We start from the raw sequence: 56900 nt of genomic DNA on the forward strand, positions 1-56900 counted from the left end.
CTTCTCTCAACACAACGCCCTTACCAAACATTCCGCGGGGTGGAGCAGCCCGGTAGCTCGTCAGGCTCATAACCTGAAGGCCGCAGGTTCAAATCCTGCCCCCGCAACCAACGAAACTTGTAAGTTCTCCCACTCGGGATACTTCTTCAAAAGCTCCTCAGCATAATCGCTGAGGGGCTTTTTTTGTTTCTGCTCCGTGTCGAGCTCGCCAGACGCAATCCGGCTCATGAGGTCGTTGTGAGCAGTGACCTGAGACCCGACTTCCCTCCAATTTTCGGGAGAGTCTTGGGTTTTTAATCTGGCCTCATGCGGCCTGTTTTTCCATAGCCATTTTCATTGCGAACTCGCTGGGGGTGATATTGCCCAGCGACGAATGCGGTCTGTTCCTGTTGTAATCCTCCTTCCATGCAGTGATGGCGGCGCGGGCCTGGGTAAGCGACGAGAACAGCGTCTCGTTCAGGCATTCGTCACGGAAGCTGCCATTGAAGCTTTCGACGAAGCCGTTTTGCATCGGTTTGCCCGGGGGCGATGTAATGCCATTCGACCTTGGTCTCCTGGCACCCTTTGAGGATAGCCATGCTTGTCATCTCCGTGCCGTTGTCCGAGACAATCGTCCTCGGTTTTCCGCGTCTGGCGATGAGACTATCCAGTTCGCGGGCAAGCCTTGCGCCGGAAAGGGATGTATCGGCGACCAAGCACAGGCATTCGCCGGTGAAGTCATCGACGACGGCCAGAACCCGGAAGCGGCGACCGTCGGTGAAGGCATCGCTGACGAAGTTCAGGCTCCAGCGCTCCCCCGGACGCGACGGCAGAGCCAGAGGACGTCTCGTGCCCAAGGCCCGCTTTCGGCCTGCACGCTTGCGCACCGTCAGCTTCTCCTCCCGGTAGAGACGCCGAAGCCTTCAGGTTCATGACAATCTCCTGCCGGTCGAGCATGAGTGGATACGGCGCCTTTCGGTGATTGCAAGCAATCACCCGTCGGCCAAGGGATAACCGAAGCGGCGGCGCTCGGACGCGACCTTCTTCATCGCCTCGCGGATGGACGCATCATCAGGCCGCACAGCGCGATATCGCACGCTCGACCGATCAAACGATAGGACCTCGCACGCCCGACGCTGGCTCACTCCATGCTGTGCACAGACATGAGCCACCGCATCCCGCTTCACATCGGGCGTCACCATTTTTTTGCAGCGACATCCTTCAGGATTGCATTGTCCAGCATGGCTTCGGCGAGCAGCTTCTTCAGCTTGGCGTTCTCGTTCTCAAGCGCCTTCAGCTTGCGGGCATCCGACACGTCCATGCCGCCATACTTTGCCTTTTATTTGTAGAAGGTTGCATCCGAGATGCCGTGCTTGCGGCAGATATCAACCGTCTTCGCGCCCGCCTCCTGCTCCCTCAATATCCCGATGATCTGCTCTTCCGTGAACCGTGAACGCTTCATCCGTCCGTCTCCTTGATGTCACGGACTCTACCAAAATCTGGAGGAAGATCAGGGGCTCAGGTCAGACGTTCAGGGTCTCAGGTCAGATCATGTCGTTAGATTAGGGGATTTTACGATACGGACAGGTCCCTAATTCCCTTTCGAACGAGCATAGCGGATACCAAGCCTTGGGCATCGTCGAGGAAGACATCCAAATGGTTGACGCTCTTGGAACTCCCATTACCCGGCACCGTCTACCAGAAGTGCTGACGACGGAGCCGGCAAGGCTCAGGGCCCTGGGCCACCTTCGACGCTTCCGCCGCGAGCAGGACATTTACGTCCAAGAAGAGCGCACCGACACCTGGTACCGTGTCGTTTCGGGGGCAGCCTGCAAATATCTGATGCGTACCGACGGGCGCCGGCAGCTAATCGACATCTACCTGCCGGGAGATCTCTTCGGGTTTACGGCCCGTTTCCACCATAGATTTGCTGTCCAGGCCGTCACTGACGGGACACTTGTCGCCTGCTACCCGCGCCACCGTGTAGAGGTTCTCGCCGAGGAGGACGTGGAGACGGCACTCGAAATCAGAAGCCAGATCATCGAAGCGCTGGAACGGTTGCAGGAGCAACTTCTGGTGACCACCACGATGACGGCACAGGAAAAGGTCCTGGAATTTCTGTTTTACTTGCACCGACGGCTTTCAGTGGGGACGGGGAACGGTCTCGCATTACCCATCTCGCGATACGATATCGCCGACCTGCTGGGGATATCCGCCGAGACAGTTTGCAGGGCTTTCACGGACCTGCAGGAACGCGGCGTTATCTCGCTGCAGGGTCCACGTCGCATAAGACTCAATCGAAGATGAGGTTTTCGAGATGGCCGAGGAGGACGACGTAGAGAGACGTGTCACCCGTGAAATGGCCGCTGTGTTCCATCGGGAGGAGATCCTCGAAGACGCGGTGCAGGCACTCCTTCACGCAGGATTTGATCGCGCTGACATCGACATCATGGGCGATATCGAAACGGTCCGCCGGCGCCTGGGCGTGTGCTTACGTGCCGTCCGAAGAAATCGCCGACGTCCCCGGTACGCCGCGTAGCGCATACATCACGCGCGACGATATCACCACCGCCACGGCCAGCATTGCCGGCATGCTATTCTACTTGGGCGCCGCCACGGCGGCCATGACGGTCGTTGCCTCGGGCGGAAGTTTGGCGCTGATTGCCGCCACAGCCGTGGCCGCTGGGACCGCCGGCGCCGGCATCGGAGCGGCGGCCATCCACCCTCTCGGAAAGAAGCAGGCGGAAGAGCTGGAGCTTCAGCTTATGGCGGAAGGCATTGTGGTTTAAGTGCGCGTTCAAAATCGCGAAATGGAGGAGCGAGCACAAGAAGTCCTGGCTAAATCGGGCGGTGAAGCCATCCGCGTGCACGAAATCGAGATCGAAAAGCGGCTGGACGATGTCCCGCTCTCAAAATTCAATCCAGACCCATGGCTCAGCAAAGAGCTGCCGGCCTGCCACTGATGCCACTTGGTTTGAAACTGATGACCGTCAGGGCCGGCGCCCGCTCATTGGGCAAGACTTTGCACTTGGCGCGGCAGTAACGCTTGTGCTCAATCGTGGGAGATACGGCTATGGCAGGCAAGGTGATCGGTATCGATCTGGGCACGACAAATTCCTGCGTCGCAGTGATGGAAGGGGGGCAGGCCAAAATCATCGAGAACGCCGAGGGCGGTCGTACCACCCCGTCCGTGGTCGCGTTCACCAAGGACGGGGAAATTCTTGTCGGCCAGCCGGCAAAGCGTCAGGCCGTAACCAACCCCGAGAGCACCATCTTTGCCATCAAGCGCCTGATCGGGCGCCGCTACGATGATCCGATGGTGGAAAAGGACAGGAAGCTCGTCCCCTACAAGATCGTCAAGGGCGACAACGGAGATGCCTGGATCGAGGTTGCGGGAAAGAAACACAGCCCCAGCCAGATCAGTTCCCACATCCTGGTGAAAATGAAGGAGACGGCGGAAGCCTATCTGGGCGCGAAGGTGAGCCAGGCTGTCATAACCGTGCCCGCCTATTTCAACGACAGCCAGCGGCAGGCGACAAAGGACGCGGGAAAGATAGCGGGGCTCGATGTCCTGCGCATCATCAACGAGCCGACCGCAGCGGCTTTCGCCTACGGTTTGGATAAGAAGGAAGGCGGGCAGATCGCCGTCTATGATCTCGGCGGCGGCACATTCGACATTTCGCTGCTCGATATCGGCGACGGTGTGTTCGAGGTGAAGGCCACCAATGGCGACACCTTCCTCGGCGGCGAGGATTTCGACAAGCGGATCGTCGACTGGCTGGCGGACGAGTTTCAAAAGGATCAGGGAATCGACCTGCGCAAGGACCGGCTGGCCCTCCAGCGACTGCGCGAAGCAGCGGAAAAGGCGAAGATAGAGTTGTCTTCCGCCCTGGAAACGTCGGTCAGCCTGCCCTTCATCACCGCCGACCAGAACGGCCCCAAGCACCTCGAAATCAAGCTCCGGCGGGCGAAACTGGAGGATCTGGTCGATGATCTCATCCGGCGCACGGAAAACCCGTGCAAGGCGGCGATGAAGGATGCCAAGATAAAGCCGGAGAATATCGGCGAAGCAGTGCTTGTCGGTGGCATGACCCGAATGCCCAAGGTACAGGAGATCGTTTCGCGAATCTTCGGCAAGGAGCCGAACAAGAGCGTCAATCCCGACGAGGTGGTGGCAATCGGCGCGGCCATCCAGGCCGGTGTGCTGCAGGGCGAAGTCAAGGACGTGCTGTTGCTCGACGTCACGCCGCTGTCGCTCGGCATCGAAACGCTGGGTGGCGTCTTTACACGGCTGATCGAACGCAACACCACTATTCCGGCGAAAAAGAGCCAGGTCTTTTCGACGGCGGAGGACAACCAGAACGCCGTTACGATCCGTGTCTTCCAGGGCGAGCGCGAGATGGCGGCCGACAACAAGCTGCTGGGCCAATTCGATCTCGTCGGAATTCCGCCCGCGCCGCGCGGCGTGCCGCAGATCGAAGTCACCTTCGACATCGACGCCAACGGCATCGTGAACGTCACGGCAAAGGACAAGACCACCGGCAAGGAGCAGCAGATGAAGATCCAGGCCTCCGGCGGGCTGTCTCAGGACGATATCGACCGGATGGTGAAAGAGGCCGAGGCGAATGCGGAGGCCGACAAAAAGAGGCGTGCTCTGGTCGAAGCGCGCAACCAGGCGGACGCGCAGATCGGGACCAGTCAAAAGGCGCTGGACGAAGCAAAGGAGAAGGCTCCATCCGCCGATGGAACTTCTGTTGAAAAAGCGATCGACGAGCTGAAATCGGCGATGGCCGGAGAGTCCGTGGACAATATTGAGGCCAAAACCAAAGCCCTGAACATCGCATCGGTGAACTTCGGCGCAAAGGTTTATGAAGCTTCCGGCGCCCCGACGGCCGGCTCCGCCGAGCCATCGGACACCGCGTCGGGCGAGGATGTCGTCGACGCCGATTTCGAAGAAGTTGACGCGAACGGTCAGCGCCATGGCTGATACGGATCATCCACAAACGTCCCGGCCGGAACCGGCGGAATCTGGACCCGATTCAGAGACCCCGATTTCCGAAGCCAAGGTTGACCACGGTTCATCAGCGATGCTCCAGGCCGAACTCGCCGATACGAAGGACAAGTTGCTGCGGGCCCTGGCCGAGCAGCAGAACATCCGTCAGCAAATGCAGCGCCAGCGCGAGGAGGCGGTGAAGTTTGCCGCCTCGCAATTGACGGGAGACCTGCTGGACACGCTCGACAATCTACGGCGCGCGATCGAGAGCGTGCCGCGGGAGGCTTCCGACCGCGATGCGGTCAATCCGATCCTGAAGGGCGTCGAGGCCACCGAAGCCAACCTGCTGGCGACGCTTTCGCGCCATGGATTGCAACGGATCGACCCGCTCGGCACGGTTTTCAACCCGCACATTCATCACGCCATCCGCCAGCACCCCGATGCGACAGCCGCAGAAGGCACGGTTGTTGAGGTGCTACAGCCGGGCTACACGCTTCACGGTCGGGTACTTCGACCGGCGATGGTCGGTGTCGCGGTCAATGGACGGCAAGGCGACGGGACCGCCATCCCTTGAGTTGGTGCGCAGCCTTAGTTGAGGCGGTCTGGTTTTGAATTTCGGGTATCGGTTCACCGCGGCGCGCTCGATCCCGTTGGACGAGCCTCTTCCGTTTATGTGTGCGTCGCGACGGGGTGCCGGATGTTCAGGGCTGGACCTCCAGCGTCTCGAGCATATTGCCGAAGGCGCAGCGCAGGCTGTAAAGCTGGTCGAGAAGATCCAGCACCACATCGACGCCCTCGTCGTTGACGCCCATCTCATGTGAAAGATCGGCTATCAGCTTAGCCCGAGCTAGGTCGATATCCTGAAAAACTGGCCTTCCGTCCAGGATGAGCGGCGATATCCAGCCACGATCGATGAAGACCCAGAGCCTTGCCATGTCGATTCGAAGATCGCGCGCAAACTCCTCATTGTCCATGATCTATACTCCCATCGCCTGCCGAGGATTATACGCATTGCCGATCGACCAGCTGGACACGAACGTCTTCAGTTCGGCGTCCGGACTTTCCGGAAGCACGATCTTCAGCGTTGCATAGACGTCGCCCCGGGTCCCGTTTCGCCGAACTACGCCTTTTCCCTTTACACGCAGCGTCCTGCCGCTCGACGAATTTTCCGGCACGGTCGCCACGACCGGGCCGGCAGGCGTCGGCATCCTGACTTTACCGCCGAGAACCGCCTCGCCAAGCGTGATCGGGAGATCGAGACGGATATCGTCGCCGTCGCGCCGGTAGAAGGAATGTGGCCTTACGTGGAGCTCGATCAACGCGTCACCGGTCTCCGCTCCTTCATCGCCGGCGCTGCCCTTGCCGCGCAGCCTGAGTGTCTGTCCATCTCGCGCGCCCGGCGGTATTCGGACCTCCAGCGTCTGGCCGTCGGATAGTGTCACCTGATGCGTGCCGCCGTTAACCGCATCGAGAAAGTCGATCTCCATCGCGTATCGGACGTCGGCGCCGCGCATGCGGAAACCCCGACGCTCGTGGCGGGAGAAGAATTCGTTAAAGATGTCGGCGCCGCTTGAATCCGCAAAGCCTGCGCCGTTCTCGTAGGCGCCACCGCCTGTGCCGGCGTCAGCGAAGTCGCGATAGTACCGACGTCCGGGCTTTTCCGCGCCCGTCGCATCAATCTCGCCATTATCGAAACGGCTGCGTTTCTCCTCATCGCCCAGAATCTCGTAAGCTGAAGAGAGATCTTTGAAGTCCTGTTCGGCCTGCTTGTTTCCAGGGTTGAGATCGGGATGAAGCTTCTTTGCCTTGCGGCGATAGGCCGTCTGGATAGCGGTCTGCGAGGCGTCGCGCTTGACGCCAAGGATTTCATAGGGGTCTCGGCTGCTCGTAGCCATTTTCGCAGACCTGTCTTTCGTAAACGTTCCCACGGCGGGGGGGAAAGCCGCTGGTGACTGACGCCAGGACGCCAATAGCAACTACACGAATTTTAAGGGCTCTAAACTGACGGTCATCAATGCCGCCTATGCGGGGCGGATGCACCCTGTGCGGCGATCGACGCTTTATCCGGCGCAACAAGGGAGACCGGCATGCTGCAAAACATCGAAAACACGGGAAGAGGGTTCGACCCACTGCGTCAGATGCGCTCCGCGCAAAGCGACATGAGCCGTCTGCTTGACAATCTCCGATTGTCAGCGGCGCCGGAATTCCCCCTGATGAACATTTGGGCCGGGCCTGATGGAGCGGTGATCACGGCCGAGATACCTGGCGTCTTGCCAGAGGATCTCGATATCGCCGTCCACCAGAACACCGTTACTCTGCGGGGCAGAAGAGCCGCCGAACCGTTGGCGGAAGATGCCGTCGTTCACCGCCGGGAGCGCCCCACCGGCGCCTTTGCGCGAAACCTCATCTTGCCATTCCGCGTCGACGGCGACCGTACGACGGCAAAGTTCAGGCACGGCGTCCTCCGGCTCGACCTGCCGCGCCCGGACGCCGACAGGCCGCACAAAATCACCGTCAGCCGCTCCTGAGGAGAACGCCGCCATGACCGACCACGAAGCCAATGGGACAGTACCCGCTGAAGCAACGCGGGTAGAGCCCGTCTTCAACCCTCCGACCGATATCATCGAAAACACGGCCAGCGTCTGGATGCTGCTTGATATGCCGGGCGCTGATCCCGAGAGCCTCGATGTCACCCTGGATAACCGCGTCCTGCGCATTTCAGCGCGATCGGTTTCCAGTGCGCCGGAAGGATATGCGCTGGTTCACGCCGAGTATCGCGATGGGACCTACGAACGTCGGTTTACAGTCTCGGAGCCAATCGACACGGCGAAGATCGAAGCAGTGCTCAAGGATGGTGTGCTTCAACTCACATTGCCGAAAGCCGCGCCGTCGCCCGCGGCCAGGATCAGCGTCAAGGCAGGATGAGGAAAGCTGCGTCATCGGAATTGCTGAGACCATACGGTGGGCGGCCGATACAAAGCGCATTCCTGCCCGGCGGGCTGAGCCAGTCCTCCCCTCACAGCCCGCCAATTGTCCGCAACCGTCTCCCGGTTGCGGACTTTTTTGTTTCTGCTGCGGTTAACGCCCGTGAACTCGCCCCGGCAAAACTGATGGCTGTCAAGTCGGAGGTCGCGCTTGTGGGCTAGCTTCGAGAGACTGCGCAGGCAAGGCTTCGCAGTTTAATCACCAAACGCGGAGGATCGCGAGATGACAACAGATGCCGACATCAAACGGGATGTGGAAACCGAACTCAAATGGGATCCGGACATCGACGCAACTGACATCGGTGTGGCGGTGAAAAACGGGGTCGTCACGCTGAGCGGTTTTGTGCGCAGCTTCACCCAGAAATATGAGGCCGAGAGAGCGACGAAGCGGGTCAAGGGCGTTCTCGGTGTCGCCAACGACATCGAGGTTCGGCTGCCGTCGGTCCACGAGAAACCCGATCCCGAGGTCGCACGCTCCGTAGTCGAGGCCCTCAAGTACGAGCTTCCCTACTCCCACGAACATTTCAAGGTCGTCGTCAAGAACGGCTGGGTAACCCTCGAAGGCACTGCGGAGTGGGAATATCAACGCAACCGCGCCGAGGCGGCCGTGCGAAAGGTCAAGGGCGTCAAGGGTATCTCGAACCTTGTGACGCTGAAGCCGCGCGTCACCCCAACGGAAGTCAAGTCCCAGATCGAAGCCGCGCTGAAGCGAATGGTCGAGGTCGACGCGAACCGCGTGACGGTGACGGCCAGCGGCGGCGAAGTGACCCTAACGGGCTCTGTGCGCAGTTGGGCGGAACGGCAGGAGGCGGAGCGTGCGGCCTGGCGAGCGCCGGGCGTCACCAAGGTTGACAACCGCATCACCATCTCTCCGTAACCAATCCAACCTTGATACCAGCCGGGCTTCTAATGGCCCGGCTGGTATCTTCTGCCAAAGGAGCTGTGGCGTGAGCGGTACACCGGACCCCGAACCTCATCCGCCGGCGACGACGGATCCAGACCAGATTGAACTGGCCAGCATGGAGTCCTTTCCCGCAAGTGATCCCCCCTCGTGGATTCCCATGCATGTTGGGCGTCCCTACAAAGCCGCACCACAAGAGCCCGATGACATCGCCGATTCCCGGAAGGACGATCCTCACGGCGAAGCCTCGGACATCCATCAACGTAGCCGGCAGCAATCCGTACCTGAAATCCCTTCGCCGCACCGCGTCGGTCGCAGAGCGCCGAGGTAGCAAATGCATGATTTGCTGGCCCAAACATTGATCCTGCTGGCCGCATCGGCGCTCGCGGTCGGTTTTTTCAGTGCGTTCCGGATGCCCGCCGCCACAGGTTACCTGCTGGTCGGCCTCGCGCTCGGGCCTCATGGTCTCAACCTCATCGGATCGGGGCAAGATACGCATTTCCTCGCAGAACTCGGCTTGATCTTTCTGATGTTGCGCCTTCTACCCCGTGTCCGACGCGCCGGGCCTCGGCATCGAGGTCAACGAGGCGCTTCTCGCCAAGCAAAGCTTCGAGTTCTGGGAGGCACCCCACCTCAAGCGTCGGGATGGGTCGGTCACCAATTGGTAGCTCGCAGACGGTGTTTGGTGGCAGTGGCGAGGCGTCTGTCGCCAAAAGTCATCGCAGGCTCGATCGCCGGTCGTGATCTCGAGGGGAGAATACGCTGGCGGCAAGCGGAGAACACACGATACGTTTCACCCCCCGCCGCAACTCCGCTTTTCGATTCCACTCGGAAGGACACGTTACCAGTTCGATAAGTCGCTGCTTCTGGCGAATAATTGGGCACGACAAAGGATTGACTATAATTCGTCCTCGTTCTAGCGTGATCTGAGACATGGCGTTTGACGCCGACGGCAACTGGGCCCCGATGACCGCTTCACGCGGCTCGGGGCCTTTTGTTTTTCGGCGCTCTCAATCATCGGCATCGGAGCATCGATGGACCCTCTGTTCGGGGAAGGCCTATCAGATCTTAGGGGGCATCTGCCCGGCTGGGCTTCGTGGGAGCTCGTTCGCCGATGATCCGCGAGACCATCCCCATTTCGATCCTCTATTCGACCACCGGCCCCTATGCTGCGCTTGGTCGGGAGGCGGTGAACGGGGCCCTGGCGGCGATTGCAGAGGTGAATGCGGATATGGCCGCGCCCTTCCGCCTCCAGGCGAAGATCGACGATCCCGCCGGCCGGGCGGACCTCTATGCGATGATGTCGGAGGCTGCGATCCGGGAACAGGGGTGTCGGCATGTGGTTGGCACGATCACCTCTTGGAGCCGCAAGGATGTCCTGCCGATCGTGGAGCGGCATGGCGCACTTCTTTGGTATGCCTTCCCTTATGAAGGATATGAGGCGAGCGAGAGCGTGCTCTATCTCGGAGCCTGCCCCAATCAGCATCTACTGCCGCTGTTCGAGCATGTCTTGCCCCTGCATGGCGCGCGGCCGTTCATCATCGGGTCGAACTATATTTGGGGATGGGAGATCAGCCGGATCGCCCGCGAACTGACGGAAGCAGCCGGCGGGACCGTGGTGAGTGACCGTTTCATGCCCCTCGGCTCTGGCGAAGTGGATCATCTGATTGCCGAGATCGCGCAGAAGGCGCCGGATTTCATCCTGAGCAATCTGGTCGGACAATCGGCCACCGCCTTCCTCGAAGCCTATCAGCGGCTGCGGGAGGCCATGCCTCTGGCGCCGCCGATCGTCGCCTGCAACCTGTCGGAAACCGATCTCGAAGGGCTGAGCCCAGCCGCTAGGGCCGGCCATATCACCACCTCCATCTATTTCGACCAGCTCGATACGCCGGAAAACCGCGCCTTCAGGTCCCGGATGGTCACCCGCCATGGGCGCGACCGGCACATCACCACGCCCTTTTCCTCGGCTTACAATGCCGTTTCGATCCTCGCCCGTGCCATCGCAGATGCCGGCACTGACGAGCCGGAAGCCGTGCGCCGGGTCGTGACCGGCCGGATCTTCGAGACCCAGATGGGTCCTCTGCGCCTCGACCCGCGCACCCAGCATGCGAGCCTGCGACCCCATATGGCGATGTCGAACGAGGACGGCGAGTTCCTTCTGTTCAAGAGCGCGCCGGAGCCGATTCCTGCCGATCCCTATCTGGTCCAGGCGGCGGCCACGGCGCGGCTGGCGCCACTCGCCGGCGACCAGACCGCCAGGTCCGTCTCATCGCCCAGCGGCCTGAAGGTGATCAAATGAGTAGGCCTTCACGCCCCCTCCTTGCCGGCTGGCGCGCGCTCCTTCTCCATCGGCCGCATCCCTCGGCCGATGCTTTGACCCGCCAGCTGGAGCTTCTCCAGATTCGCGTCACCGTGCTCTGGCCGCAGGTCGACGAGGCGGATCTGCCGGCCGATGTTCTCTTCTTCGATGCCGACATGGGGCACGACGGCCAGTTTCCCTGGCCGCCCGGTTTCGCGCCCATGCCGATGATCGCGCTGATCGGCTCGGAGACCCCGGGCCGGATCGAATGGGCCATGACCCAGGGCTCGAACGCTCACCTTTTGAAGCCGATCGGCTCGACCGGCGCCTATAGCGCGCTTCTGATCGCGCACCGTGCCTATCAGCAGGTCTGCAGCCAGGCGGACGAGGTGCGGGCGCTCGAGGAGCGGCTGCGCCAGCGGCCGATCGTCGTTCACGCCATCCTCCATCTCATGACTACGCGCCGGCTCGGCGAGACCGAGGCCTGGAAGCAGCTGCGCAGCCTCGCCATGGACTGGGGCATGACCATCGAGGATGCGGCGGAGGCGATCTGCCGGAACGACAAGCGCACCTTGAGCGGTGGCTGACGAGAAACGAGAAGAGAGGAACGCAAGGATGACCATCAGCGAAGGCTTCGCCCCCTATGGAGACTACAAGACCTGGTACCGGGTGACCGGCGATCTCGCCTCCGGCAAGCCGCCGTTGATCGTCGCCCATGGCGGGCCCGGCTGCACGCATGATTATGTCGACAGCTTCAAGGATATCGCGGAGACCGGCCGTGCCGTCATCCATTACGACCAGGTCGGCAATGGAAAATCGACCCACCTGCCGGAAAAGGGCGGAGACTTCTGGACCGTCGATTTCTTCAAGGCTGAGCTGCACAACCTCATCGACCATCTCGGCCTACGTGGTGGCTATTGCCTGCTCGGCCAGTCCTGGGGCGGGATGCTGGGCGCGGAATTCGCCGTCGACCAGCCGGAGGGGCTCAAGGCGCTGGTGATCGCCAACTCGCCGGCCTCCATGCATACCTGGGTCGCCGAGGCGAACCGGCTGCGCGAGGAACTGCCGACCGAGGTTCAGGCGACCCTGCTCGCGCACGAACAGGCCGGCACCACCGACAGCGCCGACTACATGACCGCGACCGACGTCTTCAACCAGCGCCATGTCTGCCGCGTCGTGCCCATGCCGCCGGAGGTGCAGCGCACTTTCGACGCCATCGCCGCCGACCCCACCGTCTACCACACGATGAACGGCCCCAACGAGTTCCATGTCATCGGCACGATGAAGGACTGGTCGATCGTCGGCCGGCTTTCCGCCATCACCGTGCCGACCCTGCTGATCTCCGGTCGCTTCGACGAGGCGACCGAGGCCTGCGTCCAGCCCTTTGCCGACGAGATCCCGGACGTTCGCTGGACCATCTTCGAACAGTCGAGCCACATGCCGCATGTGGAGGAACGTCCGGCCTGCATGGCCGTGGTCTCGGCCTTTCTTGACGAAAAGGCGGCGTAAGACCGCCGATCACCGCATTCCAGCCTGCCACAACCAGAACAGAGGGAAACGACGATCATGACCATCCGCATCCAGTCTCTGCCGTCCGCCAGGGCGGCCCGGCGCGCCGGCGCGCTTCTCCTTGCCGGGCTCCTCGCGCAAACGGCGTTCGGCACTTCCGTCCAGGCGCAAGCCCAGGATCGCGCGGCGCTGATGGCCGAGCATCGTGGCGGCACGATCACGCTCGCTGCCGTCTCCGCCGCGGGCTCCGTCGACCCGATGATCAACTATACGGCCCAGTTCTGGCAGATCTTCCAGATGACCTATGATGGGCTGGTGAAGTTCAAGCAGGCGGAGGGAACGGAAGGCTTCAAGATCGTCCCGGCGCTGGCGGAGTCTCTGCCGGAGCCGACCAATGACGGCAAGACCTATGTCTTTAAGATCCGCAAGGGCATCAAGTTCTCCAACGGCAAGGACGTGACGCCCTCGGATGTCGTCGCGTCCTTCCAGCGCATCTTCAAGATTAAGGGCCCGACGACCGGCAGCTTCTACAACGGCATTGTCGGTGCCGACAAATGCATTGCCGACAGCGCCTCCTGCACGCTCGACGGCGGCGTGGTGGGCGATGACGCAGCCGGAACGGTGACGATCAACCTGACCGCGCCGGATGCCGAGATCTTCTCGAAGCTTGCCGTGCCGCATGCCTCCATCGTCCCGGCCGAGACGGCGGCCGCCGATGCCGGCACTACCCCGATCCCTGGCACCGGCGCCTACATGATCGAGAGCTATGATCCGAACAGCCAGATGGTCATCAAGCGCAATCCGAACTTCAAGGAGTGGAGCGCCGATGCGCAGCCGGACGGCTATGCGGACGAGGTGATCTACAAGTTCGGCCTAACCGAGGAAGCGGCGATCAATGCGATCATCAATGGCCAGATCGACTGGCTGTTCGACACGCCGCCGGCCGATCGCCTGCCGGAGATCGGCTCCAAATATGCCTCGCAGGTCCATATCGATCCGCTGGCGGCCTTCTGGTACGCGCCGATGAACACCAACCTCGCGCCCTTCGACAATGTGAAGGTCCGCCAGGCCGTCAACTATGCGCTGGACCGCGATGCGCTCGTCGGCCTCTTCGGCGGTGAGGTGCTGGCCCAGCCGGTCTGCCAGATCCTGCCGCCCGATTTCCCCGGCCATGTCGATAGCTGCCTCTACACCAAGGATCCGGGCGAGACCTGGGTCGAGCCGGACATGGAGAAGGCACAGGCCCTGATCGAGGAAAGCGGCACCAAGGGCCAGAAGGTGACCGTGATCGCCGAGGACAATGCGGTGGCCCGCGGCATTGGCACCTATATCGCCAGCGTGCTGACCGAGCTCGGCTATGACGCCTCGATGAAGGCGATCTCGCCCAACATCCAGTTCACCTACATCCAGAACACCAACAACAATGTTCAGATCAGCGTCAGCCAGTGGTACCAGGACTATCCGGCCGCATCGAACTTCCTGAACGTGCTGCTCTCCTGCGCCTCGTTCAACAAGGGCTCCGACGCCTCGATCAATATTGCCGGTTACTGCAACAAGGATCTGGACGCCAAGATGAAGCAGGCCATGACGCTGGCCCTGACCGACCAGGAGGGTGCGAACGCGCTGTGGGCGGAGGTGGACAAGGGCTTCATGGAACAGGCGCCGCTGGCCCCGCTTTTTACGCCGAAGAGCGTCAACTTCACCTCCGCGCGGCTCGGCAACTACCTGTTCAACAAGCAGAACCGCTGGATCGTCTCCCAGTCCTGGGTGAAGTGACGGCGCGGTTCCCCGAAGGAGAGGCGGCCCTTTGTCGCCTCTCGCATCGCCTTTCCCCCGCGGGGGATGTTGCAGGCTCGGGCGAAGCCTTCCCCGCCGCTTGCCACGATTCTCGCCCCGGCCCGACCGGGGCGGCATTCATCCCCGGTTGCGTTAACCCCGCGCTCCTTTTCGAGACGTGCTGATGAGCCTGATGACAGACAGTGCAGTGGCAGAGACCGGCCTCCCGGAACCGGAGAGCAGCTATCGGCCGGGCGCCGGTCCCTGGCGGAGGGCCTGGATTCTGCTCAAGCGCGACAAACCGACCATTCTGGCGGCCGTCGTGCTCGTCCTCATCCTGCTCGCAAGCCTCGCCGCGCCGCTCTACGCAGCGCATGTGGCCGGCAGCGATCCCTTCCGGTCCAATCTTTCGGCGCGGATCACGATCGACGGCAAGCGCGTCAAGGTCATGCAGGCTTCGACGGAAGGGCTCGGCCTCGGCGTCACGCCGATCGGTCCCACCTGGGGTGCGCAGTATTTTCTCGGAGCCGACACGCAGGGGAGGGATGTCGCCGCGCGGCTCCTCTATGGCGGGCGCAACTCGCTGCTGATCGCCACCGCCTCCACCGTGATCTGTCTCGTGCTGGCTGCGGTGATCGGTATCTCCGCCGGCTTCTTCGGAGGGCTGACCGATCAGATCCTCTCCCGCATCCTCGATATCCTCTGGGCCTTCCCGGTCTATCTCCTGGCCATCTCGCTTTCGATCGTGCTCATCTCGCATGGGCTCACCATCGGGCCGGTCACGATCGGCGCCGACAGCCTGCTCCTGCCGATCTTCATCATCGGCATCATCTACGTGCCCTATGTGGCGCGGCCGGTGCGTGGGCGCGTGTTGGCCCTGAAGAAGAGCGAGTTCGTTCTGGCGGCCACAGGCCTTGGCATTCCCGCCTGGCGGATCCTGGTCAAGGATATCCTGCCCAATGTCTCCACCATGCTGATCGTCTTCGTGCCGCTGATGATGGCGCTCAACATCATCACGGAATCCTCGCTCTCCTTCCTGTCGATCGGCGTGCAGGCGCCGGATGCCAGCTGGGGAACGATCATCCAAGACGGGCAGACCCTGCTCTACACCCGCCCGGCCGTGGCGCTGGCTCCGGGGATCGCCATTGCGCTCACCGTCCTCTCCCTCAATGTGCTCGGCGACGCGATCCGCGATGCGCTCGATCCGCGCACCAAGCTCGTCTGAGGTGCTGCCATGATCCTTGCCCTGATCCAGCGCCTGGCCCAGATGATCTTCGTGATGATCGGCATCTCGGCGCTCGTCTTCCTGATCTTCTTCGCCACACCGGGGTCAGACCCCGCGGCCAGGCTGGCCGGCCGCAATGCCTCGCCCGAAACGGTGGAGGCGATCCGCAAGGAATTCGGCTTCGACAGGCCGCTGCCGGTTCAATATGTGATCATGATGAAACGGCTGTTCGTGACGCAGGATTTGACCTCCTTTGTCAATCGCGGCCTGCGCATCGTGCCGGCCGTGGCGGATGCCGCGCCGGTCACGCTGTCGCTGGTCGCCGGCGCCGCCGTTCTGTGGGTGCTGGGCGGCATTCTCGTCGGCGTCGTGGCGGCGCTTGCCAGGGACAGCCTGCTCGACCGGGGGCTGATGGCGGTGGCGCTGATTGGGGTCTCCATGCCGGTCTACTGGCTGGGCGAAGTGATGAACCTCATCAGCCAGAGCCGCTTCCACGATACCATCTTCTTCTCCTGGGTGCCGTCGCTCGGCTACAAGCCGCTTACCAGCGATCCCTGGGGCTGGTTCACGACGCTGATCATCCCGTGGTTCACGCTGGCCGCGCTCTATATCGGCATCTATGGCCGGGTGCTCCGGGCCAATCTGGTCGAGGCCTACCAGGAGGATTTCATCCGCACCGCCCGCGCCAAGGGCCTCAGTCCGGCGCGTGTCATGCTGCGGCACGCGCTCCGCACCTCGCTCATCCCCTTCGTGACCATGTTCGGACTGGATTTCGGCGTGCTGGTCGGCGGTTCGGCGCTGCTGACGGAGGTGGTGTTCGGGCTGAACGGTGTCGGGCGGCTCACTTACCAGGCGCTCCTTAATCTCGACCTGCCCATGGTGCTGGGAACGGTCATGTACGCCTCCTTCTTCGTCGTCATCGCCAATGCCCTGGTCGATGTCGTCTATGTGGTCATCGATCCGCGCGTGAGAGGTCATTGAGATGGACGAGAGAAAGCCGCTCCTCCTCGATGTCGAAGGGTTGACCGTCTCGTTTGCGACCGACCATGGCAGGGTGCGTGCCGTGCGCGATGTCTCCTTCAGCCTTCGGGAAGGGGAGATCCTGTCGATCGTCGGCGAATCCGGTTCCGGCAAATCAGTGACGCTCCTCTCGCTTCTCGGCCTGCATGATCGCAAGACGACGCAAGTCGACGGCAATGTCACCTTCCGGGGCCGGCGGCTCCTCGAAATGTCTGCTGGCGACCTGCGCAAGATCCGCGGCAAGGAGATCGGCCTCATCTCGCAGGACCCGATGACGGCGCTCACCCCGGTCTATACGATCGGCTGGCAGATCGCCGAGCAGATCCGCACCCATGAGGGCATCTCGGCCCGCGCGGCGCGAAAACGTGCGGTGGAGCTTCTGGGCGAGGTCGGCCTTTCCAATCCGGGGGAGGCGGTCGACCGCTATCCGCACCAGCTCTCCGGTGGCATGCGCCAGCGCGCCGTCATTGCCATGGCGCTGTCCTGCAATCCGGCTCTGCTTGTTGCCGACGAGCCCACCACCGCGCTCGACGTCACGGTGCAGGCACAGGTGCTGGACCTGCTCCTCAGGCTGCGCAAGGCTTTCGGCTCCGCGATCATCCTCATTACCCATGATATGGGCGTGGTCTCCGAAGTCGCGGACCGCGTGGCGGTCATGTATGCCGGGCGGATCGTTGAGCGGGGCGAGACGGAAGACGTCTTTGCTACGCCGCTTCATCCCTATAGCTGGGGCCTGATGAGCTCGATCCCGCCGCTGACCGGGCCGCGGCTCTCTCGTCTTCGCTCCATTCCCGGCATGCCGCCGACGCCGGACAGCATTGGCGAGGGCTGCGGTTTCGCGCCGCGCTGCGCGTTTACCCGTCCCGCCTGCCTCGAGCGTCCGCCGATAAGGCGCAAGGGCAGCCAGTCCGCCCTTTGCGTGCTGGAAGACCCCGAGCGGAGCGCATGCCGCGACTCCGTGCTTGCGATGGAGGAGCCGGCATGAGCCTGATGGCCGAAGACCCGACACATGGCTCGCCCAACCTCGCGGCCCCGCCGCTGATGGCGGCCCACGCGCTCAGCAAGACCTTCATCGTCGGCAAGACGATCGCGCCCGGCTCGGGCCGGGTCCTGCATGCGGTGGACGAGGTCAGCCTCGACATCGCGCAAGGCGAAACGCTTGGCCTCGTCGGCGAATCCGGCAGCGGCAAGTCGACGCTCGGCCGCTGTCTCACCCGGCTTTACGACGTCACCGCGGGGTCACTGACCTTTGAGGGCCAGGAGATCGGCAAGGCCGACCAGAGGGCCCTCAAGCCCTTTCGCCGCAAGGTGCAGATGATTTTCCAGGACCCCTCCGCCTCGCTGAACCCGCGCCGCCGGGTGCGCGACATGCTGGCCGAGGTGCTGACCGTGCACAAGATCCGCCAAGGCACGGGCGTCGAGGCGCGTCTCGGCGAACTGATGGACCTTGTCGGGCTGCGCCGCGCCTATCTGGACCGCTATCCGCATGAATTTTCCGGCGGACAGCGCCAGCGTATCGGCATCGCCCGGGCTCTCGCGGTCGAGCCGAAGCTGATCGTCGCCGACGAGCCGGTCTCGGCACTCGACGTTTCGGTTCAGGCGCAGATCGTCAATCTCTTCAGCGATCTGCGGGACAAGCTCGATCTCACCTATGTCTTCATCGCCCATGACCTTGCCGTCGTGCGGCAGGTCTCGACCCGGGTTGCGGTCATGTATCTGGGCTCGATCGTCGAGATCGGCGAGACGGATGCGCTCTACCAGCACCCCAGCCATCCCTATACGGAGGCCTTGCTCTCGGCGATCCCGCAGCCGCACAATCGCGGCAAGCGAAGCCGGATCCTGCTCTCCGGCGAAATCCCGAGCCCGCTCGACCCTCCCGTCGGCTGCAAGTTCAACACCCGCTGCGCCTATGCGACCGATCTCTGCCGAACGGTTCGTCCGAAACTGGCCCAGGTTTCGCCAGAGCGGCTGGTGGCCTGCCACTACCCGCTGTTTCAAGAGTAACCCCTCAGCTCGGCAGCTGTCTGCCTGAGCGGCCTTGCAAAGCCGCTTTCACGGCGGACCCTGCAGGCGAAGGTCATGTCTGCAAGCGCCGCTCGCTCTTCGGATTTGACACGCGGACGAGGTTGCAGTCGATCGCGATGCGGGTGCTATGGCTTCTTTCAGTTGATCTCGACGCCTTCCTGCTTCGACAAGGCCGGAGTGTCTTGTGTTCCATCGTCGATGCTCTTGCGACAAGGATGGTGGTCGAGACAGGTCTCAGCCTGCGCGCAGGCTCTGCGCCACATGGGCCATGCCGAGCTCCGGACTGGTGAGAGTGGGAACGGTGGGGTCGCCGGGGTTTGTCGACAGGGCCTCAGCCATCGATGCCTGTGCCAGCACGACCAGGTCGACGGTCTGCGAGAGCACGGCGAAATGCTTGCGGACGTCGGCGTCATGTCCGCTTCGGTCGCCCGCCCGCAGCTTGTCGAACGCGCCCTCGCAGAGCCGCGCGACGAAGTGGCACTCGGCTTCCGCCTCCGCTGCCGCATCGTTCAGAAGCTTCAGCGTTGGTTCGATGGTCGTGGGCAAGGTTGCCAGCACGCCGATACGTTGCGCCCTGCGAACGGCGGCCTCGGCCATTCCGCGGTCGATGCGAAACACAGGCACCGGGATCTCGGACCGTATCGCATCGACGGCGCCCCCCAGTGTCGAGCAGGTGACGACGATGGCGTCGGCTCCGCCCGCAACGGCGCTGAGCGCGTGCTGCGTCAACCGCGCTTGGGTCTCCGGCAATAGGCGACCCGCGCTGATTGTTTGCCCCAGCAAGGTCTCGTCGACGATTGCGGTGCTTGTCCACGCGGGGAGAGCGCTCTGCGCAAGGGCGCTGAAGCGATCGGCAAGACTGGGAACGGTATGGATGAAGGCGAGCGTCGGCATGATGACTCCTTCTGGGTTCTGTTGGCAACGATCATTCGATCAGAGTGTGCACGTCCGGCAGATGCGCCGCCCGCACGCACGGGCGTGCCGTGGTCATGGCTTGCGTCAAGACTGAGTTCAGCGCCGCGGAAAATTTCTCCCAAAGGCAGAAGACCAGGCAGCGCAATCGGGTTGATGCAAACCTTGGTCTGAGGGACCTATTTCGCGCCATTGGCTGCGGCAATGAAGTCGACGAGATGGGGCACATAGGCATCCGGCTTCTCGCCGCCATTCGCCATGGCGACGGCGAAGGCATTTTTCACGGCACTGCCCATCGTCGTCGTGACCGTGGCAGAGTTCGCCATGGATTCGATATAGCGCAAGTCCTTGTAAGCATTGCTGATGGAGAATTTGTGCGCGTCGCGATTTGCTTCGAGCGCATATCCCATGAATGTCTGGTAGAAACCGCAATCCATGCGGCCGCCGCGGATGACCTGGTCGAACGTTTCGACGGAGATGCCGACCTTTTTCGACAGCGAAAGCGCTTCTGCATAGAGGGCGGCATAGCCGAGCGAGATGAAGTTGTTGAGAAGCTTCATCCGATGGCCATCGGCCACGCCTCCGATATGGACGATCTTCGCAGCCCAGGTCGATATGACCGGCCTGATGCGCTCGAAGGTCGCTTCATCGGCGCCAACCATGCAATCAAGCGTGCCGGCCCAGGCCTCCTTAGGGGTGCGGCTGAGCGGCGCATCGGCAAAATGCACGCCAATCTCGGCCATATCGGCGGCCAGTTTCTGCGTAACAGCGGGCTCGCCGGTCGAGCAATCAACGATGACCGTCCCGGCCTTCAGACCGGGTTTCATGGCCGCAACGGCGGCCGCGACTTCCGGTGAACCCGTCAGGCAGAGGAAAATGATGGTGGAGTTGCGGGCAAGGTCTTCCTGTGACGTGGCTTCGGTTGCGCCCCGTGTGACGAGGTCGTCGACGGGAACGCGGTTGCGATGGGCGACGACCTGGAGCGCATACCCCTTCTCGACAATGTTCTTCGCCATGCCATGGCCCATCAGTCCCGTGCCGACAAATCCGATGGACTCTTTGGTCGTGCTCATAGCTCGTCTCCCGGTAGGTTTGGGTGGCCCGTCAATCGATCAGGCCAGATTGAATTTCTGTCGCAGATCGGCCACCTGTTCCGGTGTCAGCGTGCGCAGGACATGGTTCTGCAGCATCAGGAACAGCTTGGCAGTTTCTTCCAGCTCCTCCGTCGCAAATTGCGCATTGGCAAGCGATGTTCCCGCAACGACGGGGCCGTGATTGGCCAGAAGCACGGCATGATGCCGGCTGGCGAGCGCCTTCACAGCATTCGCAAGGTCCGGGTCCCCGGGCGCGAAATAAGGGACCAACGGCAGGCGGCCGATGCGCATCACATAATAGGCCGTGAGCGCAGGAAGGACATCCTCCGGATCGACATCGCGCAGGATGCTGACGGCCGTGGCATGGCTCGAATGCAGGTGGACGACCGCGCCGGCATCCGTTCTTTCCCCATACATCGAAAAATGCAGGAAGGCTTCCTTGGTCGGCGCGTCACCGGACACCAGCTGGCCGGACGCGTTGAACAGCGACAGGCGATCGGGATCCAGCGCGCCGAGCGAGGCGTTCGTGGGTGTCATCAGCCAGCCGCCGTCCGAAAGCCGGACAGAAATATTGCCGCTCGATCCGGCCGTCAGGCCCCTGTCGAACAGCGAGGCGCCGACGCGGCAGATGTCGTCGCGGACACGATTGATCTCAGACATGGTCAGTTTCCCCCTGCAGCAGCGTCCAGGCCTTCAGGAAGAAGTCCTCCGTCCCGAAGTTGCCGGACTTCAACGCCAGCGCAAGATCCGGTCCATCGATGCTGCGTGTCCAGGGGACGCCGGGATCAATCTCCGGTCCGATGTCCAGCATCACGACATCGAGGGCTGCGACAACAGCGCCCGATGTTTCCCCACCCGCGATGAGGAACCGGGTGAACCCCTTGTCCCTCAGACGCCGTGCAACGTCGGCGAGCGTCGTTTCGACCAGGGCGCCGGACTGATGCCGGCCAAGGGCATTCTGGATGTCCGCGAGCGTCTCGGGGTCTGCGCTCGAGGAGATGAGAATGGGCGCGTCGGCATCCTGCGACAGGGCCCAGTCGGCAATCCCAGCGGCCGTTTGCGTGCCCTCTGTGATCGCCTCGATGTCGAGTTCGATCGTCGCCATGCCGGCTGCGCGCGCCGCGGCAATCTGGCCGCGCGTGGCAACGGAGCACGACCCGGCCAGGATGACGGCACGTCCGGACGGCGCGCGCATCCGCGCGTCAGCCGGTCGGGACGAAACCCTGCCAGCCCTGACGAAGTTCTCCGCCAGGCCCAGCGCGATGCCGGAGCCGCCGGTCACGAGCCGCATGTCCGCGCAGGCAGCGCCGATGGTCCGCAGATCGTCATCTCTCAGCGTGTCGACGACGGCGATGGGCCGGCCGGCGGCCTTTTCCGCCGCAAAGGCGTCGCGGACGGCTTGCGTGCCCTGTGCGACCGTCCCGATGTCGACAAGTCCGACCTTCAGGGAGGTTTGCCGGCCGAGGACCCGCACCAGATTGGCGTCGGTCATCGGGTTCAAGGGATGATCCTTGAGTGGGCTGTCCGACAACAACTGGTCGCCGACGAACAGATGGCCCTTGTAAACCGTTCTGCGGGCCGCGGGAAAGGACGGGCAGGCGATCGTGAAGTCGGTGCCGGTCAGCGCCATCAGCGATTCGGCAACCGGCCCGATATTGCCCTCGTCGGTGCTGTCGAAGGTCGAACAATATTTGAACAACAGCTGCTCCGCGCCGGCTGCGAGCAGCGCCTTCGCGGCATTACAGGACATCGCCACGGCATCGGGGGCTGGAATGGACCGCGATTTCAAGGCGACGACAACGGCATCGGCGTCGCCGAAATCCGTGTCGGGCAGGGGGACGCCGATACGCTGCACCGTCCGCAACCCCGCGCGCGACAGCATGAGGCAAAGATCGGTGGCACCGGTAATATCATCTGCAACTGCGCCAATCAGCACGTTCAATCCTCATTCACGTCCGCTACAAGGCGGTCCCGGCGATGCCTCTGTCTCCGTGCTGGCGGCAGGCGGCATCGCGCTCTCCCTTTGCCTCCGTCCCGTCTCCCGATCGACCTGCACGCCGAAATAGGGCTTGCAAAGATTTTTGGCGGTGAGATAACGGACACAATGACAACGCTATCATTCTGAATTCGTCAGTACAAGACACGCGCCAATCCCGACGGTGTTAAGACCGTTTGTCATCAGCGAGGATGATCACATGACACAGCCTGACCGGACCGTCTGCGTGATTGGCCTCGGATCCATGGGAATGGGGATTGCGGCCTCCTTGCTTCGCAGCGGTTTCGATGTCGTCGGCTGCGATGTCAGCGCCGACGCGATGGCGCACTTCGCGCAGCACGGCGGTCGCATCGCCGATACGCCGGCCGAAGCGGGGCGGGGCGCTCATGTGGTGATTTCGGTCGTCGTCAACGCCGCGCAGACCGAGGCTGTCCTCTTCGGCGATACGGGCGCGCTGTCAGGCATGGCCCGCGGCGGCACCATTCTTTCCTGCGCCACAGTGTCCCCGGACGCGGCTCGATCCTTCGAGGCCCGGACGCAAGCCCTTGGTTTGTCCTACATCGATGCACCCATCAGCGGGGGCGCGACCCGGGCCGCTGCCGGCGAGTTGACGATCATGGCGTCCGGCGCGCCGCAGGCTTTCGACGATGTTCGCGATGTCCTCGATTGCATCGCCGCCAAGGTTTACGAACTCGGCGATACGGCCGGCATCGGCGCGGCCTTCAAGATCGTCAATCAGCTTCTGGCGGGTGTCCACATCGCCGCGGCCTGCGAGGCTATCACCTTCGCAAAGGCCATGGATCTGGACATTGCCAGGGTCTACGAAGTGATTTCGGCCTCGGCCGGCAATTCCTGGATGTTCGAAAATCGGGTTCCGCATATCCTGGAGGGCGATTACAGCCCCCGCAGCGCTGTTGATATTTTCACCAAAGATCTTGGGATCGTTTCCGATATTGCGCGCGGTCTCAAGTTTCCGACCCCCGTCGCATCGACCGCGCTGCAGATGTTCGTCATGACGGCTGCCGCGGGGATGGGTCGCGACGATGATGCGTCGGTCGCTCGGATGATCGCCCAACTGACGGGCCTCGACCTGCCAGGAGCCTGATATGCCCCGCTTTGCTGCGAATTTGACGATGATGTTTACCGAGGTCGATTTCCTCGACCGGTTTTCGGCTGCTGCCCAGGCCGGGTTTGACGCGGTGGAATATCTCTTTCCCTATGCCTTCCCCGCGGATCAAATAGCCCAGAAGCTGCGCCAGTTTGGTCTCACCCAAGCGCTCTTCAACCTGCCGCCGGGTGACTGGGAGGCCGGAGATCGTGGGCTCGCAGCGCTGCCAGACCGCAAGCAAGAGTTCCGGGCCTCCGTGACAACCGCGCTTGAATATGCGGACGCGAGCGGCGTGAAACGCCTGCATCTGATGAGCGGCCTTGCCGACCCATCGGACCCGATCGCGCGCGCCACATATCGCCAATCGCTCGACTATCTCTGTGACAAGGCTGGCGAAGCTGGTCTGGATGTCGTCGTGGAGCCAATCAATGCGCGCGACATGCCGGGATACTTCCTCAACAATTTCGACTTTGCCGCCGATCTCATCGCTGATGCGGGGCAGCCAAACCTGAAGCTTCAGTTCGATATCTATCACCGCCAGATCATCCATGGCGACGTGCTCGTCGGGCTCAGAACATTGATGCCGCTCATCGGTCATATCCAGATCGCAGCTGTGCCCTCTCGGCATGAGCCGGGAACGGGGGAGCTCGATGACGTTCGCATTCTGTCGGAACTCGATCGACTGGGTTATGGCGGTTTCGTCGGGTGCGAATATCGTCCCGCCGGGGCTACGAAGGACGGCCTCGGATGGTTGAAGGCTTTCGAGAGCTAAGCCAAAGATTGCCGTTTCAAGCACGGAATTTTTGACAGCGCTGTCAAAAACTCGTTTTGAAATTCCGTTCGCAGGAGCGCTCATAGTCGGCTCATGACGGACAGAGTACCCCTAAGACGTGAAAAAGCCGGCGAGAAATGACGGTTTAAAGAGATGCATGCAGATGGCAGTTGACAAGACGACCGATGCACTCAACAAATGACAGCGCTGTCATGCGGTCATCGGTCCCCTTCGTAAGACGAGGGGACGACGGGCGAAAAACACCAATCCGTGGACGTCGCACAGGGAGAGTGCAGTCCGGCGGAAGACTGAGAACGAAAGCGCCGGAAGATGAAAGGGCTCACTCGAGCCGACGGCGATTGGGAGGAGATGTCATGTCCGGGATCGCCAAGGACGCACCGTCGTCGAAACGATCATCCGCAGGCGTGTTGAGCGAGCTGGCGCAGCTGCGCCATGTGCGGGAGGTCAATGTTCTTCTCGCGCTCGTCATCGTCGGTGCGCTGATCAGTGTCTACACGCCTTACTTTCTGACGACGAACAACCTGATGGGCGTGTTTCGGGCGTTTTCACTGACGGCGATCATGAGCATCGGCATGGTGATGGTGATCATCACCGGTGGCATCGATCTGTCCGTAGGGTCGGCCATGGGGCTGGCGTCGCTTGTGACGGCTTTGTGTTTCGACGCCGGCTTTTCGACCGGCGGTAGTATTGCGGCGGGTCTTGGCGTCGGGGTGACGTTCGGTCTCATCAACGGCGCACTGATCACCGGGATCGGGCTCCCGCCCTTCATCGCCACCTTGGGGACGCTCAGCATCGGACGCGGGCTCATGTACATGATCACCCACGGCGTTCCGGTCACGCCGACGACGCCGGAAAGTTTTTCGCTTCTCGGCCAAGGTTATATCGGATCCGTCCCGGTTCCCGTCGTCATCATGATCGTTCTCATGGCTATCTTTGCGCTGATCATGCGCCGCACGCGCTTCGGACGGCACATCTATGCCACGGGCGGCAACGAGCAGGCGGCCCGACTGAGCGGCGTCAAAGTCGATCGGATCAAGCTCTCCGTCTATGTGCTTTCATCAACGATTGCATCCATCGCCGGCATCATTGCTTTTTCGCGTTATCTGTCCGCCGAACCGGCCTCCGGTTTCGGGTCCGAACTCGACGTCATCGCGGCAGCGGCGATCGGCGGCGCCAGCCTTTCTGGAGGCGTCGGCAGCGTGACGGGTGCGGTGATCGGCGCGGCACTGGTCGGTGTCATCGCCAACGGCGTCGTCCTGCTCAACATCAATACATACGCCCAGCAAGCCATCACCGGCGGCGTCATTCTCATCGCCGTGAGCCTGGACGTTCTCAGAAACAGACTTTCGGGAGGACACAGCTAAAGGCGCGCCAAGCCTTTCAATCGATCGGAGCAAAAAACAGTCACAAAAGAGACCCGGCGGAGGACGTGCGGGTGAGGAGGAGACGATCATGAACGTATTCAAGAAGGCTGCGCTTGCCGCCCTGCTGTCGGTGACGGCGCTCGGGAGTGCCATTGCGCAGGACATCACCGTTGCCGTCGTGCCGAAAGTCGCGGTGCCGTTCTTCGACGATTGTAACACCGGCGCGCAGGAAGCCGCCAAGGCCGCAGGCGTCAACTATCAGTGGGTGGTGCCGCAGAACACGCAGGGCTCGACCCAGGTCAAGATCATCGAAGACCTGATCTCGCGCAATGTCAGCGGCATCGCCGTTTCTGTGAACGAGCCGAAATCGGTCGAAGGCATCATCAAGCAGGCGATGGCAGCCGGGATCAAGGTCGTGACGTTCGATAGCGACAGCGCCAATAGCGGCCGCAGCATGTATATCGGGACGATCAACAAGCAGGCCGGCGTCACCATGGGCAAATCCATGGCCGAAGCGCTGGGCGGCAAGGGCAAGGTCGCTATCGTCACCGGCCAATTGGGCGCCTCCAATCTCAACGAGCGCATCGCAGGCGTGAAGGAAGCGCTCGCGGCGTTCCCTGATATTCAGGTCGTCGCGACCGAGGGAACGGAGGACGATCTCGCAAAGGCTGTCTCGGTGACAGAAGCGCTGCTGCGCGGCAATCCCGATCTCGCCGGCATCTTCGGTATGAGCCAGGTAGGCGGTCCGGCCGTCGCCAAGGTGCTGGCCCAGCAGGAGTTCGCCGACCGCAAGGGTGGCATCAAGGTGTTCGCCTTCGACGATCTGCCCGATACGATCAAGGGCGTGAAGGAAGGCTATATCAACGGCATCATGGTGCAGCGCCCGGTCACGATGGGCAAGCTCGCCGTCGAGCATCTCGTGGCCCAGATCAAGGGCACGGAAACCGAGAGCAAGGATGTCGATACCGGCGTCACCGTCGTCAATGCCGACAACCTCAACAGCTACACCAAATAAACGGCCCGACGGGCGGCGGCACGACTGGCGCCGCCCGTCCCTCGAACGGAGAGATGATCATGACGCCCTTTCTGGAAATGCGCGGTATCTCGAAGAGCTTTCCGGGAGTCCGGGCACTCGATCAGGTCGATCTTGAGCTCGAAAGCGGTGAAGTCCACGTTCTCGCGGGCGAAAACGGAGCCGGCAAAAGCACGTTGATGAAGATCATGACGGGGGTCTACCGCGCCGATCCCGGCGGCGTCATCCGGGTGGACGGCCAGGAGGTGACGATCAGGGATCCGGTTCACGCGCGTTCCCTCGGCATCAGCATCATCTATCAGGAACTCTCGGTCGTGAACAATCTTACTGTTGCCGAGAACATCTTCCTGGCCCGCGAGCCGATTGGCGCGGGCGGCTTGATCGATACGCGGAAAATGAACGCCGATACCCGCGCCGTTCTCGCGGAACTCGAAATGACTATCGAGCCGGGAACGCGGGTCGGTAGTCTCAGCATCGGGCAGAAGCAGATGGTGGAGATTGCGCGCGCGATCTCCTATCGGTCGAAACTGATCATCATGGACGAGCCCACCGCATCGCTCAGCCATCACGAAGCCACCACCCTGATGCGGGTCGTCCGCAAGCTGGCGGCGCAGCAGATCGGGATCGTCTACATCTCTCACCGACTGGATGAGATTTTCGAAATTGCAGACCGTGTTACGGTCTTGCGGGACGGACAGACGGTCGATACGCGGCCGATCGCTGAGATGACCCGCGAATTGCTGGTGCGCAAGATGGTCGACCGGGACCTGTCGCAATTGTTCGGCGAGCATCAGTCCCATGCGGGCTCCGACGTCCTGATGTCCGTGCGCGGGCTTGGGTTGAAGAACAAGGCGACGCATGGCGCCAAGGTCAGCGATATCACCTTCGATCTGCACAGGGGCGAGGTTCTGGGCTTCTTCGGGCTGGTTGGCTCCGGGCGCACCGAAGTCATGGAAATGATCTTCGGCAGCCGTCCGCGGGTCGGCGACATCGAACTGGACGGGAAACCAGCGAAGATCCGCGATCCCGCCGACGCCATCGATCTGGGGATCGGGTTTGTCACCGAGGATCGGAAGGAATTGGGATTGGTGCTCGGCATGTCCGTGCGCGAGAATTTCAGTCTGACCCATCTGTCAGACTACTGTACGCTGAATGTCGTCAACCGGAAGCGCGAGACCAGCGCCTGCATGGACTTCATCCGATCTCTCGGCATCAAGACGCCGTCGGCGGAGCAGAAGGTCCTGAACCTGTCCGGTGGCAACCAACAGAAGGTCGTCATCGCCAAATGGGTAGCGCGGCGTCCGCGCATCCTGATCGTGGACGAACCGACGCGCGGCATCGACATCGGCGCAAAATCCGAAGTTCACGCGCTTCTCAACAGCCTCGCCAGACAAGGCATCGCGATCATCGTCGTCTCCTCCGACCTGCCGGAAATTCTCGCCATCAGCGACCGGATCGTCGTTCTCAAGGAGGGGCGCATCACTGGGCAGATCGATCGCAGCGAAGCGACCCAGGAGCGGATCATGCACGCCGCTACCGCTTGACGCGACGATGTCGAGACAAACTTTCTGACATGAAATGGAGAATGAACATGAACAAACGTATCGTCTTTACTGGTGGCACCGGAAAGGCTGGCCGTCATGCCGTGCCTCATCTGCTGGGCAAGGGCTATTCTATCCTCAACGTCGATCTGAAACCCCTCGACCTGCCGGGCGTCAACACGCTGATCACCGACATTACCGACAGTGGTCAGGTCTTCAACGCGCTGACCACGCATTTTGGTCTTGACGGTTACGACCATGGCGCGCCGCCATCGGCACCCGATGCCGTCGTGCATTTCGCTGCCATTCCGCGCGTCATGATCGAGCCGGACAACAAGACGTTCTCGGCAAACGTGGTGGGCACCTACAATGTTATCGAAGCGGCCATGAAACTGGGCGTGCGCAAGGTCATCATCGCGTCGAGCGAGACCACTTATGGCGTCTGCTTTGCCGAAGGGGACAAGGATTTTCATTCGTTTCCTCTCGAGGAAGACTATGACAGCGACCCGATGGACAGCTATGGCCTGTCGAAAGTCGTCAACGAGAAGACGGCGCGGGCCTTCGCCATGCGCTACGGGGCGGATGTCTACGCCCTGCGCATCGGCAACGTGATCGAGCCGCACGAATACACGAACTTTCCGGGCTATCTCGACAGCCCGATGTCGCGCAAGCGCAACGCCTGGAGCTATATCGACGCCCGCGATCTCGGCGAGATCGTGCATCTGTGCATCGAGAAGGATGGCCTTGGCTATCAGGTCTTCAACGCGGTCAACGACACGATCACCGCGGATCTGCCGACCGCCGAATTCCTCGCGAAATATTGCCCGGAGACGCCGGTGACACGGGAGATGGGCCGGGACGAAGCGCCGATTTCCAACCGAAAGGCGCGTGAGGTCCTGGGGTTTCGGGAAGCGCATCCCTGGAAGAACTACGTCAAACGCTGATGGCGTTCTGCGGCTGAGACCTATTTGCGTTTCCAGCCTTTGCCAAATATCGTGCGCAAGACACGAGCGACGGTGGCCCGCTGGGCCACCGGTCCCGCCTGTCGCAGAAGGGAGGAATGAGACGATGACGCCACGGCAGCGCCTGCCTCATCGCAAATCCAAGATCACCCTTCGGGAAGTTGCATTGCGGGCCGATGTAAGCGAATCGACCGTGTCGCGCATCATGCGCAACCAGTCGGTCGTGGCCGACGCGACGCGCGAAAAGGTCATGGAAACCGTGCGGGCGCTCGGCTATGTCCCCAACCGGATTGCTGGCTCGCTCGCCTCGCTCGATTCCCATCTCATCGGGGTCGTCATTCCCTCGCTCTCGAACATCGTCTTTCCTGAAGTCATCCAGGGCGTGCATGAAGGGCTCAAGGCTTCGGATTTCCAGGCCGTCATCAGCACGACCGAATACGATATCGAGCGCGAAGAGGTCATGGTCCGTGGACTTCTGTCTTGGAAACCCGCTGCTATTCTCATTGCCGGTTTCGATCACACGATGGCGACCCGGCGCATGCTGGATCAGAGTGGCGTGCGTGTCGTCGAACTCATGGATATCGACAGCGCACCGATCGATATTGCGGTCGGCATGTCCCACAGGAAGGCGGGCTATGCGACGGCCAAGCACCTGATTGATCGCGGCTATCGGCATTTCGGCTATGTCGGCCATGATTGGGCGGCGGATCGCCGCGCGCGACTGCGCTACGATGGTCTGAGGGAGGGCTTGGGGGAGGTCGGCTTGTCCATCGAGGCGCATGCGATTGCGGACGGGCCAAGCTCGGTGGCGACCGGCCGTGAACAGACAAAGCATCTGCGCGCCATGGCGCCAGAGATCGATGTTGCCGTTTATTCCAACGACGATATGGCCGTCGGCGGGGTCTTCCACTGCATGAGCGCCGGAATCTCCCTCCCGAACGATATGGCGATCTTCGGCTTCAACGGACTGGAGATCGGTCGGGAACTTCCGCAACCACTTTCCACCTTGCGCTCCAACCGCTTCATGATTGGCAAGAAGGCGATCGAAGCCATCCTCGAGTCGCCGCGGCGATCGCAGCGACCCGTGATCATCGACACCGGCTTTGAGGTTTTCGAGGGCGCTACGGCCTGATCCTGTTCAAGCGGCAGGTCCGAAGCTGGCTCCGGGGCCTCAAGGGCTATCTGAGAATGCGGCAGCCGGGCCAATCAAAGATGCGACAGTCTTGCCTCCTGAAGCGCTGGTCGATGCCAGTGTCGGGCGAAGGATGACAACTTCGACCTTGGTCGAGATCATGGGTGGACGAGGTCGCGATGTCTTCACTGTCGATCGTTTCGGCGAAGGCAGTGTCGTGGCCCCGCTCTGTCTCGGTGGAGGGATGAAGTTCCTGAGAGACGACCGCCTCAAGTTGCAAGAACAAAATATCTCACATTGCATCGTCATCCGTCATGGTATACCAATAATATGCCAAACATGGAATCGCCGAATGTCGACTGTTTTGATCTCGGGTGCTAATCGGGGGATTGGGCTGGAATTGGCCCGACAGTTCGCCACTGACGGCTGGAACGTGATTGGTACGGCGCGGGAGCCGGGTGCTGCTTTGGGGCTTGCCGGTCTGCCGAATACGCGCGTGCTTCCGCTTGAGGTGACGGACGCGGCGTCGATTGGGGCCCTCGTGACCGCGCTTGATGGAGAACCGATCGACGTGTTGATCGCCAATGCCGGGATCGCGATTAACCTCAACGCCAAGCCGATCGAGGTGACGCGCGATGATTTCCTGGCGTTGCAGGAGACCAATGGCTTTGCGCCACTCGCTTTGGCCGCGGCGCTCAAGCCCAACATTCTGGCCAGCGAGCGGAAGATCGCCACGGCCATGTCCAGCCTGATGAGCTCGATCGCCGCCAATGACTGGGGCACGCAATATACCTATCGCGCCTCGAAGACGGCGCTCAACGCGCTTTGGCGTCAGCTGGCAGAGGCGTGGAGGACCGAGGGCATCACCTGCACACTTCTACGCCCCGGCCTGGTGGCGACCGAGATGACCGGCTTCAACGGCCTGCCGGTCGAGGTGAGTGTTCGAGGCATGAAGGCGGTCATCGAGGGGCTGAGCCTTCCGGATGGCGGACGGATCATCGGCTATGACGGCACCGACGTGCCCTGGTAGGAGCAATCAATGCCAACCATTCTCATCACGGGCGCCAATCGCGGGGTCGGGCTCGACTTCGCCCGTGCCTATGCCGCGGACGGCTGGCATGTCATCGCGGCGAACAGGACGCCTTTGTCCGACGAGGATGTGGCCACCCTCGGTCGCGCCGTCGAGGAAATCCCCTATGACGCGCTGGACGATGCCAGCGCGGCAGCCCTTGCCGAGCGGCTGCAAGGACAGCCGATCGACGTTCTCCTCTGCGCGGCGCAGCGGCGGGGCGGGCAGCAGATGCAGCCTTTTGCTGCGATGCCCGCTGCGGTGACGCCGGCGGACTGGTGGCCGATCATGCTCACCAATGCTTATGCGCCTCTCCGACTTGCGAGCCTGCTGGAGCCGAATCTGCGCGCTGGAACGCGCAAGGTTCTTGCCGCTCTTTCCAGGCATGCCTCGACCCTCGGCACCGAGGGTCGCTCATCCGATTTCACCTATCGCGCCTCTCAGGCTGCGCTCAACCAGCTGTTTCGCACACTTTCGGTGGAGTGGCGGGACTGGGGGTGCACGGCCCTGCTGCTCTGCCCCGACAGCATCGAGCCGCCACGGAGCGCCATGCTTGCTTCTCCTCCGGGCCCGCGCGCCGTCGCTGGCCTGCGTGCGCTGATTGCCGCCGTTTCGCAAGAGCAGAGTGGTCAGCATTGGACCCCAGACGGGCGCGTCCTGCCCTGGTAGGGCCGCTGTCGCTCTTGTCCCGCCGCAGTTGCATGCCGAATTTCTCGATCGCGATCCCTCCACCCTGGCGTGGCTGGCGCGAGCGCCGTCTCTTTGTTTTTTAAGATCGCAGATGCGCCGTCCCACGAGGGCCGCGATGAGATGCGCCGTTTCCTTCGAAAGGCGGTTGACCATTGTGTACCGTTGGTATTCCAATGGGGTTCCTTGTCAAACGGAGATATCAACATGCCGATCAAGCCGTGGCGCGCCACCTGTATCCAAATGGACAGCCGGGTCGCCAGCAATGCCGAAAGCCGCGAGGACGCCTGGGCGATCATCGAGGACAACCTCGCTCGCGCGATCGGCAAGATCGAAAACGCCTGCCTGAGCGCCGAGCCGCCGCAACTGGTCGTCCTGCCGGAATTCGCCTTCCAGGGGCCGCCGCGGGCGACGCCGGTCAGCGTCTGGATCGATCGGGCCTGCGCCGAGATCCCCGGGCCGATCACCGATCGCCTGGCCAAGGTTGCCCGGACTTATGAGATCTACATCGCCGGCAACCATTTCGAGGTCGATCCGCGCTGGCCGGACCGCTACTTCAATTCCTCATTTCTCCTTGATCCGAAGGGGGAGGTGATCCTGCGCTACCGGCGTATCAACACCGCCAGCTGGACATCGCCGCACGACATCCTCGACGACTACCGCGAGGCCTATGGCGAGGAAGGCATCTTCCCGGTCGTCGAGACGGAACTCGGCCGTCTGGCGATCTTTCCCTGCGGCGAGGTGAGTGTGCCGGAACTCTCGCGCGTCTTCATGCTGCGCGGCGCCGAGGTGCTGCTGCACCCCTCGAACGAGCCGGTCAGTGCGCGCGCCGATGCCGCCAAGATCTGCCGTGCGGCGGAGAACATGTGCTACCTGATCAGCACCAATGTCTCGGGGAGCATCGGTTTTTCCGACGCCGATCGCGGCGGCCATTCCCAGATCGTCGACTTCAACGGCAGCTATCTGGCCTTCGAAAAGAGCGATGCGGAGAGCAATGCCGCTTCGGCGATGATCGATATCGAGGCGCTCCAGGCCGCGCGGCGCGATACCGGCATGGGCAATGCTCTCTTGCGCTCCCGCTTCGACATGTATCGGGAGGCGTTCGCAAAGGCGGACTTCTATCCGGCCAACGCGCTGTCCGGCGGCGCGTTCGAAACCTATGGCGAGCTGACGCCGATCCACGACCGCGCCGTCGCCAACCTCACCAAGGCCGGGGTGATCCGCTAGGCATGCGGGCATCAGGCGAAGCGGGGTCGTCCGCCCCGCCTGATGCTCTGGTAAGCGCACCATCGCGTAAGTGATTGGCTGCATTTCGCGGGTTGTGCCTATAAATGCATCGTGGTTTCTGGATGCCTACAGAAGTTACAAAGTCGCGTTGACAGCCGATATTCCCTTGGAATACCATCAGAATGCCAAACAAAAATAGGGGAACCAAAATGGGACTTCGAATGATGCGTTTCATCGCGCCGCTCTTGGGATGTGCGGCGCTCGGCGCCTTGGCCGCCTGTCCCGCTCTCGCGCAGGACAAGGTCAAGGTGCGTCTGGCCTGGGTGGCCGGCGGCGTCGATGCGCCGATCTTCATGGCGGCCTCGAAGGGCTACTTCAAGGATGCCGGGCTCGATGTCGACATCGTTGACGGCAATGGCAGCACGGGCACGATCCAGGCAATCGGCAGCGGCGACTTCGACATCGGCATTGCCGGTCTCGGCGCTCTCGCCCAGGCGCAGCAGGGATCGGGTGCCGATACGATCATCGCGGTCGCCGGACTTCTTCAGAAGGATCCGACCGCCATCATCAGCCTGAAGGATTCCGGCATCACCAAGCCCAAGGATCTCGAAGGCAAGCGGCTCGGGACCGACGCCGGCAATTTCGAGGATGGGATGATCAAGGCCTTCGCGGAAGCCAACGGCGTCGACATGGGCAAGATCGAGGTCGTCATGATCAATGGCGGCGGCGATCGTGTCGCTCTCCTCAAGCGCGACGTCGATTTCATCAATGGCTGGGCCAATCCCGACGGGGACAAGGTCGCCGCGCAGGCGCCGATCGAGCCGCCGATGCTGTTCGCCGACTACGGCGTCAACATTTTGGGTTCGAGCGTCATCGTGCGCAAGGACTACCTGTCCACGCATGCCGAGACGGTCAAGAGCTTCCTCGCCGCGCTGCAGAAGGGCAAGGCGGCGGCCGCGGCCGATCCCGATGGGGCGCTGAAGGTGCTGATGGAGGCGCGGCCGGATTCCGACGAGGAAGGCATTCGCGGCGAGATCGCCACCATGCCGAAATACGAGCACACGGCGGCATCCGAGGGCAAGCCCTATGGCTGGATCGCCAAGGAAGATGTCGATCTGACCATCTCGCTCCTCGAAAAGTATAGCGGCATGAAGCCGGGGCTGACGGCCGACAAGATCTATGACGGCTCCTACCTGCCTGCCAACTGACATGCTGGAGGGTGGCCTCTGGCCACCCTTCGCCTGACCATCGCGCCATCAGGGCGGGCCACTCCTCCGGTAGAATCGATGAACGCCATACCTGCGACTGAGACCATCCAGACTGCCGCCCCCACGCATATCGCGATCTCGGGCGTGTCGAAGACTTTCGAGACCCGCACCGGCACCGTCCATGCGCTCCAGAACATCAATCTCAATATCCGCAAGGGCGAGTTCGTCTCGGTTTTGGGCCCGAGCGGCTGCGGCAAGAGCACGCTGATGATGCTGCTGGCTGGCCTCACCTCGGTGAAGCTCGGCCGCATCATGGTCGGCGACAAGCATATCGACGGACCCAATGCGGATGCCGGCATCGTCTTCCAACAGGACGTGCTGCTCGAATGGCGCACGGCGATCGACAATATCCTGCTGCAGGCGGAGATCCGGAAGGCGGACATGACGCAGGCGCGTGAGCGCGCCCGCCAGCTCCTGAAGATGGTGTCGCTGCAGGATTTCGAGACGGCCTATCCCAAGGAACTTTCGGGTGGCATGCGCCAGCGCATCTCGATCTGTCGCGCCCTCCTGCACAAGCCGCCTCTGCTCCTGATGGATGAGCCCTTTGGCGCACTGGACGCGATGACGCGCGACCAGCTGCAGATCGACCTGCTGCGCCTGTGCGCCGACAATGAGATGACGGTGTTCTTCATCACCCATTCGATCCAGGAGGCGATCTTCCTCAGCGATCGCGTCGTCGTCATGTCGCCGCGCCCGGGCCGCATCGAGCGGATCATCGATATCGACCTGCCGCGTCCGCGCCGGCTGGCCATGCGCGAGACGGCGAAATTTACCGCTTACACACGCGATCTTACCGCGATCTTCAAGAGCCTCGGCGTCTTCCGGGAGGAGTACTGATCATGGCCCCCAATGTTCAAGACTATGCCGAGGTGCGACCGAGCCGGGTCGATCGGCTGCTCGGCCGCATCCCGCCCGCGCTTTGGATGATGGCGGTGCTGCTGCTCGTCTGGGAATTCGTCGTGCGCGCCGCCGAAGTGCCGCCCTTCATCCTCCCGGCGCCCTCCGCAATCCTGGAAGAGATGATCAACTACGGACATCGCCTGCTTCCCAATGCCCTGGTGACGCTGAGCGAGGTGCTGGTCGGCTTCATCTGCGCCGTCCTGGTCGGCGTGCCGCTCGCCGTGATGATCGTCTATTCCCGCTTCATGGAAAAGGCGGTCTACCCGCTGATCGTCGCCAGCCAGACGATCCCGAAGGTGGCGATCGCGCCGCTGATGCTCACCTGGTTCGGCTATGGCATCACGCCGAAGATCGTCATCGTCGTGCTGCTCTCCTTCTTCCCGATCGTCATCAACTCCGTCATGGGGCTCAAATCGACGACGCGGGAAATGGTCTATCTCTCCCGCTCCATGGGGGCGACCGGCTGGCAGACCTTCTGGAAATTCCGCCTGCCGCAGGCGCTGCCGAGCATCTTCGCCGGCCTGAAGCTCGCGACGGCCTTGTCGGTCATCGGCGCGATCGTCGCCGAGTTCATCGGGGCGGACAAGGGCCTCGGCTATCTCATCCTCATTGCCGGGGCCAACTTCAACATCGCCCGGCAGTTTGCCGCCGTGGTGCTGATCTCGCTGATCGGCGTGCTGTTCTTCATCGTGCTCGAACAGATCGAGCGGATCGCCATTCCATGGCGCGCCCGCAGCGCGGCGAATGGCGACGGCTAGACGACAGTCACTCTCTGCGGAACAGAAACCGCCCTGGTCGAGAGATCGGCAGGGCGGTTTTTCTTTGCGGGAATCGATGGCAACAGATGCCGGGTCAATCGCTCGCGGACGCGAGTCCGGTTGTGATTAGATGTCGAGAACGAGCCGGTCGGTCTTGGCGCCGGAGCAGCAGATCATGATCAGCCGGTTGGAGTCCTTCTCGCGGGCGGAAAGCACATTGTCCTTGTGATCGCACGTGCCCTCCAGCACGACGGTCTCGCAGGTGCCGCAGACACCCTCGCGGCAGGAATGCGCCACCGCAATGCCATTGGCTTCCAGCACGTCCATGATGCTCTGCCCCGCCGGCACGTGGAACTCCTTGCCCTGGCGCTTGAGCACGACGGTGAAGGCCTCGGTCGGCCGGGCATTGGTGCCGGAAAAATGCTCGACATGCACATGCTCGGGCGGCCGCCAGCCGGCGGAGGCCTTGAAGGTCTCGATCATTTTCGACGGTCCGCAGCAATAGAGATGCGCGGCCTTTGGGATCGTCATGGCGAGCTTGAGCAGTGGCATGACCCTGCCGGCTTCGTCGTCAAAATGGAGGTGCACGCGGCCGGGCTGATGCGCCTCGAGCCGATCGAGCGCATCGAGAAAGGCGGCGCTGGCGCGGCTGCGCGCGGCGTAGAACAGGCTCCAGGGGCGGCCAAGGGCTTCCAGCCGACGGATCATCGCCAGGATCGGCGTGATGCCGATGCCGCCGGCGAAGAAGGCGCTGCGCTCGGCGTCCTCGAAGAGGGGAAAGCTGTTGTGCGGCGGATCGGCAGGCAGCACATCGCCGACCTGCAGCCGCTCGGCGATATAGGCCGAGCCCCCGCGGCTCGCCGCGTCGCGATTGACGGCGATCACATAGCGGTCGCGCATCTCCGGCCCGTTCGTCAGCGAATAGGAGCGGCTGAGATCGCCGGGCAGTTTCAGGTTGATATGTGCCCCGGCGGTGAAGGGCGGCAGTGGCGCGCCATCGGCCGAGACCAGCTCCACGGCCCTGACGCTTTCCGCAACCATGCGGATCGCATCGACGCGCAGCGTCAGCGGCTGCGCCACGGCACGGGCTTGAGGCTCTGCCAACGACACGGCATCTCCTCCCGGTTCATCGCGTTTCGAGAGGAGATCCGGCGGCAAGGCGCCGGATCTCGCATTCAGACCAGTGCTCATTCGGCAGCGGAAAGCCGGGGGCGGTAGCCCTTGATCTCGGCCATCTTCTCCTCATAGCCTTCCAGCCAGTCGGTGCCGTAGGGGACGACGATGTCACCGCCGCGGGCGTCGCGCGCGAGCTCGGGATTCGTCACCACCTCGGGCAGCGTGCCGGAGGCAGCAAATTCCTTGGCGGCATCGAGCATGACACGCCGCGTCAGGATGACCATGCGGTCGGAGGCGGCGAGATGCTCCATGTCGCGATCGACGATCGGGCCCATGGATTCCTGGATGGCTTGGTCCTGCAGGGGAACGCCGACGATCCCGGTATAGCTGTCGCCGTTCCTCTGCCATTCGCGATCGATGCCGTAATCATTGCTGCGGTCCTTCACCGGGCGCCAGCGTCCCTTCCAGTCGGTCGTGTTCGGCAGATATTCGAGCGGGCGAGCGAGGCCGCCGACCGGCGTGCCGTCCTTGTACATCAACCCCTTCTTGCCGCCGCCGGAGGCGCGGCGCAGGTCGATGTTGAAGATCATGGTCGACGTGTCGTCGATCGGCACCCAGGCATTGACGGTGACGTTCTGGTCGATCTCACCGGAGGGATAGGTGACCCAGAAGGGGAAGATATAGCTGGCAAAGCGGTGATGCTCAGTGCCCTCATAGGCATTGCGCTGCGCCGAATACATGGTGCCGAAGGGCATGACCGAGACATTGATCTTCGGCGCCTTCTCGGTGACGGTGAAGACCTCCGGGTCGCTCAGATCCAGCTTCTCGCCATCGATGCCGCCGACATGCAGGAAGCCCAGATGCGAGGTGTCGATATCGCCTTCGAGCGCCTGCATATAGTTGCAGTCGCGATGGGTGAGCGCGATGTTGCGGTCGTCCGGCTCGCCCATGATCGCTTCGATCTGCGGCAGCTCGGGCGGGTTTTCCTGGGCCTCGCCCATGTAGGCGAAGACCATGCCCCCGGACTCCTTCACCCGATAGGCGATCGCCGGCGTGCCCGCCGGATATTTCGACTTGTCCTCGAGATTGGGCTGGTCCAGACACTTGCCGGTGACGTCGAATTTCCAGCCATGATAGGCGCAGCGGATGCCGCCCATCTCGTTGCGCCCGAAGAAGAGCGACGCGCAGCGGTGTGGGCAGCGATGATCGAAGACGCCGACCCGACCTTCGCTGTCGCGGAAGGCGACCAGCTTCTCGCCGAGGATCATCAGGCGGACGGGATCGCCATCGGCCTTCAGCTCGGAGGAGAGGCAGACCGGAATCCAGAACTGACGGAAGAAATTCCCCATCAGCGTGCCCTTGCCGACGCGGCAGAGCTGTTCGTTTTCTTCAGCAGTGATCATCTCGTGTCTCCTGATGGTCGGACTAATGGGCGGATCGGGCAACCGGCTCTTCGGCGCCCGGCGGCAGCGGGGCGAGGATGTGGGCACGCTCCATATTGGCGCGGGCAATGGCGATGGCGGTCCTGGTCTCGGAGGTGTCCGCCATCGGCCGGTTGAGAAAGTGATCCGGAGGATAGAACTTGGCTTCGTTGTAATAGGGCACGTACATTTCATAGCGGGCGCGCAGCAGCGGATTGGAGAGGCCGGTGTCGGTCCGCCGGTCGCGGCGCAGCGCCTCAATGTCGATCAGGGCGCTGACGGCAATGCTTTCCTCGGCATCTTCCTGGAAGGCCAGCGTCCTGCCGTGATGGTCGAGAATGTGCGAGCGGCCGCCGGGAATGCTGTTGTCGGGGGAAAAGCCGATCGGCCCCGCGACATTGGCGCTGACGAGATAGACCATGTTCTCGGCGACCCGGGTCAGCTTCGCCGCTTCCTGCGCCTCCGTCCGCATCGAATTGGTCGGATGCAGGATCACCTCCGCCCCCTGCATCATCATCACCCGCGCCACTTCGGGCACGTTGATCTCGCCACAGGGGATCAAGCAGAGGCGGCCGAGTTCGGTGTCGACCACCGGGAAGACCTCTTCCTGCGGCGTGGCGGCCAGATAGTCGCTCATGAAGTCATGCACGGAGGGGAAGGCTGCGGTGTTGACGCGCCGATAGTTGAGGATGATCTCCCCCTGGCGATCGATCAGGAAGGAGGAGTTGAAATAGCGCCCGGGCCATTCGGGCGGCGCCTCGAACATGTTGCCAGAAATATAGATGCCTTCGCGCTTGGCCAGCGCCTGAAGGGGCGCGGTCAGCGGGCCGGGGATCGACGAGCAGGCGCGACGGATCCAGTCGTCCACGCCCATATGCAGCGGCGGCCCCTGCATGGCGAATTCCGGAAAGACCACGAGATCCGGCTTTAGCTCGGAGGCGCAGGCCTGGGCGATGAGATCCAAGAGGCGATCGAGGTTGCGTTGGATGAGAAGGGCGGCCTCGGCATCGTCCGCGGCCTGACAGGCGCGCTCGCTGCGCATCTGAATGCTCGTTGCCCGCCAGGGTCTGACTGCCATTTCCCGCTCTCCCTATCCGGCAGACACGCTGCACGCCATTGGTATACCAATTTGTAGCGCCCATCATCCGTCTTGCCAAGAGGCTTTCCACAGGAAGCGATCGGGGACCGTCATTCTCGGATGCCAGCGGCATGCCTGCGGTCTATCGGTCCGACGGATGCTGGGCTAGAAGGGGATATCTGAGGGGCGGAACATGACCATAGCAGAAGAAGACCTTGTCACGATGGATGGACCAGTCGAGCGCGTGAACCTGACCGAGCAGGTCTATGAGCAGATCATCGAGATCCTGATCCGGGGCGAACTGAAGCCGGGGGACGTCATCGTCGAACGGCGGATGGCGGAGCGGTTGAATGCCTCGCGCACGCCGGTGCGCGAGGCGCTCGGCCGGCTCGAGGCGGAAGGGCTCATCTACAAGCAGGCCGGCCGGGGCGTGACGGTCAGTCCGTTCTCGACCGAAGCGTTCGTCGAGCTCCTGAACGTGCGGCAGCTGCTCGAGGCAGAAGCCGCGCGCCTGGCGGCGGGGCGAATCCCGCAGAGCCGCATCGACGCGATCCGCGCTGCCCTGCAGCGGCTGGCCGAGACGGCCAACCCGACGCTGAGCGAGATCTGGGACACGGACGACATGCTACATGGCGAGATCGCCGATGCGGCGGGCAATCTCCTGCTCGCCGGGATGATTCGCGATCTGCGCCGCCGAACCCATGTCTTCAACGCCTATCGCAACTCGGCCCGCTACAAGTTCAGCGCCGAGGAAAATGCGGTGCTGCTCGATGCGATCGCCACTGGTGACCAGGAGAAGGCGCGCCAGGCGATGAAAGATCATATCGAGGCTGTCAAAGTCGCAGTGATCGACCGGCTGAGCGGTGCGAGCCGCTGAGACGCAGCCTTTACCCTTTAGAAAAACAGATAACTGACCACCCCGCCGCCAAGTCGGGTCAGCGATCAAGCATTTTTGGCGTGCAAGTGGCATTCTGTTGGTGTACCAAATTGGAGAGGCCTTTGGCCGCGTCCTTCCGTACCTCCAACACCGGATGAATGATGATCTACGACCTGACGATCCTGTCGCTGCTCCCCAATACGCTCGGCGCGGTCATGCCGATCCTGCCGCAGACCTATCGGCAGTTCTCGTCGACGGGAACGCCGCTTGGTGCTTTCGCCTGCGAGTTCGGCACGCTGAACCGCTTCGCATTTCTGACCGCCTATGAGACGATCGAGGCGCTGATGCAGGAGCGGTCGCGGCTGATGACGGAGGAGGACGCTTACGGCGTCGGCCAGTATCTCGGCGGGGTGACCACCACGGCCTTCAAGCCGCTCGCCTTTGCCAAACCCATCGTTCCTGGCACCTACGGCCCCTTTTACGAATTCCGCACCTATTCGCTCGCCCCCTTCGGGCTTGCTGAAACCGAGGCCGCCTGGGCGAAGATCATCGACCGTCGCAACGCCATGTCGCCGCTTCTGACCAACATGGCTTCGATCGAAGATGGGCCACAGACGATGGTTCATATCTGGCCCTATGCGACGATCGAGGCCCGGATGGCCGCGCGCGCGCAGGCCAGCAAGGAAGGCATCTGGCCGCCGCCGGGCGGCTCCGGCAAGCTCACCAACCTGCAGTCGGAACTCTTCGTCGCCACCGCCTTTTCGGACCTGAAGTGAATGGGCGCGTCGCAGCGACTGGTCGAACTCGGTCTCGTTCTTCCGCCGCCGCCCGCGCCCGTAGCGCGCTTCCTGCCGGCGGTGGAAGCCAACGGCTTGCTCTTCCTGTCCGGGCTCGCACCGCTCGGTGCCGATGGTGCGCCGGTGATCGGCGTGGTCGGCCGGGATTTTACGGCCGAGGAGGCGCAGGGCTTTGCCCGGCTGGTCGGCCTCAATCTCCTCTCGGTCATGCAGGCGACCTTGGGAAGCCTGGACAGGGTGCAGCGGATCGTGAAGGTGCTTGGGCTCGTCAATGCCGTCCCGGACTTCACCCGCCATCCTTTCGTCATCGATGGATGCTCGACGCTCTTCTCCGAGGTGTTCGGCGAACAGGGGATGCATGCGCGTACGGCCATGGGCGCGGGGTCACTGCCGAGCGGTATCCCGGTCGAGATCGAGGCTGTCGTGCAGATCGCCTGATGTGCGGGAGCCCTGCGCATCAATGAACAGAAAGGGACGAACCGCCCGTGTCGACCTCTCCAACCAGAAGAACGCACCATGACTGAGCTTCTCATTCGCGGCACGATCGTCACGCCGGAGGGTCCGATCGAAAACGGCTGGCTGACCATCGAGGGCGGCAAGATCCGTGCGATCGGCAGTGGCCCGGCGCCCGCCGCCGCGGATGTCTTCGATGCTGGCAGCGCGCTCGTCATGCCGGGGATCATCGATGGCCAGACCCATGCCGGCAGCTATGGTGGCCTGGAAGGCCTCCGCTCGACCACCCGATCCGCGGTCGCCGGCGGCGTCACCACGATCGTCGACATGCCCTATGACAATCCCGCGCCGTTGAACGACAAGGCGACGCTCCAGGCGAAGATTGACGCGATCGGCCAGCATGCGCATGCCAATGTCGCGCTCTATGGCACCATCATGCCGGATCAGAGGACCGAGGATTTGAAGGTGCTGATCGATGGCGGCGTCTGCGCCTTCAAGATCTCGGCCTTCGAAAGCAGCCCGACCCGCTTTCCGCGCATTCCCGCCGATCGCATGCTCGACATCTTCGAAGCCCTGGCGCCGACCCAGCTGCCGCTCGGCGTTCACAACGAGGATCAGGAGATCGTTCGCGCCAGGATCGCGCGCGCCAAGGCCGAGGGCCGGGATGGCATCGCCGCCCATTCGGACAGCCGCCCGCCCGCAGCAGAACTCGCCTCCACCGCCCATTTCCTCGAGATCGGCGCCGCGACCGGTGCCCATGCCCATATCGTGCATCTCAGCCTGGCGCGCGGCTTCCAGCTGGTCGACACCTATCTTCAGGCAGGCTACCGCGCCACCGGCGAGCTCTGCGTCCATTATCTCTGGTTCGATCCGTCCGAGCATGGTGCGGAGCTCGGTGCCCGCATGAAGGTCAATCCGCCGATCCGCCCCGGGGAGATCGAACGGCTGTGGCAGGAGGTCGTCTCCGGCCGCGTTGCCTTTGTCAGCTCGGATCATTCGAGCTGGCCGATCGACAACAAGTTCACGCCGTCGATCTTCGAGGCGGGGGCCGGGGTGCCGGGGCTCGAAACCCTGCTGCCGGCCTTCTTCACCGGCGCCGCGACGCGCGGCCTCGACGCCATCGCCCTGACAGCGCAGCAGCTCTGCGAGAATCCGGCCCGCTTCTTCGGGCTCTGGCCGCAAAAGGGCGCCCTGGTTTCCGGCGCGGATGCCGATATCGCCATTGTCGCACGTCAGAGCCAGGTCTGGGATTCCCGGTCCGCCCATGACGCGCTCAACTGGTCGCCCTACGATGGACGGACGTTCGACATCACGGTGATCCGCACCTATGTCAACGGCCGGCTGGCCTATGACGGCAACGAGATCTGCAACGAGCCCGGCGATGGGCGCTATCTGCCGCGTGGCGATCATCACTGGTTTGCATGAGAAGAAGCGAAAACTGACATGAGCTTGATCACCACCGAAACGAAGGGCGTCTTCGTCATTGCCGTCACGCCGTTTCGCGAGGACATGTCGATCGATGTCGAGAGCATCGATCGCGTCATCGATTTCTACTACGAAAAGGGCGCCGACGGCCTGACGGTGCTCGGCATGATGGGCGAGGCGCCGAAGCTGACGCAGAGCGAAGCGCTTGCGGTCGCGCGGCAATCGATCAAGCGCTCGAACGGCAAGCCGGTGGTCGTCGGCGTGTCCGCGCCGGGGCTTGCCGCGATCGGCGAGCTGACGAAGGCGGTGATGGACGAAGGCGCTGCCGGCGTGATGGTCGCGCCGCCTTCGACCTTGAAGACCGATGAGCAGATCGTCGGCTATTATCAAAATGTCGTTGCGACGATCGGGGCGGATGTGCCCGTGGTTCTGCAGGATTTTCCGCTGGTCACCCATGTGCAGATCTCGACCGGAACGCTCGGGACGATCATCGAGGCCTTGCCGAGCATCGTCATGCTCAAGCATGAGGACTGGCCGGGGCTTCAGAAGATCACCGATCTCAGAAAGGCCGAAGCGGCTGGGCGCCGGCGCATCTCCATTCTGTGCGGCAATGGCGGCGTCTTCCTGCCCGAGGAGATGAAGCGCGGCGCCGATGGCGCCATGACGGGCTTTGCCTTTCCGGAAATGATGGCCGATATTGTTCGCCTGTCCAATGCCGGCGAGCATGACCGGGCGATGGATCTCTTCGAAGCCTATCTGCCGCTCGTTCGCTATGAGCAGCAGCCCGGCATCGGCCTCGCCGTCCGCAAGCACGTGCTGGCAAAGCGCGGCGCGATCGCCAGCGCCACCCAGCGCCGCCCCGGCGCGGGCCTCGGACCGGCGGCGATCGCCGAGGTCGAGGACATGATCGCGCGCCAGGCGCGCAAGCTCGAACAGGTGAAGTAGAATGGATCTCGGACTTTCCGGAAAAAAGGCGCTCGTGCTCGGCGCCAGCCGCGGCCTTGGTGCGGCCACCGCGCAGGCACTTGCCGCCGAAGGCGTCACCGTCTTCGCTGCCGCGCGCAACATCAGCGCGCTGACGCAAAGCGAGGGGATCAAGCCCATCCAGGTGGATCTTGCCGACAAGCAGTCGATCGCGGCGCTGATCGACACCATCCAGGCCGAAGGCGGCGTGGATATCCTGGTCAACAATGGCGGTGGCCCGAAGGCCGGTCCCGCGCAAGGGCAGCCGGCTGGCGCCTGGACCGGCGCCTTCGAAGTCATGGCGCTGCCGTTCTTCGCGATCACCGATGCGCTGATTGGCGGGATGATCGAGAAGGGCTGGGGCCGCATTCTGACGATCGGCTCGTCCGGCATCGTCCAGCCCATCCCCAATCTCGGCCTTTCGAACGGCATTCGCGGTGCCATCGCCGGCTGGTCGAAGACCTTGGCGAACGAGGTTGCACCGCACGGGATCACGGTGAACATGGTCATTCCCGGCCGTGTCGCCACCGACCGGTTGCAGGAACTCGATTCCGGCAGGGCAGAGCGCACAGGTGCCAGCCTCGAAGATGTCCAGGCCGCATCTCGCGCCGAGATCCCCGTCGGTCGCTATGGCCGACCGGACGAATTCGGCGCGGTCGTGGCATTCCTGGCGAGCCAGCAGGCGAGCTATATCACCGGCTCCATCATTCGCGTCGATGGCGGACTGATCAAAGGACTTTGACGTTCGGATATTTGCCTCGGCGACGAGGTCCGCCGGTCCTGAGCGGACGTCCGAGGCGATCGATATGAGAGCGATCACGCTCGCGTCCTTCATCGGCGGGGAGGGCGATTTCGCGATCCAGCACCTGCACGCCGCGGGGCTCGCGCTCGTGAGAAAAGAGATCTTCGCGGTCCAGGACTTGGCGAGGCCGACAGGCGGCGTGCCCTGGAGCGCCTATATCGCCTTGCCGGAGGTCGTTGAAAAGCGCCGGCCGGATTTCCAAGCCTTCAGTCATGCCATGGATCGAGCTTTTGCCTGGATCGCCGGCCATACCGGCGGCGAAATTGCTGCCCTCGTTGGCCATCGATTTCCTGATTTCTCGCTGCCGGCCATGGCGATGGCGATCGACCTCTATCGAAGCGCCGATCTCTGGCCCTCCGACCGGCAGATCCCGGAGCCGGATTTTTTGCGGTTCTCCGACCTTCTGATCCGATCGGGATGGCTCTCGGCGCCGGCCCCTTACTCGATGCTGGTTCGCGATCCCGGCTGAAGCGATTGGAGATGACGATGGACACTCTCATTCACGGCGGTACGGTCGTTACCGAAGACGTCGTTGCCACGCTCGATATCGGCATTTCCGGCGGCAGGATCGCCAGGCTGTCGGCACCGGGCAGCGGGGCGCCCGCGGACCGGGTCATCGATGCGACGGGTCTCCTCATCGTGGCCGGTGCCGTCGATGCGCATGTGCATTTCACCGGCTCCAATCCGTTTCCCGAACAGGAACTGTTTGACGGCACCTGCGCGGCGGCGATGGGGGGTGTCACCACCATTGTCGAGATGCCGCACTCCAATCCGCCGGCAACGACGCTTGCGGCCTTCGAGGCCAAGAAGGCCATGGCTGCGCGGCAATGCGTGGTCGATTTCGGCCTGTGGGGCGGCCTGGATGGCCGGAACCTGAACGAACTGCCGCGGATGCGCGACGCCGGGGCCTTGGCTTTCAAGGGCTTCCTCTGCAGCTCGGAGCGCGACCGCAAGGCGAGCGACCCCTCCGGCCTGCCGGCGCTGAACGATGCCGAGCTGGTCGAGGCGATGCGGGTGGTGGGCCAGTTCGACGGGCTGATCGGCCTGCATGCGGAGAACCATGACCTGCTGATCGAAGCGCAGGCGCGACTCAAGGCAGCGGGGCGGCACGATGTGCGCGCGCACGCGGAATCCGGGCCTGAGATTGCTGAGATCGAGGCTGTCGCCCGCATCATTACGCTGGCCCGCGAAACCGGCACGCGCTGCCACATCGTCCATCTGAGCTCTGGCAAGGCAGCGGCGCTGATCGCTGCAGCCAAGGGCACCGCTCCGATCTCGGTCGAGACCTGCTCGCACTATCTGCTGCTTGATGAGGACGACCTGATCCGCATCGGTCCCTGGGCGCGCTGCGGTCCGCCACTCCGCCGCCGCGAGACGATCGACCTGCTCTGGAAACATGTGCTGGATGGAACCATCGATAGCCTCGCCTCCGACCATTGCCCCTATCTGCCCGAGGCAAAAGCGATCGGCCACGAGAGTGTCTGGAAAGCCGGGATGGGCCTGACGGGCGTGCAGACCACCGTGCCTCTGCTCTTCAGCGAAGGCGTGCTCAAACGCGGCCTCAGCCTCCAGGAGTTTGCGCGCATGACCGCCGCGGGCCCCGCCAGGCTGTTCGGCCTCTACCCGCGCAAGGGCACGATCGCCACCGGCAGTGATGCCGACCTCGTCTTCTACAAGACCGACGAAGACTGGACGATTACCGGCCAGGATTTCCCCGGCCCCGCAAAATGGTCCGCCTTCGAAGGCACACCCTGCACCGGACGCGTGGTCCGCACCATGGTCAGGGGCGTCGAGGTTTTCGCGGATGGCAAGATCAAGACCGAAGCCGGCTTCGGGACGTTCCAGCGCGGGGTTGAGGCTTCGTGAGGGGGGCGGGCCAAAAGGGCACCTGCGGCTGAGATGTGTTCCTCATGAAGGTATTCGTTCAAAAATGGCAGCCCCGGTTCGATGACGAAGATCATCGTCACCCCAACGAGGCAGGCTACCGGCCATGGCCGAGGCGATGGATATGACTTTCTTTCTTTGGTGGAAGAGGATTTTCGAAGTCGGAAAGGTTCTAACGCGCCTCTCCTGCAACAGACGAAGCGGTGGGGAGAGATACTCCCCACCGTCAATCATCAAGACCAGCGGTGATCACCGCTCGCTTTGCAGCACGGCGCAACATTCAAACGTCTTCGCCGGAACCTGACTTAAACATCGAAATTCGTCGGCAGGACGATCATGTCGCGGATGGTGACGTTGCGGGGGCGGGTCAGCATGAAGAGGATGGCGTCAGAGACTTCGGTCGGTTCGATCAGGCTGCCGTTGGCTTTCGCCTTTTCGAGGTTTTCCGCCGGCCAGTCGGCGAGCAGGGCTGAGACGACCGGGCCGGGGGAGACCTGGCCGACCCGGATACCGTGGCCCTTCAACTGCCGGCGCATGATCTGGACGAAACTGGTGATCGCCCATTTGGAGCCGGAATAGACCGGTTCCCATTGGATCGGCGCATGGCCGGCCACGGAGCAGGTGACCAGAATGTCGCCGGTTCCGCGCTCGATCATGTGCGGAGCGATGTCGCGGACGTTCTTCATGACGGCGTTCACGTTGAGCGTGAGCATCCGGTCAATCGCCGCGCCATCGGTATCGATGAGGTCTCCGCCGATATAGGAGCCCGCATTGCAGTGCAGGATGTCGACATGGTCGACCTTGCCCAGGATCTCCGGCACCATGGCCGCGCAGCTGGCGGGATCGAGAAGATCGGTGACCTGCTCGACCACGGCCTCTCCGAACTCCGCCTTGTATGTCGCAAGCGCCTGCTTGTTGTAGTCCACCATCACCACGGTCGCGCCGGCCTGGACCAGTGCGCGGGTCGTTGCGAGGCCGATACCGGAGGCTGCACCGGTGACAGCCGCGATCTTTCCTTCGAGTAGTTTGGTCATCTTTGTGTTTTGCCTCTTGGTTTCAGACAGAAAGGAAGCCGCCGTCGACGGGCAGGACCGCGCCGCTGATCATGGGCGCGTCCTCCGATAGGAGCAGGGCAATGGACCGGGCGACATCATCGACCTCTGCGAAGCGCCCCAGAGGGTGGCGAACCATCATCGGGTCCCGTTTGGCCGGCTCGGACCAGGCCACCGCGGCAAGCTCCGTCAGGGTGATGGTCGGCGCCACCGCGTTTACCCGGATGCCGTGAGGGCCGAGTTCCCTGGCCATGACGCGGGTGGCGGCTTCGAGCCCCGCCTTCGAGGCGGCATAGGCCAGGTGATCGGCGAAGCCGCGATGGCCGGCGATCGATGTCACATTGACGATCGCCCCGCCGCCGCCATTCGCAATGCGAGCCCGGGCGAATTCCTGCGCGCAGATGAGCGCCGCCCGCAGATTGATCCCGAGCACCGTTTCATAACCCTCCTCGGTCATGTCGAGGACGCTTTCGAGCACGTTGGTGCCCGCGCAATTGATCAGTGCATCTGCGAGGCCCGCGGTCCTCAGCGCCGTGCGCGCGGCGGCATTGTCCGCGAGGTCGACGGCTATGACGGTCGCACCGAATGTCTGCGCCAGATCATCGAGATCGGCCTTCGAGCGCGAGAGAGCGATGATGTGTGCGCCGCGCTGCGTGAACAATTGAACGCAGGCTCGGCCGATGCCCTTGCCCGCACCCGTGATGATGATGGTTTTTCCAGTAAAGTCCGACATGAATGGTTCCTCCGGTGCTGCCCGCTTCAGGGGGAAATTCGCTGCTCGGTCTGCTTGTCGAAGACATGCGCCGTCGACGGATCGACGGAGAGCGTGATCGCATCCCCCGCCTTGAGCGCGTGGCGCTCGCGAAACGCGCAGAGCACCCGCCGCCCCGCCAACTGCACCGCCACAAGGATTTCGGCCCCCGTCGGCTCGATCAGTTCGACGATCGCCGGTGCGCCCTGATCGCCGTGGGCCAGGATCCATTGGTCAGGGCGAATGCCGTAGATCGCCTCCTGGCCGTCCCTTGTCTGCGTGCCGGGCGGAAGTGGAAAGCTCGACCCGTCCGCCAGCCGCGCCGCGTTCGATGAGAGATCGATCGTGACGGGGAGCATGTTCATCGCCGGCGATCCGATGAAGCCGGCGACGAAGATATTGGCCGGCCGGTCGTAGAGCTCCAGCGGCGCGCCGATCTGCTCGACCTTGCCGTCGCGCAACACGACGATGCGGTCCGCCATCGTCATCGCCTCGATCTGGTCATGCGTGACATAGACGGAGGTGGCGCCGAGGCGCTGGTGGAGAGCCTTGATCTCCGAGCGCATGTCGACGCGCAGTGCGGCATCCAGGTTCGACAGGGGCTCGTCGAAGAAAAACGCCTTGGGGCTGCGGACCATGGCGCGGCCCATGGCGACGCGCTGCCGCTGTCCGCCGGAGAGCGCCTTCGGGTAGCGGTCGAGATAGGGGGTGAGCCGCAGCATCTCGGCCGCCTTGTCGACCTTGGCATTGCGGTCGGCGAGCGTATCGCCGCGCAGCTTGAGGGCGAAGGCCATGTTCTCGCGCACGGTCATGTGCGGATAGAGCGCATAGTTCTGGAAGACCATCGCCACGTCGCGATCCTTGGCGGCGATGTTGTCGACGCGTTGCCCGCCGAGCTTGATCGTTCCGCCGGTAATCTCCTCGAGGCCGGCGAGCGTTCGCAGCAGCGTTGACTTCCCGCAGCCGGAGGGCCCCACCAGCACGACGAATTCGCCGTCCGCTATGTCGAACGAAATGTCGCGCAGTGCGTGATAGGCCCCGTAATGCTTGTCGACCTTCTCGAGCTCGATCGTCGCCATGTCTTAATCCTCAGTCGTTGTGGCGGCATGGCCGCTGATCATTCCGTATGGACGTCCGGGTGGGGTCTCCAGTGCGGTGTGCCTTGGTGCGGTCGATCGATCGGAGCGACCACGACCCTTGCCCTGCGCGATGTGTTCCGCGGCCATGGGCTAGCGTCCCAGCTCGATCTGGATCTTTACGGACGATGGTTTCGGCCGCACGGCGTAGTCGAAGGCCTCGACGGACTGCTCGAAGGCATAGGTGTCGGTGATCAGCGCATCGACGTTGATCTGTTTCGACCCGAGCAGCGCGACGATGCGGGGATAGACATGGGCGTATCGGAACACGTGTTCGACGCGCAGCTCCTTGGTCTGGGCGATCACGACATCGAAGGCGACCGGCTTCACCGGCATGCCGACAAGCACGATGGCGCCGCCGGGGCAGGCATGTTGCAGGCTGTCCGAGATGACGTCGGCCGCGCCGGAGCATTCGAAGACGACATCCACACCCCAGCCGTCGGTTTCGCGGGCGATGACGTTTTTCAGATCCTGCGAGCGGACATTGACCGTCTGGATGGCAGGGCCGAGCTTGCGCGCGACGGCGAGCTTCTCGTCGACGACGTCGGTGACGATCACCTTCGCGCAGCCGGCCGAAAGCGCTGCGATGGCCGTGACCATGCCGATCGGTCCGGCACCGGTAACGAGGGCAATGGCGCCCGGCGTCAGCTTCGCCTTGGAGATGGCGTGGAAGCCAACAGCCAGCGGCTCGACCATGGCGCCGGCGGCGTAGGAGACATTGTCGGGCAGCTTGAAGGTGAAGGCCGCGGGATGCACGACGCTCGGCCGCAGCACGCCATGCACCGGCGGCGTTGCCCAGAACCGAACAGATGGATCGAGATTGTAGAGACCGAGGCGCGAGGCGCGGCTGTTCGGGTCGGGAATGCCGGGCTCCATGCAGACGCGATCGCCCACCTTCAGCGTGTCGACCGCGCTGCCGACCTCTTCGATGATGCCGGCCGCTTCATGGCCGAGGATCATCGGCTCGCGGACGACGAAGGGGCCGATGGCGCCGTGGGTATAGTAGTGGACATCCGACCCGCACACGCCGACGGTCTTGATGGCAATACGCACATCATTGGGACCAAGCGTTTCCTTCGGGTCCAGATCGCGGATGCGCAGTTCGTTTTGACGTTCGAGGACGAGCGATCTCATCTCTTCAGCCCTTTCGGATAATGAATACGGCCAGTGCCAGGCAGAGCAGCGTCGCCACCCAGAGCGGCAACAGGCTCTCGAGGAAGCGCATCCACAAGAGATGCACCAGGATCAGGATCACGACCGAAATGAAGCCCCTGTCGAAGCCGTTGGTTCGGATCGGCAGGAAGCCGTCGCGTTCGGTCTGCTCTGGTTGGATGCCACCCATCGTCTTACCCTTTCAATGCACCGAAGGTGAGGCCGGTCACGATGTGCTTCTGGACGAAGCCGAGCACAATCAGCGCCGGAAGCGTGGTCAGGAAGGCCATCGCCGCCATCTCGCCCCAGTTCGTTCCGGTGACCGAGACATATTCGGCAAGCGCCGTGGTCACTGTTCGGGCATTGGCTGAGGAGGTCAGGGTTGCCGCAAACAGATATTCGTTCCAGGCGAAGATCCAGGTGAGGATGAAGGTGACGGCGAGGCCCGGCCGCGCCAGCGGTAGGATGACGTTGGAGAGCACCTGCGCCGTCGTCGCCCCATCAACACGCGCCGCTTCGTCGAGCTCCAGCGGAATGCCGTCCAGCATGCCCTTCAGAAGCCAGATGGCGAAAGGCAGGTTGAAGACGCAATAGAGCAGGATCAGCCCGATCTTCGTGTCGAACAGCATGAAGTCGCCGAACACGAACCATTTGGTGAACAGCAGGAACAGCGGCAGCAGGAACACCGCGGGCGGCGCCATGCGGTTGGTGATCAGCCAGAAGAACACGTTGTCGCCGCCGCTGATCTTGTAGCGCGAGAGCCCGAAGGCCGCGAGCAGGCCGAGCGCGCAGACCAGCGCGGCATTCGATGTCGCCACGATCATCGAATTCCAGAGATACTGGAGGAATGTCGAGCTGTTCAGCACCGCCAGGAAGTTGTCCCAGTAGACGGCGTCGATCAGGACCGACTTCGAATAGAGCTTCACGCGCGGGCGCATGGAGACCACGAACATCCACCAGACCGGGAGCAGCGTCAGAATGGTCAGGCAGATCCAGAGGAGGAAAGAGGCAAGACCGGAGCGTTTCATTGTGCACCTCCCTTGCGGCCCGTCATCGCAACGAAGAGGAGCCAGCTCAGAACGATCGTGACATAGAGGGTGAGCAGCGACATGGCGGCGCCATAGCCGTAGTCCGTCTTCGGGAAGACGTTGATCCAGATGTGAAGGCCGATGAAGCGGGTCGCCTCGGCCGGACCGCCCTTGGTCAGCATCCAGACTTCGTCGACCGAGCGCAGCGCGTCCATCAGCCGGATGAATACGGTCGTCAGCAGCACCGGCTTCAGCATCGGCACGATCACGTACCAGAAGATCTGCAGCTTGTTGCCGCCGTCGATCTGCGCCTGCTCGAGCGGCTCCTTCGGCAAGGCGGTCAACCCCGCCATGAGCGACAGCGTCACGAAGGGCGTCCAGTGCCACAGGTCCATGACGATCGCCGTGCCGAAGGCGTGATAGGCATTGGTCGAGATATTGTAGTCGATGCCGAACCAGAGCTTCAGATAGTAGGGGATGATGCCGAAGCCCGGGACGCAGAGCAGCCGCCAGGTGGCACCGACCGCAATGGGCGCGACGACGATCGGCAATGTGTGGATGGTGCGGAAGAACTGGCGGCCCCACAGCCGGTCCGCCATCAGCGCACGGGCGAGAACATAGCCCAGCAGAAGCTCGCTGACGACGACGATGAAGGCGAAGACCAGCGTACGCGCCAGCGAACTGAGGAAGGTCGCGTCGAAGACGAGGTTGCGATAGTTCTGCAGGCCCGCCCAGCGCAGGGTGGGGTCGACGGCATTGGTGTTCCAGTCGAAGAAGCCGACATAGAGGATGTAGATGAAGGGAATGAACCCGACCACGAAGAGGATTAGCGTGGCTGGTGCGAGAAACAGCCATCCGATGTTGGATCGTCTCATCCTACGCTCCGACAAATCAGTCATGAAATGTGTTTGACGACGGCTCGGCCCAGAGAGCGCGCAGCCCGCAGTCGATGAAGGGACGGCCACCTTCGAAAAGGCGGCCGTCCGCCGCTGGGAGGATGCGGTTTCTTACTTACGGTAGCCGAGCTTCACGAGTTCGGCTTCGGCTGCCGTGGCGGCCTGGTCCAGGGCGTCGTCCGGCTTGATCTCGCCGACGATCGCCTTGTAGATGAACGGCGCGACGACCTGCAGAACCTGCGCGTGGAACGGGTATGGCGGAGCACCGGCGAACAGCTTGCCGTCGTCACGCATCAGCGTGTAGTAGCCATTCACCTTCTTGTCCTGCTCGACGATCTTCGGATCGTCATAGGTCGAGTTCATGACGATGCGGGAGCCGGCCAGCGCCCAGTCGGTTTGAACGGACGCCTGTCCAATATATTGCAGGAACAGGAGCGAGGCGTCCTTGTTCTTCGACGAATGCGGGATGCCGAAGGCACCGCCGTCATAATAGCCGATATAGCCCTTTCCGGATTTCGCGGCATCCATGACGCCCGGCTCGACCGGCGGCAATGCCACGCCGACCTTTCCGACGACGGTCGATTTGCTTTCGTCCGTCGCGATCCAGGCCGCGTTCTCGCCATAGACGAGACCTTGGGCGGCACGCCCTGCCGCAAAGGTGCCGGCAACTTCATCCCAGGTGGAGGAGGTCGATTCCGGCGGCGCGTATTTCAGCAGGTCGACCCAGTAGTTCAGCGCCTTCTTGGCGGCGGCGGAGTTCATCTGGCCGCCATTGGCTTCCGTGGCTGCGAAGGTCTTGCCGTCGATGCCCCAGTTGTAGACGCCGAAGGTCGGCGCGACCGATTCGAAGAACTCATAGAAGGCGGCAGGATGGCTCGACGAAGCCTGCACCGTCGTTCCCCAGAGCTCCTTGTCGGCGCCATATTCGGTGAAGAACTTGGCGATCTGGGTATATTCCTCATGGGTCGTCGCCGGCTTCAGGTCGGCGCCGGTCTGATCCTTGTACGCCTTCTGGACCGCCGGATCGTCGAAGAGATCCTTGCGGTAGAGGTAGGGCTTGATGAAGGCTTCCATCGGAACGCCCATGACGTCGCCCGACTTCGGATCCTTGAAGTAGTTCAGGAAGGTGGTGAAGTTTTCCGGCTTGAACTCGGGCGACGCGATCTTGGAATTGTCGGCGAGCGACTTGGTGATGTCGACCAGGAAGTTGCGAGCCAGATAGGTGTAGACGATGTCCTGCTCGATATAGACGAAGTCATAGATGCCGGTATTGGCCTCCATGTCCTTGATCGCCTTGTCGTACATCTGGTCCCAGGATGTCGCCTCGAACTCGACCTTGATGCCCGTCTCTTCCGTGAACTTCGGACCAAGGACCTGCTCGACATATTTCGAGGCAGGCGTCGATTCCGAGATGCCGCGGATGGTCGCGCCCTGATAGGGCTGTGCGGCCGTCTTCCACCAGGAATCCTGAGCCAGAGCGGTCGAGCACCACAGGCCGAGCGCAAGGCAGCCCATGCCGGCAGCTTTGATGAAACTGTTCATAGTTCTCCTCCATCTGATCGAAAAATCGATTTCGGTTAAGCGCGTTCAACTCTCCTCCGACACGCTTAACTGGCTCTGATCTTTGTGGATGAAGCAGGTGGACACAAGCGCGGCCGTTGCGCCATACTGATACTCTCATGCGCAAAATGGCCAAAAAACGCATGAATTTTTGTGTGCGTTGCACAATTCAATATGTGTTGAGAACGCGATGCGGTCTCTGGGATCACGCTGGAGGAGGTAGGCATGTCCGTCGTTTCGCCGAAGGTCGCGCGGTTCGAATATGTGCTGACAGGCGCCGACGAGACCTTTCTCTGGCGCCGCGACGACTATCCCTGGGAACGCAATGTCTGGAATTTCCATCCGGAGATCGAGATCCACTATGTGTCCAATGCCAGCGGCGTCCTGCTGGCCGGCGACCATGTCGGTGCCTTCACGCCGGGCCATATCTCCATGATCGGCAGCAATCTGCCGCATGACTGGGTGACGCCCCTCAAGCCTGGAGAGCGGATCCCGGGACGCGACATCGTCATCCAGTTCCTGCCCTCCAAGCTGGAGCAGGCCTCTGCCTTTCTCCCGGAACTGACGGGATTGCGAGACTTCTTCGTCCGCGCACAGCGGGGGCTTTCGTTCAAGGGACAGGCACGAGAGAAGGCGGAGGCGCTGATCCTCGACATGGAGTTCCAGACCGGCTCGGTGCGACTGTCGACCTTCCTGTCCTTGCTGTCGCTGCTGCGGGACACCGACCAGGTCGATACATTGTCCTCGGAAGCCTATGTGCCCGACCTCAGCTATGGCTCGCTCGAGGCGCTGCAGATGGTCTTTGCCTATATCTTCGCAAACCTCTCAGAGGACATTCGTCTGCCGGACATGGCCCGCATGGTCGGTATGAGCGAAAGTTCCTTTTCGCGGTTCTTCAAGAAGAATAGTGGCAACAGCTTCACCGATCACGTCAACAAGCTGCGCATCTGGAAGGCGGGACAGCTTCTGACGGACACCTCCATGCCGATTACGGACATCTGCTTCGAGGTGGGGTACCGCAATCTCTCCAACTTCAACCGCGTCTTCCTGCGACACCACAATCTGACACCATCAAGATACCGCAAACTCTCCACCAACCGCAGGACCGTCCCGCTCCCTCAGACGACGACGGGTAGTCTGTCGGCCTGAATCCATGCTGCTGTCGATGGTTGCGGTCGTCCAGTCGCGTTGCGATGAACGCCTGGGCCAATGGAGACCGAGGAGTGTTGAGGTTTGTCTTGCACAGAGGTAAGCCGTCGGCGGCTTTTGGCGGTCTCTCCATCATCGTTGAGATGCGACGACGGCATGATTTTAGGAAGGGTGCGATGTCATGACGACCACTGCTGGGGCGATCAAGATCCGGCCGACGGGTGCGAAGGCGGAGATCGGGCGATCGGGCCGCGCCCATGTCACCTCCGTCACCGGCGGCGAGATCGAGATCGTGACGGCCCTGTCGGAACCGGGCTTCAACCCGCTCGATCTTCTCTATTCGTCGCTTGCCGCCTGTCTCGTCCTCAGCGCCCGGATTGCCGCCGGAAGGCTTGGCGTCCTCGATCAGCTCGACACGGTGACCGTGGATGTGCACGGCGACAAGGCGCAGGGCGATCCCTCGCGGGTCGAGACGCTGCACATCGCGATCGCCATCCGGGGTGCGTTCGATGAGGCGACGCGGGACGCACTTATGCATGAGGCCGAGGCGATCTGCACGATCAGCAATACGCTGAAAGTCGCCCCGACCTTCGAGGTCTCCGTCGCGGCCTGAGCCGTGCCTCACGCTGCCGAGATACCGTCTCTGGTCGGTACGAGCCAGGATCGCTCATTGATGGCGGAAGCCCGCACCAAGGCCGCAGATGCCATGGTTGATTTGCCTCGACCATCTCGTCGATCCGAAGGATTTGCCTCGCATGAGCAGACTCCGTTCCGGATCGTGAGCCGCCGGGCGAAGCCCCGGCGG

General features: G+C 62.6%; 56 protein-coding genes, 1 tRNA gene and 3 pseudogenes. 42 read left to right on the forward strand and 18 right to left on the reverse strand.

The window, feature by feature from the left end:
* The first annotated feature begins 33 nt into the window (after positions 1-33).
* Positions 34-110 (forward strand) — tRNA-Met (locus tag ACLE20_RS14360).
* A 194-nt stretch (positions 111-304) separates the two neighbouring features.
* On the opposite strand, the pseudogene ACLE20_RS14365 reads toward ACLE20_RS14360, so the two are convergent.
* Positions 305-1441, reverse strand: a pseudogene (locus ACLE20_RS14365) (IS3 family transposase).
* A 167-nt stretch (positions 1442-1608) separates the two neighbouring features.
* Between ACLE20_RS14365 and ACLE20_RS14370 the strand changes: the two are divergent.
* The 5 genes from ACLE20_RS14370 (at position 1609) to ACLE20_RS14390 (ending at position 5546) form a co-directional block, all read left to right on the forward strand.
* The gene (locus tag ACLE20_RS14370) at positions 1609-2286 is read left to right on the forward strand and encodes a helix-turn-helix domain-containing protein (RefSeq protein ID WP_410941000.1); all 678 of its coding nucleotides are present in this window, start codon (positions 1609-1611) and stop codon (positions 2284-2286) included.
* Positions 2287-2474: 188 nt separating this feature from the next.
* On the forward strand, positions 2475-2768 hold the full coding sequence (locus ACLE20_RS14375) for a hypothetical protein (protein ID WP_410941001.1): 294 nt from the start codon (positions 2475-2477) through the stop codon (positions 2766-2768).
* 21 nt (positions 2769-2789) lie between these two features.
* Positions 2790-2942 carry a hypothetical protein gene (locus ACLE20_RS14380; RefSeq protein ID WP_410941002.1) on the forward strand — a complete coding sequence of 51 codons (153 nt, stop codon included), beginning with the start codon at positions 2790-2792 and terminating at the stop codon, positions 2940-2942.
* A 110-nt stretch (positions 2943-3052) separates the two neighbouring features.
* Positions 3053-4966, forward strand: a complete 1914-nt coding sequence (gene dnaK / locus ACLE20_RS14385; protein WP_410941003.1) for a molecular chaperone DnaK — start codon at positions 3053-3055, stop codon at positions 4964-4966.
* Positions 4959-5546 carry a nucleotide exchange factor GrpE gene (locus ACLE20_RS14390; RefSeq protein WP_410941004.1) on the forward strand — a complete coding sequence of 196 codons (588 nt, stop codon included), beginning with the start codon at positions 4959-4961 and terminating at the stop codon, positions 5544-5546. The genes dnaK and ACLE20_RS14390 overlap by 8 nt, the downstream gene beginning before the upstream one ends.
* 127 nt (positions 5547-5673) lie before the next feature.
* Here ACLE20_RS14390 and ACLE20_RS14395 read toward each other — a convergent pair whose 3' ends face one another.
* Positions 5674-5946, reverse strand: a complete 273-nt coding sequence (locus tag ACLE20_RS14395) for a chaperone modulator CbpM (RefSeq protein WP_410941005.1) — start codon at positions 5944-5946, stop codon at positions 5674-5676.
* Between the two features lie 3 nt (positions 5947-5949).
* Positions 5950-6867, reverse strand: coding sequence for a DnaJ C-terminal domain-containing protein (locus ACLE20_RS14400; protein WP_410941086.1), 918 nt, complete (start codon positions 6865-6867; stop codon positions 5950-5952).
* 192 nt (positions 6868-7059) lie between these two features.
* On the opposite strand from ACLE20_RS14400, the gene ACLE20_RS14405 reads away from it, so the two are divergent.
* The 13 genes and pseudogenes from ACLE20_RS14405 (at position 7060) to ACLE20_RS14465 (ending at position 18690) form a co-directional block, all read left to right on the forward strand.
* Positions 7060-7500 carry an Hsp20/alpha crystallin family protein gene (locus tag ACLE20_RS14405; protein ID WP_410941006.1) on the forward strand — a complete coding sequence of 147 codons (441 nt, stop codon included), beginning with the start codon at positions 7060-7062 and terminating at the stop codon, positions 7498-7500.
* Positions 7501-7513: 13 nt separating this feature from the next.
* A complete protein-coding gene (locus tag ACLE20_RS14410) occupies positions 7514-7897 on the forward strand; it encodes an Hsp20/alpha crystallin family protein (RefSeq protein WP_410941007.1) in 384 nt (127 codons plus the stop codon).
* Between the two features lie 282 nt (positions 7898-8179).
* Positions 8180-8833, forward strand: coding sequence for a BON domain-containing protein (locus ACLE20_RS14415; protein WP_410941008.1), 654 nt, complete (start codon positions 8180-8182; stop codon positions 8831-8833).
* A 436-nt stretch (positions 8834-9269) separates the two neighbouring features.
* Positions 9270-9335 (forward strand): annotated as a pseudogene (locus tag ACLE20_RS14420) (hypothetical protein); the annotation flags it as partial.
* A 64-nt stretch (positions 9336-9399) separates the two neighbouring features.
* Positions 9400-9525, forward strand: a pseudogene (locus tag ACLE20_RS14425) (mandelate racemase/muconate lactonizing enzyme family protein); the annotation flags it as partial.
* A 446-nt stretch (positions 9526-9971) separates the two neighbouring features.
* Positions 9972-11156: a transporter substrate-binding protein gene (locus ACLE20_RS14430; RefSeq protein WP_410941009.1), complete on the forward strand. Its 1185-nt coding sequence runs from the start codon at positions 9972-9974 to the stop codon at positions 11154-11156.
* Positions 11153-11743 carry an ANTAR domain-containing response regulator gene (locus ACLE20_RS14435; RefSeq protein WP_410941010.1) on the forward strand — a complete coding sequence of 197 codons (591 nt, stop codon included), beginning with the start codon at positions 11153-11155 and terminating at the stop codon, positions 11741-11743. Before ACLE20_RS14430 ends, ACLE20_RS14435 begins: the two co-directional genes overlap by 4 nt.
* A gap of 28 nt (positions 11744-11771) precedes the next feature.
* Positions 11772-12665: a proline iminopeptidase-family hydrolase gene (locus ACLE20_RS14440; RefSeq protein ID WP_410941011.1), complete on the forward strand. Its 894-nt coding sequence runs from the start codon at positions 11772-11774 to the stop codon at positions 12663-12665.
* Between the two features lie 57 nt (positions 12666-12722).
* A complete protein-coding gene (locus ACLE20_RS14445) occupies positions 12723-14441 on the forward strand; it encodes an ABC transporter substrate-binding protein (protein ID WP_410941012.1) in 1719 nt (572 codons plus the stop codon).
* A gap of 184 nt (positions 14442-14625) precedes the next feature.
* Positions 14626-15666 (forward strand): ABC transporter permease, encoded by a 1041-nt coding sequence (locus ACLE20_RS14450; RefSeq protein WP_410941013.1) that lies wholly within the window; start codon positions 14626-14628, stop codon positions 15664-15666.
* A 9-nt stretch (positions 15667-15675) separates the two neighbouring features.
* On the forward strand, positions 15676-16647 hold the full coding sequence (locus ACLE20_RS14455) for an ABC transporter permease (protein ID WP_410941014.1): 972 nt from the start codon (positions 15676-15678) through the stop codon (positions 16645-16647).
* A 1-nt stretch (position 16648) separates the two neighbouring features.
* On the forward strand, positions 16649-17671 hold the full coding sequence (locus ACLE20_RS14460) for an ABC transporter ATP-binding protein (protein ID WP_410941015.1): 1023 nt from the start codon (positions 16649-16651) through the stop codon (positions 17669-17671).
* Positions 17668-18690, forward strand: a complete 1023-nt coding sequence (locus ACLE20_RS14465) for an ABC transporter ATP-binding protein (RefSeq protein ID WP_410941016.1) — start codon at positions 17668-17670, stop codon at positions 18688-18690. The genes ACLE20_RS14460 and ACLE20_RS14465 overlap by 4 nt, the downstream gene beginning before the upstream one ends.
* Before the next feature lie 255 nt (positions 18691-18945).
* On the opposite strand, the gene ACLE20_RS14470 is transcribed toward ACLE20_RS14465, so the two are convergent.
* The 4 genes from ACLE20_RS14470 to otnK form a co-directional block, all read right to left on the reverse strand.
* Positions 18946-19605: an aspartate/glutamate racemase family protein gene (locus tag ACLE20_RS14470; RefSeq protein WP_410941017.1), complete on the reverse strand. Its 660-nt coding sequence runs from the start codon at positions 19603-19605 to the stop codon at positions 18946-18948.
* 197 nt (positions 19606-19802) lie between these two features.
* Positions 19803-20696 (reverse strand): NAD(P)-dependent oxidoreductase, encoded by an 894-nt coding sequence (locus tag ACLE20_RS14475; protein ID WP_410941018.1) that lies wholly within the window; start codon positions 20694-20696, stop codon positions 19803-19805.
* 39 nt (positions 20697-20735) lie between these two features.
* Entirely contained in the window at positions 20736-21377 is a 642-nt protein-coding gene (gene otnC / locus ACLE20_RS14480; protein WP_410941019.1) for a 3-oxo-tetronate 4-phosphate decarboxylase, read from the reverse strand.
* On the reverse strand, positions 21370-22653 hold the full coding sequence (otnK, locus tag ACLE20_RS14485) for a 3-oxo-tetronate kinase (RefSeq protein ID WP_410941020.1): 1284 nt from the start codon (positions 22651-22653) through the stop codon (positions 21370-21372). The genes otnC and otnK overlap by 8 nt, the downstream gene beginning before the upstream one ends.
* A 259-nt stretch (positions 22654-22912) precedes the next feature.
* Between otnK and ltnD the strand changes: the two genes are divergently transcribed.
* From ltnD to ACLE20_RS14550, 13 genes are all read left to right on the forward strand, one after another.
* A complete protein-coding gene (gene ltnD, locus ACLE20_RS14490) occupies positions 22913-23818 on the forward strand; it encodes an L-threonate dehydrogenase (protein WP_410941021.1) in 906 nt (301 codons plus the stop codon).
* A gap of 1 nt (position 23819) precedes the next feature.
* Positions 23820-24593, forward strand: a complete 774-nt coding sequence (gene otnI, locus ACLE20_RS14495; protein ID WP_410941022.1) for a 2-oxo-tetronate isomerase — start codon at positions 23820-23822, stop codon at positions 24591-24593.
* 374 nt (positions 24594-24967) lie between these two features.
* The gene (locus ACLE20_RS14500) at positions 24968-25978 is read left to right on the forward strand and encodes an ABC transporter permease (RefSeq protein ID WP_410941023.1); all 1011 of its coding nucleotides are present in this window, start codon (positions 24968-24970) and stop codon (positions 25976-25978) included.
* Positions 25979-26066: 88 nt separating this feature from the next.
* On the forward strand, positions 26067-26993 hold the full coding sequence (locus tag ACLE20_RS14505) for a sugar-binding protein (RefSeq protein ID WP_410941024.1): 927 nt from the start codon (positions 26067-26069) through the stop codon (positions 26991-26993).
* Between the two features lie 59 nt (positions 26994-27052).
* Positions 27053-28555, forward strand: a complete 1503-nt coding sequence (locus ACLE20_RS14510; RefSeq protein ID WP_410941025.1) for a sugar ABC transporter ATP-binding protein — start codon at positions 27053-27055, stop codon at positions 28553-28555.
* Between the two features lie 47 nt (positions 28556-28602).
* Positions 28603-29496: an NAD-dependent epimerase/dehydratase family protein gene (locus tag ACLE20_RS14515; RefSeq protein WP_410941026.1), complete on the forward strand. Its 894-nt coding sequence runs from the start codon at positions 28603-28605 to the stop codon at positions 29494-29496.
* 124 nt (positions 29497-29620) lie between these two features.
* Complete coding sequence (locus ACLE20_RS14520; RefSeq protein ID WP_410941027.1) at positions 29621-30646, forward strand: LacI family DNA-binding transcriptional regulator; 1026 nt, start codon at positions 29621-29623, stop codon at positions 30644-30646.
* A 352-nt stretch (positions 30647-30998) separates the two neighbouring features.
* The gene (locus ACLE20_RS14525; protein ID WP_410941028.1) at positions 30999-31676 is read left to right on the forward strand and encodes an SDR family oxidoreductase; all 678 of its coding nucleotides are present in this window, start codon (positions 30999-31001) and stop codon (positions 31674-31676) included.
* A 9-nt stretch (positions 31677-31685) separates the two neighbouring features.
* Positions 31686-32384, forward strand: a complete 699-nt coding sequence (locus ACLE20_RS14530) for an SDR family NAD(P)-dependent oxidoreductase (RefSeq protein WP_410941029.1) — start codon at positions 31686-31688, stop codon at positions 32382-32384.
* A 225-nt stretch (positions 32385-32609) separates the two neighbouring features.
* A complete protein-coding gene (locus ACLE20_RS14535) occupies positions 32610-33629 on the forward strand; it encodes a nitrilase-related carbon-nitrogen hydrolase (protein WP_410941030.1) in 1020 nt (339 codons plus the stop codon).
* A 221-nt stretch (positions 33630-33850) separates the two neighbouring features.
* Positions 33851-34837, forward strand: coding sequence for an ABC transporter substrate-binding protein (locus ACLE20_RS14540; protein ID WP_410941031.1), 987 nt, complete (start codon positions 33851-33853; stop codon positions 34835-34837).
* 78 nt (positions 34838-34915) lie between these two features.
* Complete coding sequence (locus ACLE20_RS14545) at positions 34916-35734, forward strand: ABC transporter ATP-binding protein (RefSeq protein WP_410941032.1); 819 nt, start codon at positions 34916-34918, stop codon at positions 35732-35734.
* Positions 35735-35736: 2 nt separating this feature from the next.
* A complete protein-coding gene (locus ACLE20_RS14550; RefSeq protein ID WP_410941033.1) occupies positions 35737-36555 on the forward strand; it encodes an ABC transporter permease in 819 nt (272 codons plus the stop codon).
* A gap of 126 nt (positions 36556-36681) precedes the next feature.
* On the opposite strand, the gene ACLE20_RS14555 is transcribed toward ACLE20_RS14550, so the two are convergent.
* The 3 genes from ACLE20_RS14555 to ACLE20_RS14565 all read right to left on the reverse strand — a co-directional run bounded on the left by ACLE20_RS14555 (position 36682) and on the right by ACLE20_RS14565 (position 40170).
* Positions 36682-37659: a PDR/VanB family oxidoreductase gene (locus ACLE20_RS14555; RefSeq protein ID WP_410941034.1), complete on the reverse strand. Its 978-nt coding sequence runs from the start codon at positions 37657-37659 to the stop codon at positions 36682-36684.
* Between the two features lie 83 nt (positions 37660-37742).
* Positions 37743-39074 (reverse strand): Rieske 2Fe-2S domain-containing protein, encoded by a 1332-nt coding sequence (locus tag ACLE20_RS14560; RefSeq protein WP_410941035.1) that lies wholly within the window; start codon positions 39072-39074, stop codon positions 37743-37745.
* Between the two features lie 22 nt (positions 39075-39096).
* Positions 39097-40170 carry a nitrilase-related carbon-nitrogen hydrolase gene (locus ACLE20_RS14565; RefSeq protein ID WP_410941036.1) on the reverse strand — a complete coding sequence of 358 codons (1074 nt, stop codon included), beginning with the start codon at positions 40168-40170 and terminating at the stop codon, positions 39097-39099.
* Positions 40171-40363: 193 nt separating this feature from the next.
* Here ACLE20_RS14565 and ACLE20_RS14570 point away from each other — a divergent pair, with 193 nt between their 5' ends.
* The 8 genes from ACLE20_RS14570 to allB all read left to right on the forward strand — a co-directional run bounded on the left by ACLE20_RS14570 (position 40364) and on the right by allB (position 47353).
* Positions 40364-41047 (forward strand): GntR family transcriptional regulator, encoded by a 684-nt coding sequence (locus ACLE20_RS14570; protein WP_410941037.1) that lies wholly within the window; start codon positions 40364-40366, stop codon positions 41045-41047.
* A gap of 158 nt (positions 41048-41205) precedes the next feature.
* Positions 41206-41823, forward strand: coding sequence for an NIPSNAP family protein (locus ACLE20_RS14575; protein WP_410941038.1), 618 nt, complete (start codon positions 41206-41208; stop codon positions 41821-41823).
* Positions 41824-42282 carry a RidA family protein gene (locus tag ACLE20_RS14580; protein ID WP_410941039.1) on the forward strand — a complete coding sequence of 153 codons (459 nt, stop codon included), beginning with the start codon at positions 41824-41826 and terminating at the stop codon, positions 42280-42282.
* 78 nt (positions 42283-42360) lie between these two features.
* The gene (locus ACLE20_RS14585; protein ID WP_410941040.1) at positions 42361-43722 is read left to right on the forward strand and encodes a dihydroorotase; all 1362 of its coding nucleotides are present in this window, start codon (positions 42361-42363) and stop codon (positions 43720-43722) included.
* An 18-nt stretch (positions 43723-43740) separates the two neighbouring features.
* A complete protein-coding gene (locus ACLE20_RS14590; RefSeq protein WP_410941041.1) occupies positions 43741-44667 on the forward strand; it encodes a dihydrodipicolinate synthase family protein in 927 nt (308 codons plus the stop codon).
* A 1-nt stretch (position 44668) separates the two neighbouring features.
* Positions 44669-45427, forward strand: a complete 759-nt coding sequence (locus tag ACLE20_RS14595) for an SDR family oxidoreductase (protein WP_410941042.1) — start codon at positions 44669-44671, stop codon at positions 45425-45427.
* A 64-nt stretch (positions 45428-45491) separates the two neighbouring features.
* A complete protein-coding gene (locus tag ACLE20_RS14600) occupies positions 45492-45956 on the forward strand; it encodes a hypothetical protein (RefSeq protein WP_410941043.1) in 465 nt (154 codons plus the stop codon).
* A 17-nt stretch (positions 45957-45973) separates the two neighbouring features.
* Positions 45974-47353: an allantoinase AllB gene (gene allB, locus ACLE20_RS14605; RefSeq protein ID WP_410941044.1), complete on the forward strand. Its 1380-nt coding sequence runs from the start codon at positions 45974-45976 to the stop codon at positions 47351-47353.
* Between the two features lie 323 nt (positions 47354-47676).
* Here the strand turns inward: allB and ACLE20_RS14610 are convergent, their stop codons facing one another.
* The 8 genes from ACLE20_RS14610 to ACLE20_RS14645 form a co-directional block, all read right to left on the reverse strand.
* Positions 47677-48405: an SDR family oxidoreductase gene (locus ACLE20_RS14610; RefSeq protein ID WP_410941045.1), complete on the reverse strand. Its 729-nt coding sequence runs from the start codon at positions 48403-48405 to the stop codon at positions 47677-47679.
* A gap of 22 nt (positions 48406-48427) precedes the next feature.
* Positions 48428-49156, reverse strand: coding sequence for an SDR family oxidoreductase (locus ACLE20_RS14615; protein WP_410941046.1), 729 nt, complete (start codon positions 49154-49156; stop codon positions 48428-48430).
* A gap of 26 nt (positions 49157-49182) precedes the next feature.
* Positions 49183-50253, reverse strand: coding sequence for an ABC transporter ATP-binding protein (locus ACLE20_RS14620; RefSeq protein ID WP_410941047.1), 1071 nt, complete (start codon positions 50251-50253; stop codon positions 49183-49185).
* Positions 50254-50403: 150 nt separating this feature from the next.
* The gene (locus ACLE20_RS14625; protein WP_410941048.1) at positions 50404-51444 is read right to left on the reverse strand and encodes an NAD(P)-dependent alcohol dehydrogenase; all 1041 of its coding nucleotides are present in this window, start codon (positions 51442-51444) and stop codon (positions 50404-50406) included.
* A 4-nt stretch (positions 51445-51448) separates the two neighbouring features.
* On the reverse strand, positions 51449-51652 hold the full coding sequence (locus ACLE20_RS14630) for a DUF2160 family membrane protein (RefSeq protein WP_410941049.1): 204 nt from the start codon (positions 51650-51652) through the stop codon (positions 51449-51451).
* Between the two features lie 4 nt (positions 51653-51656).
* Positions 51657-52490, reverse strand: a complete 834-nt coding sequence (locus ACLE20_RS14635) for a carbohydrate ABC transporter permease (protein ID WP_410941050.1) — start codon at positions 52488-52490, stop codon at positions 51657-51659.
* Positions 52487-53365 carry a carbohydrate ABC transporter permease gene (locus ACLE20_RS14640; protein WP_410941051.1) on the reverse strand — a complete coding sequence of 293 codons (879 nt, stop codon included), beginning with the start codon at positions 53363-53365 and terminating at the stop codon, positions 52487-52489. Before ACLE20_RS14640 ends, ACLE20_RS14635 begins: the two co-directional genes overlap by 4 nt.
* Positions 53366-53497: 132 nt before the next feature.
* Positions 53498-54928 carry an extracellular solute-binding protein gene (locus ACLE20_RS14645; protein ID WP_410941052.1) on the reverse strand — a complete coding sequence of 477 codons (1431 nt, stop codon included), beginning with the start codon at positions 54926-54928 and terminating at the stop codon, positions 53498-53500.
* A gap of 243 nt (positions 54929-55171) precedes the next feature.
* Between ACLE20_RS14645 and ACLE20_RS14650 the strand changes: the two genes are divergently transcribed.
* Entirely contained in the window at positions 55172-56095 is a 924-nt protein-coding gene (locus ACLE20_RS14650) for a helix-turn-helix domain-containing protein (protein ID WP_410941053.1), read from the forward strand.
* A gap of 181 nt (positions 56096-56276) precedes the next feature.
* On the forward strand, positions 56277-56708 hold the full coding sequence (locus ACLE20_RS14655) for an OsmC family protein (protein ID WP_410941054.1): 432 nt from the start codon (positions 56277-56279) through the stop codon (positions 56706-56708).
* Positions 56709-56900: the final 192 nt, after the last annotated feature.

It is taken from the genome of Rhizobium sp. YIM 134829, from assembly GCF_046546455.1.

Coding starts and splice junctions, on each gene's coding strand:
- ACLE20_RS14540 (WP_410941031.1), top strand. CDS start 33,851: ATGATGCGTTTCATCGCGCCGCTCTTGGGATGTGCGGCGCTCGGCGCC.
- ACLE20_RS14520 (WP_410941027.1), top strand. CDS start 29,621: ATGACGCCACGGCAGCGCCTGCCTCATCGCAAATCCAAGATCACCCTT.
- ACLE20_RS14505 (WP_410941024.1), top strand. CDS start 26,067: ATGAACGTATTCAAGAAGGCTGCGCTTGCCGCCCTGCTGTCGGTGACG.
- ACLE20_RS14620 (WP_410941047.1), bottom strand. CDS start 50,253: ATGGCGACGATCGAGCTCGAGAAGGTCGACAAGCATTACGGGGCCTAT.
- ltnD (WP_410941021.1), top strand. CDS start 22,913: ATGACACAGCCTGACCGGACCGTCTGCGTGATTGGCCTCGGATCCATG.
- ACLE20_RS14565 (WP_410941036.1), bottom strand. CDS start 40,170: ATGGCAGTCAGACCCTGGCGGGCAACGAGCATTCAGATGCGCAGCGAG.
- otnC (WP_410941019.1), bottom strand. CDS start 21,377: ATGTCTGAGATCAATCGTGTCCGCGACGACATCTGCCGCGTCGGCGCC.
- ACLE20_RS14635 (WP_410941050.1), bottom strand. CDS start 52,490: ATGAAACGCTCCGGTCTTGCCTCTTTCCTCCTCTGGATCTGCCTGACC.
- ACLE20_RS14610 (WP_410941045.1), bottom strand. CDS start 48,405: ATGACCAAACTACTCGAAGGAAAGATCGCGGCTGTCACCGGTGCAGCC.
- allB (WP_410941044.1), top strand. CDS start 45,974: ATGGACACTCTCATTCACGGCGGTACGGTCGTTACCGAAGACGTCGTT.
- ACLE20_RS14600 (WP_410941043.1), top strand. CDS start 45,492: ATGAGAGCGATCACGCTCGCGTCCTTCATCGGCGGGGAGGGCGATTTC.
- ACLE20_RS14465 (WP_410941016.1), top strand. CDS start 17,668: ATGAGCCTGATGGCCGAAGACCCGACACATGGCTCGCCCAACCTCGCG.
- ACLE20_RS14445 (WP_410941012.1), top strand. CDS start 12,723: ATGACCATCCGCATCCAGTCTCTGCCGTCCGCCAGGGCGGCCCGGCGC.
- ACLE20_RS14575 (WP_410941038.1), top strand. CDS start 41,206: ATGATGATCTACGACCTGACGATCCTGTCGCTGCTCCCCAATACGCTC.
- ACLE20_RS14525 (WP_410941028.1), top strand. CDS start 30,999: ATGTCGACTGTTTTGATCTCGGGTGCTAATCGGGGGATTGGGCTGGAA.
- ACLE20_RS14395 (WP_410941005.1), bottom strand. CDS start 5,946: ATGGACAATGAGGAGTTTGCGCGCGATCTTCGAATCGACATGGCAAGG.
- ACLE20_RS14460 (WP_410941015.1), top strand. CDS start 16,649: ATGGACGAGAGAAAGCCGCTCCTCCTCGATGTCGAAGGGTTGACCGTC.
- ACLE20_RS14415 (WP_410941008.1), top strand. CDS start 8,180: ATGACAACAGATGCCGACATCAAACGGGATGTGGAAACCGAACTCAAA.
- ACLE20_RS14390 (WP_410941004.1), top strand. CDS start 4,959: ATGGCTGATACGGATCATCCACAAACGTCCCGGCCGGAACCGGCGGAA.
- ACLE20_RS14470 (WP_410941017.1), bottom strand. CDS start 19,605: ATGCCGACGCTCGCCTTCATCCATACCGTTCCCAGTCTTGCCGATCGC.
- ACLE20_RS14640 (WP_410941051.1), bottom strand. CDS start 53,365: ATGAGACGATCCAACATCGGATGGCTGTTTCTCGCACCAGCCACGCTA.
- ACLE20_RS14430 (WP_410941009.1), top strand. CDS start 9,972: ATGATCCGCGAGACCATCCCCATTTCGATCCTCTATTCGACCACCGGC.
- ACLE20_RS14560 (WP_410941035.1), bottom strand. CDS start 39,074: ATGATCACTGCTGAAGAAAACGAACAGCTCTGCCGCGTCGGCAAGGGC.
- ACLE20_RS14515 (WP_410941026.1), top strand. CDS start 28,603: ATGAACAAACGTATCGTCTTTACTGGTGGCACCGGAAAGGCTGGCCGT.
- ACLE20_RS14645 (WP_410941052.1), bottom strand. CDS start 54,928: ATGAACAGTTTCATCAAAGCTGCCGGCATGGGCTGCCTTGCGCTCGGC.
- ACLE20_RS14500 (WP_410941023.1), top strand. CDS start 24,968: ATGTCCGGGATCGCCAAGGACGCACCGTCGTCGAAACGATCATCCGCA.
- ACLE20_RS14580 (WP_410941039.1), top strand. CDS start 41,824: ATGGGCGCGTCGCAGCGACTGGTCGAACTCGGTCTCGTTCTTCCGCCG.
- ACLE20_RS14585 (WP_410941040.1), top strand. CDS start 42,361: ATGACTGAGCTTCTCATTCGCGGCACGATCGTCACGCCGGAGGGTCCG.
- ACLE20_RS14550 (WP_410941033.1), top strand. CDS start 35,737: ATGGCCCCCAATGTTCAAGACTATGCCGAGGTGCGACCGAGCCGGGTC.
- dnaK (WP_410941003.1), top strand. CDS start 3,053: ATGGCAGGCAAGGTGATCGGTATCGATCTGGGCACGACAAATTCCTGC.
- ACLE20_RS14545 (WP_410941032.1), top strand. CDS start 34,916: ATGAACGCCATACCTGCGACTGAGACCATCCAGACTGCCGCCCCCACG.
- ACLE20_RS14630 (WP_410941049.1), bottom strand. CDS start 51,652: ATGGGTGGCATCCAACCAGAGCAGACCGAACGCGACGGCTTCCTGCCG.
- ACLE20_RS14410 (WP_410941007.1), top strand. CDS start 7,514: ATGACCGACCACGAAGCCAATGGGACAGTACCCGCTGAAGCAACGCGG.
- ACLE20_RS14590 (WP_410941041.1), top strand. CDS start 43,741: ATGAGCTTGATCACCACCGAAACGAAGGGCGTCTTCGTCATTGCCGTC.
- ACLE20_RS14615 (WP_410941046.1), bottom strand. CDS start 49,156: ATGTCGGACTTTACTGGAAAAACCATCATCATCACGGGTGCGGGCAAG.
- ACLE20_RS14455 (WP_410941014.1), top strand. CDS start 15,676: ATGATCCTTGCCCTGATCCAGCGCCTGGCCCAGATGATCTTCGTGATG.
- ACLE20_RS14625 (WP_410941048.1), bottom strand. CDS start 51,444: ATGAGATCGCTCGTCCTCGAACGTCAAAACGAACTGCGCATCCGCGAT.
- ACLE20_RS14650 (WP_410941053.1), top strand. CDS start 55,172: ATGTCCGTCGTTTCGCCGAAGGTCGCGCGGTTCGAATATGTGCTGACA.
- otnI (WP_410941022.1), top strand. CDS start 23,820: ATGCCCCGCTTTGCTGCGAATTTGACGATGATGTTTACCGAGGTCGAT.
- ACLE20_RS14535 (WP_410941030.1), top strand. CDS start 32,610: ATGCCGATCAAGCCGTGGCGCGCCACCTGTATCCAAATGGACAGCCGG.
- ACLE20_RS14595 (WP_410941042.1), top strand. CDS start 44,669: ATGGATCTCGGACTTTCCGGAAAAAAGGCGCTCGTGCTCGGCGCCAGC.
- ACLE20_RS14655 (WP_410941054.1), top strand. CDS start 56,277: ATGACGACCACTGCTGGGGCGATCAAGATCCGGCCGACGGGTGCGAAG.
- ACLE20_RS14440 (WP_410941011.1), top strand. CDS start 11,772: ATGACCATCAGCGAAGGCTTCGCCCCCTATGGAGACTACAAGACCTGG.
- ACLE20_RS14380 (WP_410941002.1), top strand. CDS start 2,790: ATGGAGGAGCGAGCACAAGAAGTCCTGGCTAAATCGGGCGGTGAAGCC.
- ACLE20_RS14450 (WP_410941013.1), top strand. CDS start 14,626: ATGAGCCTGATGACAGACAGTGCAGTGGCAGAGACCGGCCTCCCGGAA.
- ACLE20_RS14570 (WP_410941037.1), top strand. CDS start 40,364: ATGACCATAGCAGAAGAAGACCTTGTCACGATGGATGGACCAGTCGAG.
- ACLE20_RS14475 (WP_410941018.1), bottom strand. CDS start 20,696: ATGAGCACGACCAAAGAGTCCATCGGATTTGTCGGCACGGGACTGATG.
- ACLE20_RS14405 (WP_410941006.1), top strand. CDS start 7,060: ATGCTGCAAAACATCGAAAACACGGGAAGAGGGTTCGACCCACTGCGT.
- ACLE20_RS14510 (WP_410941025.1), top strand. CDS start 27,053: ATGACGCCCTTTCTGGAAATGCGCGGTATCTCGAAGAGCTTTCCGGGA.
- ACLE20_RS14530 (WP_410941029.1), top strand. CDS start 31,686: ATGCCAACCATTCTCATCACGGGCGCCAATCGCGGGGTCGGGCTCGAC.
- ACLE20_RS14400 (WP_410941086.1), bottom strand. CDS start 6,867: ATGGCTACGAGCAGCCGAGACCCCTATGAAATCCTTGGCGTCAAGCGC.
- ACLE20_RS14435 (WP_410941010.1), top strand. CDS start 11,153: ATGAGTAGGCCTTCACGCCCCCTCCTTGCCGGCTGGCGCGCGCTCCTT.